Here is a 57,671-nt window from a genome sequence, read left to right as displayed (position 1 = left end):
CCCAGCAGAGCATCGGTTAACGCGTGTAACGCCACGTCGCCATCAGAATGCGCCAGCAATCCTTTTTCATACGGGATGCGCACACCACCAATGATAATTGGGCCAACTCCGCCAAAAGCGTGTACGTCGAAACCGTGTCCAATTCGCATTATGCCTTCTCCTGATATACACAACATCCTCCAGGCAACCTGAAGAATGATGTATCTAGATAGTTCGGGTCAGATAAAATTCCGCCAGCGCCAGGTCTTCCGGGCGGGTGACTTTAATGTTGTCAGCGCGTCCTTCGACCAGCAGCGGATGAAAACCGCAATATTCCAGCGCCGAGGCTTCGTCCGTAATGGTTGCGCCTTCGTTTAGCGCACGGGTCAGACAGTCATGCAACAGCTCGCGAGGGAAAAACTGCGGCGTCAACGCATGCCATAAATCGGTGCGATCGACCGTATGGGCGATGTCTGTTCGGCCCGGCTCCGCGCGTTTCATCGTGTCGCGCACCGGCGCAGCAAGGATCCCGCCGATGCGGCTGGTTTCACTTATTGCCAGCAAACGAGATAAATCTTCCTGATGCAGACACGGACGCGCGGCATCATGCACCAGAACCCAACTGGCCTCACCTGCGGCTTGCAAACCAGCAAGGACAGAATCGGCACGCTCGTTGCCACCATCCACCACGGTAATTTGCGGGTGCGCTGCGAGTGGAAGTTGGGCAAAGCGACTGTCGCCTGGGCTAATAGCGATGACGACTCGCGTCACCCGGGGATGAGCCAGCAGCGCATCAACCGAGTGTTCGAGAATGGTTTTATTGCCAATAGAGAGGTACTGCTTAGGACACTCTGTTTGCATTCGGCGGCCAAACCCGGCAGCCGGCACCACGGCGCAAACGTCCATTAAAGTGGCTGCCATGTTAAATCCCTGGACGGTTTATCGATTGTTTTGCCCTGCAGTCTGAGCGCGTTTAGACGCGTCAGGCACCAGACGATAAAAGGTTTCGCCTGGCTTAGTCATACTGAGTTCGTTACGCGCGCGCTCTTCGATAGCCTCTTGCCCGCCATTGAGATCGTCAATTTCGGCAAAAAGCTGATCGTTACGCGCTTTCAGTTTCGCGTTTGTAGCTTGCTGCGCCGCAACATCATCGTTGACGCGACTATAGTCATGTATGCCGTTCTTACCGAACCACAGCGAATACTGTAGCCAGACTAATAAAGCCAGCAACAGCAACGTAAGTTTACCCATCCTGCCCCCTGAAAAACGGCATCAACATCCCATAAACTCCGCTGACAACTTTACATCAACGGACGGGAATGCCGCGACAACGCGGGCAAATGTACCACATTTGCCCGTTGTTACGTATACCCCATGTAAGGAGAACATAATCTCATTGTTGGTTACGGTTTGAATTATGGCCAGACAGTGAACAACAGCGGAGATCGCGTGAAAGGACGTATGCCTAACCCAGTAGCCACAGGAACAGTGCGCCAAACATTGCGCCAACCACCAGCAGGGTACAGGCAATACTCAGCAGCAATCTCCCCTTCAATAGCGAATGCAGGGCAATACCCGCGACAATCGCCACGGGCAACAACGCAAGGAAAAAGGGCCAGGTATAGAGGAAGAAAAACAGTGTGTTAGGGCCATACATCAGACACGGGAATCCCAGCGCCAGCAACCACGCGACAAAACCGACCACGGCTCCTGGGAGTGACCAGGTAGTTTCGTCGTCGGCGGCGAAGGTATCTGACTCTGTAATAGTAATGTTATGGCTGTTACGCATATCTAATCCTGTGACCGTGACTGACCGGGCGTGCAAGCTCGGGTGTCTCAGGATCTGATAATATCTTCCTGCCTCAGCAGGTCTAATAATTGAGGAACCAAATTTGTTACCAATTGTTCACCATCAAGATGAATCTCTGGCGATTCAGGCGCTTCGTAAACCGAGTCAATTCCGGTGAAATTGCGCAACTCTCCCGCACGCGCTTTTTTATACAGCCCTTTTGGATCGCGAGCTTCGCACGTTGCTAATGGCGTATCGACAAAAACCTCAATAAAACGCCCTTCACCCACGCGCTCGCGAACCATTTTTCGCTCGGCGCGATGTGGAGAGATAAACGCAGTCAACACCACCAGGCCGGCGTCTACCATTAGGTTAGCCACTTCACCAACCCGACGAATATTCTCCTTACGATCGGCATCGCTAAACCCAAGATCGCTGCACAGACCGTGACGCACGTTATCGCCATCCAGCAGATAGGTGCTCACCCCTAGCTTATGCAGCGCCTCTTCCAGCGCCCCTGCTACCGTGGATTTACCGGAACCTGACAGCCCGGTAAACCACAGCACAACACCACGATGACCGTGGCGTTGTTCCCGCTGTTGCGGTGTAACAGGATGGGCATGCCAGACGACGTTTTCGTCATGCAGCGCCATTATTTTCCTCCCAGCAGATCGCGCGCACCCCAGTGTGGGAAGTGGCGACGCACCAGTGCATTAAGCTCCAGCTCAAACGCGCTGAACTGAGAAGCTGTGGCAAGCTCCTGGACGATTGGCTCACGCACCAGTCCCGCGCCAACGGTAACGTTAGTCAGGCGGTCAATGATAATCAGCCCGCCCGTAACCGGATTCTGCTGATAGGTATCCAGCACCAGCGGCTCATCAAAAGTCAGATTAACCAGACCGATGCCGTTCAGCGGCAGCGCTTCAACGTCACGTTGGGTCAGGTTGTTTATATCGACCTGATACTGCACGCTATCAACGCGTGCGCGGGTCTTCTTGCCTGCGACTTTTATGTCGTAGCTCTGCCCGGGCGACAACGGTTGTTCCGCCATCCACACCACATCAACTGCAGCGCTTTGTACTGTCGGCAGCGTTTCACCGGCATCAAGCAGCAGGTCGCCCCGGCTGATATCGATCTCATCTTTCAGCACCAGGGTGATCGCTTCACCCGCATGCGCTTCCTGTAAATCGCCATCAAAGGTTACGATCCGCGCCACGCTCGACTCCACGCCGGACGGCAACACTTTGACGCGCTGTCCAACCTTCACGCTACCGGAGGCCAGCGTTCCGGCATAACCACGGAAATCCAGATTCGGTCGGTTCACATACTGCACCGGGAAGCGCATCGGCTGAGTATCAACAATGCGCTGGATCTCAACGGTTTCCAGCACTTCCAGCAGCGTCGGACCGCTGTACCACGGCATACTGGCGCTTTGCGAAGCCACGTTATCGCCTTCCAGCGCAGAGAGCGGCACAAACCGGATATCCAGGTTGCCCGGCAGTTGTTCAGCAAAAGTAAGATAGTCTTCGCGAATGCGGTTAAATGTCTCTTCGCTAAAGTCCACCAGATCCATTTTGTTGATCGCCACCACCAGGTGTTTGATCCCAAGCAGCGTGGAGATAAAGCTATGACGACGAGTCTGATCCAGCACGCCTTTACGCGCATCGATCAATAGGATCGCCAGGTCGCAGGTCGACGCACCGGTCGCCATGTTACGGGTGTACTGCTCATGCCCGGGAGTGTCCGCAATAATAAATTTACGCTTCTCGGTAGAGAAATAACGATACGCCACGTCGATGGTGATACCTTGCTCACGCTCGGCCTGCAAGCCGTCAACCAATAACGCCAGATCAAGCTTTTCGCCCTGAGTGCCGTGACGTTTACTGTCATTGTGCAGCGATGAAAGCTGGTCTTCATAAATCTGACGCGTGTCGTGCAGCAGGCGGCCAATCAGGGTACTTTTCCCATCATCCACGCTACCGCAGGTTAAAAAGCGCAGCAGACTTTTGTGTTGCTGGGCAACCATCCAGGCTTCAACGCCGCCTTCATTAGCAATTTGTTGTGCAAGTGTCGTATTCATGGCGGCTCCTTAGAAATACCCCTGACGTTTCTTCAGCTCCATGGAGCCCGCCTGGTCGCGGTCAATCACGCGGCCCTGACGTTCACTGGTGGTTGAAACCAGCATCTCTTCGATGATTTCCGGCAGCGTCTGCGCATTCGACTCCACCGCGCCTGTCAGCGGCCAGCAACCGAGCGTACGGAAACGCACCATGCGTTTTTTAATCACTTCACCGGGTTGCAGATCGATTCTGTCGTCATCAATCATCATCAGCATGCCGTCGCGTTCCAGCACCGGACGCTCCGCCGCCAGATACAGCGGCACGATATCGATATTTTCCAGCCAGATGTACTGCCAGATATCCTGTTCAGTCCAGTTAGAGAGCGGGAAGACGCGAATACTTTCGCCTTTGTTAATCTGCCCGTTGTAGTTGTGCCACAGCTCCGGGCGCTGATTTTTAGGATCCCAGCGATGAAAACGATCGCGGAAAGAGTAAATACGCTCTTTGGCACGCGATTTCTCTTCGTCACGACGAGCACCGCCAAACGCGGCATCGAAACCGTATTTATTCAGTGCCTGCTTCAGCCCTTCAGTTTTCATAATGTCGGTATGCTTGGCGCTACCGTGGACAAACGGGTTGATACCCATCGCCACCCCTTCCGGGTTTTTATGCACCAGCAGTTCGCAGCCGTAGGCTTTCGCCGTGCGGTCACGAAACTCGTACATTTCGCTGAATTTCCAGCCGGTATCAACGTGCAGCAATGGGAACGGCAGCGTGCCCGGATAAAACGCTTTACGCGCCAGATGCAGCATTACGCTGGAATCTTTGCCGATGGAATACATCATCACCGGATTAGAAAACTCGGCGGCCACCTCACGAATGATATGGATGCTTTCCGCTTCCAGTTGCCGCAGGTGGGTAAGTCGTTTTTGATCCATAACCGTTCCTATGTAATGCCGTTATTTTGCTAACGATGCTCAGATAACCTGACTATAGGGAGGGCAAGAGGGCGAATGAAATTACGAATTGGAATGAGTAGTTCCTCAAAGGAATAACGATCCGGAAAAGCAAATATCAAAAAGTGCTTAAGCTACCGGAATTCGGGCATTTAGGAGCAAATGAAATTGTTTTACCTCGATCACGGTTTCATACTAGCGGCTGAAAATTTCTGCTTGGTATTTAAGGACTCATCATGTTTCTCGCATTGCGCCACCTTCTTGCAGCCATGGCGCTCGGCGCGTGCTTCATCCTTCCCGCACAGGCAACATCTTCGAAGCCCGGAGATATCGCAAATACCCAGGCTCGATATATCGCAACGTTTTTCCCAGGCCGCGTGACGGGATCTCCGGCAGAAATGTTGTCTGCTGATTATATACGTCAACAATTTCAGCAGATGGGTTATAGCAGCGATATTCGGACGTTTAATAGCCGTTATGTTTATACCGCCAAAGATAACCGTAAAAACTGGCATAACGTAACGGGAAGCACCGTTATTGCTGCACATGAAGGCAAAGCGCCGCAGCAGATTATTATTATGGCGCACCTCGACACCTACGCCGCACAAAGCGACGCCGACTCCGATGCCAATCTGGGTGGATTAACCCTGCAAGGTATCGATGACAACGCCGCAGGTGTTGGCGTAATGCTGGAACTGGCGGAAAAACTCAAAAACGTGCCGACGCAGTACGGTATTCGATTTATCGCCACCAGCGGCGAGGAAGAAGGCAAACTGGGCGCGGAGAACATCCTGAAGCGAATGAGCGCCGCCGAGAAGAAAAACACGCTGCTGGTTATCAACCTCGATAACCTGATCGTCGGCGATAAGCTCTATTTCAATAGCGGTAAGAAAACCCCGGAAGCGGTGCGAAAACTGACGCGCGACCGGGCACTGGCTATCGCGCACAGCCGCAGTATCGTTGCCAGCACCAATCCAGGTCTGAACAAAGACTATCCGAAAGGCACTGGATGTTGTAACGATGCAGAGGTCTTCGACAACGCGGGGATTGCCGTTCTTTCAGTTGAAGCGACCAACTGGAACCTGGGCAAGAAAGATGGCTATCAACAGCGCGCCAAAAGCGCCTCATTCCCGGCAGGCAACAGCTGGCACGATGTGCGACTGGATAACCAGCAGCACATTGATAAAGCGTTACCAGGCCGGATAGAGCACCGTAGCCGCGACGTGGTACGCATTATGCTGCCACTGGTAAAAGAACTGGCAAAAGCGGGTAAATCCTGAAGAAGTGGTCCGGTAGGATGTAAATCTTACCGGACCATTTTCCTGTTACCCTTCGTGCAGTCCGCACTCACGCTTCAATCCGAAGAAGCGCGTCTCTTCTTCCGCCATACCCGGCTCCCATTTGCGGGTGGTGTGGGTATCGCCTACCGACAGATAGCCCTGATCCCACAACGGATGGTATTTCAAACCGTGTTTTTGCAGATACTGGTAAACCGTACGGTTATCCCAGTCGATGATTGGGAGAACTTTAAACACGCCGCGCTGGATAGCCAGCACCGGCAAATGCGCACGACTGCCCGATTGCTCTCGACGCAGACCGGCAAACCAGGTTTGCGCGTTCAGCTCCTGCAGCGCCCGGTTCATCGGCTCGACCTTGTTGATGTCATTGTATTTTTCAATGCCTTCAACGCCCTGCTCCCACAGTTTGCCGTAGCGTGCTTCCTGCCAGGCCGCACTTTCCTTTGCCCGGTAGACTTGCAGATTAAGCTTAAGCTTGTCCGTTAACTCATCAATAAACTGATAGGTTTCCGGGAACAGGTAGCCAGTATCGGTGAGGATCACCGGGATATCCGGGCGAATCTGATTTACCAGATGCAGGCTCACTGCCGCCTGGATACCAAAACTTGATGACAGTACATATTCACCAGGCAGGTTTTCCAGCGCCCACGCTACGCGATCCTCGGCGCTCAGTTTTTCCAGCTGGGCGTTGGTTTCGGCCAGCGCTAATACGCGATCCACTTTTGGCAGTTCGTTCAACGCGTTGAGATCGAGTTTGGACATAAGTTCCTCACTGTTTGCCTTGCCTGATGGCGCTGCGCTTATCAGGCCTACCGATTCAGCAGACCCGATAAGTCAATTTCACATTATTCCCAGAAATCCCGGGCGGGATCGAGCACCGGGCGAATAATGCCCGCACGCACCGTAAAGTCACCGAAGCCTTCACCCGCTTCGCGCTCTTTCGCCCAGCGCCCAATCAGTTCATCCAGCGATGCCAGAATTTCCGGCTCGGTGATGTTCTCTTTAAACATCCGGGGAATACGGGTTCCGATACGGTTGCCCCCTAAATGGAGGTTGTAACGCCCAGGAGCTTTACCCACCAGACCAACTTCCGCCAGCATCGCACGACCACAACCGTTCGGGCAGCCGGTCACACGCATGACAATGTTTTCATCACTCAGGCTGTGCTTCGCCATCAGCGTGTCGATGTTGTCGATAAACGTTGGCAGGAAGCGCTCAGCTTCCGCCATCGCCAGCGGACAGGTCGGGAACGACACGCAGGCCATCGAGTTTTCACGCTGCGGAGTGACCGCGTTCATTAAGCCACTCTTCTGCGCAATCTTCTCTATCTTCGCCTTTTCACTCTCAGGAACACCGGCAATGATCAGATTCTGGTTCGCGGTAATGCGGAACTCACCTTTGTGGATCTTCGCGATCTCAAGCAGACCGGTTTTCAGCGGTCGGCCCAGATAATCGAGGATTCGTCCGTTTTCAATAAACAACGTCAGATGCCATTTATTGTCGATCCCTTTCACCCAGCCGATACGATCGCCGCGACCGGTGAACTCGTACGGACGGATCGGCTCAAATTTGATCCCCGCCCGGCGCTCAACTTCAGCTTTAAAGGTCTCAACGCCTACGCGTTCCAGCGTGTATTTGGTTTTCGCGTTTTTACGATCGGTACGGTTACCCCAGTCACGCTGCGTGGTCACCACAGCCTCCGCCACGGCCAGCGTATGCTCAAGCGGCAGATAACCAAACTCGCTTGCCGTACGGGCATAGGTTTTCTTGTTGCCGTGCTCAATCGATAAACCACCGCCCACCAGCAGGTTAAAGCCCACCAGCTTGCCGTTTTCCGCAATCGCCACGAAGTTCATGTCGTTGGCGTGCAGATCGATGTCATTCTGCGGTGGGATCACGACCGTGGTTTTAAACTTACGCGGCAGATAGGTTTGACCGAGGATCGGCTCTTCGTCGGTGGTCGCGACTTTTTCCTGATCGAGCCAGATCTCTGCATAGGCGCGGGTGCGCGGCAACAGGTGCTCAGAAATTTTCTTCGCCCATTCATAGGCTTCGGCATGCAGCTCAGATTCATACGGATTCGAGGTGCACAGCACGTTACGGTTCATGTCGTTGGCGGTCGCCAGAGCGTCAAGCCCGACTGAATGCAGCATCTGGTGTACCGGCTTAACATTCTTCTTCAGAATGCCGTGAAACTGGAAGGTCTGACGGTTGGTCAGACGAATGCTGCCGTATATGGTGTTGTCATGGGCGAACTTGTCGATCGCCTGCCACTGTTTGGTGGTGATCACCCCACCCGGCAGACGACAGCGCAGCAGCATCGCGTGACGTGGCTCCAGCTTTTGCTCGGCACGTTCGGCGCGGATATCGCGGTCGTCCTGCTGGTACATACCGTGAAAACGGATCAGCAGGAAGTTGTCGCCTTTAAACCCGCCGGTCAGGCCGTCGTTTAAATCTTCGGCAATGGTACCGCGCAGATAGTTGCTTTCCAGCTTCATACGCTCAGCGTCGGACAGTTTGCCTTCGACCACCAATGGTCCTGGATGTTTTTCGCTCATTAGTAGACATCTCGCTGATAACGGCGCTCAATGCGCAGCTCACTTAAAAATTCATCCGCCGCTTCGATATCCATACCACCGAATTCGGCAATCACTTCCAACAACGCCCGCTCAACGTCTTTCGCCATGCGATTGGCGTCGCCGCAGACATAAATGTGCGCACCGTCGTTAATCCAGCGCCACAGTTCCGCGCCCTGTTGGCGCAGTTTATCTTGTACGTAGACTTTTTCTTTTTGATCGCGGGACCAGGCGAGATCGATACGGCTCAGTACGCCCTCTTTGACGTAACGCTGCCATTCCACCTGATACAGGAAATCTTCGGTAAAGTGTGGGTTACCAAAAAACAGCCAGTTTTTGCCTTCGGCTCCGTCAGCCGCACGTTGCTGCATGAATGCACGGAACGGCGCAATCCCCGTACCCGGTCCAATCATAATTACCGGCGTTTGCGGATTCGCCGGCAGACGGAAGTTGTCGTTGTGTTCAATGAACACGCGAACTTCACCTTCTTCTTCCACGCGGTCGGCGAGGAAACTGGAAGCACCACCAGCACGGGCGCGACCTTCTATCTCATAACGCACCACGCCCACGGTGACGTGCACTTCGCTTTCCACTTCCGCCTGGGAAGAAGCAATGGAGTACAAACGCGGCGTCAGCGGACGCAGCAGTTCAACTAACGCCTGAGCATCCAGTTGTGCCGGAGAGAAGCGCACCATATCGACGATGGGCGTGGTTGCGGCGTAATGCTGCAACTGTGCTTTGTCACCGACTAACGGCAGCAAAGTTTCGCTGCGGGTTAAGGTGGCATAGTTCTCTACGATATTGCCGGTGTTAACCGTCAGCTCGAAATGCCACTGCAACGCTTCAGCGAGCGACAGGGTTTTGCCTTCAACCGTGACCGGCTCATCACCTTTCAGCCACAGCAGTTCAACCAGTTCTTTAACCAGAGCCGGGTCATTCTGATACCAGACGCCCAGCGCATCGCCCGGCTGATAACGCAGGCCAGAATCGCCTAAATCAATTTCAATATGGCGCACGTCTTTTTCAGAGTCGCGGCCGGTAATTTTCTGATTCACCGCAAGCGACGCCGTCAGCGGCGCTTCTTTGGTGTATGGGCTGGTGTGTACTTCATTTACTGCACCGCTCGCGGCAACTTGCACAGACGGTGCCGCAGGCGCACGCGCTTTCAGGACATCAACCAGACGAGCACGCCACTGCGTGGCGGCGGCCTGGTATTCGACGTCGGCATCTACACGATCGAGCAGACGTTCACCGCCCAGCTCAGCCAGTTTCGCATCGAAGTCTTTTCCTGCCTGGCAGAAAAACTCATAAGAGGTATCGCCAAGACCAAATACGGCAAAAGCGGTGTTATCAAGCTTCGGCGCTTTTTTCGATAACAGGAATTTATGCAACGCCACGGCTTCTTCCGCCGGTTCACCTTCCCCTTGCGTCGACGCCACCACGATCAGCAGTTTTTCATTGGCGATTTGTTTGAATTTATAGTCGCCAGCGTTGATGAGAGTGACGTTGAGCTTCGCGGCGATCAGATCATCGCGCAGGGCTTCCGCCACACGACGCGCATTACCAGTTTGCGAGGCGGAGATAAGCGTAATGCCAGGCATTTCAGCGACAGGCGCAGTCGCCACCACATTGCTGCCAGGCTGCTGATTCAGCACGCCCCAAAAATAGCCAGAAACCCACGCAAGCTGTGCGGGAGTGAAATCGGTCGTGGCCGCCTGAAGGCGTGCCAGTTGCTCCGGGTTTAGCGGTAGCAAAGCGGAAGGTGGGGCCTGTGTCGTCATGCGTTGTCATGTTCCAGTAAGCAAAGCGGATTTCAGCAATAAAACCCAAACTGAAGATAAGGTTAACGGCGGGGATAGTAACAATTAAAGAAGGGATGGAAATAACAAATAACCAAATGGACTAACCTGTTTTAGTTATAGTTATTAACAGCAAAACAGATTACATAAACATTTGATATATAAATAGTTATTGAACATTATCTTTATGAATGGATTGTTCTGATACTCTGCGCCCTTTTAACTAATGATAAAATTTGCTCTTTACGGTACCCTACCGCGGTTTTTCGCATTCTTGAGAGTAAAAAATGTCCACCACCTTGTTTAAAGATTTCACCTTCGAAGCCGCTCACCACCTGCCGCATGTACCGGAAGGGCATAAGTGTGGCCGTCTGCATGGTCACTCATTTATGGTGCGTCTTGAAATTACCGGTGAAGTCGATCCGCATACCGGTTGGATCATGGATTTTGCTGAGTTAAAAGCCGCGTTTAAGCCGACTTACGACAGACTCGATCACTACTATTTGAACGATATTCCTGGCTTAGAAAATCCAACCAGCGAAGTGCTGGCCAAATGGATTTGGGATCAGGTTAAACCTGTGGTCCCTCTGCTGAGTGCTGTAATGGTGAAAGAAACCTGCACAGCGGGCTGCGTTTATCGCGGCGAGTGATTTTAGGCTTGCCGGATGGCAACGCATCTTCTCCGGCCTGCATTGAGCAATAAACTATGGCCGGGTAAGCGAAACGCCCCCGGCAAAGTTATCAGGCAATATTCAGATACTTATGGGTCTGCATCGACAGACGCCAGTTACGCGCAATACAGGTATCAATGCACAAACGCGTCGCATCTTCTTTCTGGCTGATTGGCTGTAAGGCGATGATTCGCGGTTTGTCGTCACTTAACGTCGCCAGCAGTTCATCCAGTGCTTCAATATCGCGGACACGGCCAACCGGATGCTTGATTTCATTCGCGCGCTCCAGCGCCTGTGACAGCACATCATAGCCACCGCGCATATTCACCTTCGGCGATACGGTCACCCAGGTATTCGGCGTACAGCGTACTTCGTGCGTGCCGCTGGTCTCAATCTGGCAGCTAAAACCGTTCTTTTCCAGCAGGTCAGTCAGCGGCATCAGGTCATGAATGCAGGGCTCACCACCGGTGATCACCACGTGACGGGCGGTATAGCCCTGACGCGAAATGACCGCCAGCAGATCTTCGCTGCTCGCAGCACCCCATTTATCGCTTTCTTTGGTCTTGGCCAGGATGCTGTACAGGGAGACTTCCCGATCCTCAAGCTTATCCCAGGTGTGTTTGGTATCGCACCAGGCACAGCCAACCGGGCATCCCTGTAAACGAATAAAAATGGCGGGGACGCCGGTAAAGTAACCCTCACCTTGCAGGGTCTGGAACATCTCGTTAATCGGGTACTGCATAGCGCTCTCAATATGGGGATAAACGATAATTATCGCAGATCCCCGCCAAAGTATCATGCCCCATCGATGCTTTACGAGGCGATCGCTGCGACAAAGCGTGCCGTTATCTGCTGCGGACGGGTGATAGCCCCACCAACCACCACGGTATGGGCGCCTAATGCCAGGCATCGTGCAGCACGTTCCGGAGTATCGACGTTTCCTTCTGCCACAACCGGTACGCTAACTGCAGCCAACACATCACGTAAAAAACCGCAGTCGTTTTCCGCCAGCACATGCCCGGCAGTGTCAGCGGTATAACCGTAGAGCGTAGTGCCCACACAGTCAAAACCCAGGCGCTCAGCGGTCACCGCTTCGTCTACGGTGGCAATATCCGCCATCAGCAGTACGGACGGATAGCGAGCGCGGATCTGCGTGACCAGTTCTTCCAGCGTTTGCCCACCGGGGCGCGGGCGCGCTGTCGCATCCAGAGCAATAATTTCCGGCTCAACGGTCATCAGTTCATCGACTTCCTGTAAAGTGGCCGTGATAAACACATCGCTACCCGGATAATCACGCTTGATAATCCCAATCACCGGCAGGGAGACGCTCTCTTTGATCGCGCGAATGTCCACCACGCTGTTTGCACGAATACCTACCGCACCGCCCTGCGCTGCCGCCAGCGCCATACGTGACATAATAAACGGGCTGTGCAGGGGCTCATTTTCCAGCGCCTGACAGGAAACAATTAATTTACCTTTCAGGGAATCCAGTACAGTTTTCATTACGATAAGATCTCTTCGACTTCGTTTTTAATGATGGTGACATGCGGACCATAAATCACCTGAACACCGTTACCGCGAATAATTACGCCACGGGCTCCGGTCGCTTTCAGCGCCGCTTCATCGACCTTGCTGCTCTCTTTCACCGTCACGCGCAGGCGTGTGGCACAACAATCCACCTCTTCCAGATTCTCTTTGCCTCCCAGCCCGGCGATCACTGCCGCTGCTCGCTCACTTTGCGGCAGGCCGGATTCAGTCGGCGCTGCGTTTTCACGACCTGGTGTCAACCAGTTAAAGCGGTTAATCAAATAGCGGAAGGTGAAGTAGTAAAGGAAGAACCACGGGATCCCCACCATGGGGACGTACATCCAGTTGGTTTTAGCTTCCCCCTGTAGCACGCCGAAAAGGAGGAAATCGATAAGCCCACCCGAAAAGGTTTGCCCGATGGTGATATGTAAAATATGCGCCATCATAAACGCCAGCCCATCGAAGAAGGCGTGAATGACGTATAACACGGGTGCGACAAACAGGAAGGAGAACTCGATAGGCTCAGTGATGCCTGTCAGGAAAGAGGTCAGGGCCGCTGACAACAGCAGACCAGCGACAAGTTTTCTGTTCTCAGGCTTGGCGGTGTGGTACATCGCCAGACATGCGCCAAGCAGGCCAAACATCATGGTGATGAAGCGCCCGGACATAAAGCGCGAGGTGCCCGCATAGAACTGCTGCGTATTCGGATCGGCAAGTTGCGCGAAGAAAATACGCTGCGTACCTTCAACTAACTGGCCGTTGACGATTTCACTACCGCCAAGCGCTGTCGTCCAGAACGGCAAATAAAAGATATGGTGTAAACCCAGTGGGCCAAGCATACGCAGGATGAAGCCGTACAACAGCGTCCCCAGATAGCCTGTCGCATCCACCAGACCACCCAGTCCAAAAATGAGTTTCTGGAAATGCGGCCAAACCACCGTCATGACGGCACCCACGACAATCGCGGCAAGGGAGCTAATAATCGGTACAAAGCGCGAACCGCTGAAGAAACCAAGGAACTGAGGTAATGAGACTTTATTGAAACGGCTATGCAGCGCGCAGGTGACAAGCCCAATCACCACCCCACCGAACACACCCGTTTCCAGTGTCTGAATACCCAGCGTCATCCCCTGGCCTACGGCACCGGGATTCTCGTGTGCCAGCGTTCCGTTGAGCGTCAATAAAGCGTTGATGGTGGCGTTCATCACCAGAAATGCCAGCAATGCCGCAAGCCCGGCGGTGCCTTTATCCGTTTTCGCCAGTCCCACTGCGACACCTACCGCAAAGAGCACCGACAGGTTGGCAAACACAATAGAACCTGCGCTGGTCATGATCGTGAAGATTGCCTGTAACCAGTCAACGTCCAAAAACGGATAAGCAGTCAATGTGTTTGGATTCGACAGCGCGCCGCCAATCCCTAACAACAGCCCCGCAGCGGGCAGTACCGCAATCGGCAGCATGAACGATTTGCCGAACCGCTGTGCCTTTTCGAACCATGCGCCCGATGAAGCGCCGCTAAACATTTGCATCATTTTTTCATCTCCCCGATTAATGATGAAAATTTTTACCATATTTAATATATAAAATGAAAATTATCATCAAAATCCAGGAAGCCGATCATACTTTTTTAAAATGACTGGCATCTCTCCCCTGCTTTCCGCCACACTATCAACAGATAAACGCATTAAGGATTTTGCATGTCAGAAAATGAAAACCTGCTGCTGAGATTGCGCCAGGGCGTTGACGGATATAGCCGAACACAGCAGAAGCTGGGAGAGTTTGTGCTCAGCGATCCGGCAAAAGTTGTCTACCTGACGATTACCGAACTGGCGCGTGAAAGCGACACCAGCGAGGCGAGCGTCACACGTCTGTGCCGCGCACTTGGGTGTAAGGGTTATAACGAATTCAAAATGGCGCTGGCACTCGATCTCCAGCAAGGACAGCCGGTAGAGCACAGCGGGGATGAAATTGACAATGTGGTCAATGAATCCGTACAAGCACTGCAGGACACAGCAAAATTACTCGACAGGACATTACTGGAATCCGCCGCTTTGGCACTGCATCAGGCCCAGTCGGTACAGATTTATGGCGTAGCGGCCAGCGCTATTCTGGGTGAGTATTTACATTACAAACTCCTGCGCCTCGGCAAACCTGCACAATTGTTCAGTGACATGCATCGTGCTGCTATGAACGCTACAACGCTAAGCAAAGATACGCTGGTAGTGGCGATATCCAGTTCGGGATCCACGCGCGATCTGCTGCATGTCGTAAAGCTGGCGCGTAAGCAAGGCGTACGCGTACTGGCGCTGAGTAATACACCACGCAGTCCGCTGGCTTCGCTGAGTGATATTCAACTGGTCGCAGCCAAACCAGAAGGTCCGTTGAGCGCCGGCGCGCTAAACGCCAAGGTGGGTGTCATGCTGTTAGTGGAACTGCTCACCACGTCGCTGATTGGACTGGATGAAAAGTACAGCGATGTGAGCCAGCAAACCGCCAGCGCAACCCTTCCTCTACTGCTTTAAGAGCATAAAAAAAACCCGCCGCAGCGGGTTTTTACGTTAAGAGTTAAAGAACAGGATTACGCCTGACCTTTGATCTCTTTACGACCGTTGTACGGTGCTTGTTCACCCAGAGCTTCTTCGATACGAATCAGCTGGTTGTACTTAGCAACGCGGTCAGAACGGCTCATAGAACCAGTTTTGATCTGGCCTGCAGCGGTACCAACAGCCAGGTCAGCGATGGTAGCGTCTTCAGTTTCGCCAGAACGGTGAGAGATGACAGCGGTGTAGCCAGCGTCTTTCGCCATTTTGATCGCAGCCAGAGTTTCGGTCAGAGAACCGATCTGGTTGAATTTGATCAGGATGGAGTTAACGATGCCTTTTTCGATGCCTTCTTTCAGGATCTTGGTGTTAGTTACGAACAGATCGTCACCAACCAGCTGGATTTTGTCGCCCAGTACTTTAGTCTGGTATGCGAAACCGTCCCAGTCAGACTCGTCCAGACCATCTTCGATGGATACGATCGGGTACTGTTTGGTCAGTTCTTCCAGGAAGTGAGTGAATTCTTCGGAGGTGAATGCTTTGTTGCCTTCGCCAGCCAGAACGTATTTACCGTCTTTGTAGAATTCAGAAGCTGCACAGTCCATTGCCAGGGTGATGTCTTTGCCCAGCTCGTAGCCAGCTGCTTTAACCGCTTCAGCGATTACAGCCAGAGCTTCAGCGTTGGAACCCAGGTTCGGCGCGTAGCCACCTTCGTCACCAACTGCAGTGTTCATACCTTTAGCTTTCAGAACTTTAGCCAGGTTGTGGAACACTTCAGAACCCATACGAACGGCTTCTTTCAGAGTCTTAGCGCCAACCGGCTGAATCATGAATTCCTGGATGTCGACGTTGTTGTCAGCGTGCTCACCACCGTTGATGATGTTCATCATCGGAACCGGCATGGAGTATTTACCCGGAGTACCGTTCAGTTCAGCGATGTGTGCATACAGCGGCAGGCCTTTTGCAGCTGCTGCTGCTTTGGCGTTCGCCAGGGACACAGCCAGGATGGCGTTTGCACCGAAGTTGGATTTGTTTTCAGTACCGTCCAGATCGATCATGATCTTGTCGATGCCAGCCTGATCTTTAGCATCTTTACCCAGCAGAGCCTGAGCAATTGGGCCGTTCACAGCTGCAACAGCTTTCAGTACGCCTTTACCCATGAAACGGGATTTGTCGCCATCGCGCAGTTCCAGTGCTTCGCGGGAACCAGTAGAAGCACCTGACGGAGCTGCTGCCATACCAACGAAACCACCTTCCAGGTGTACTTCGGCTTCAACAGTCGGGTTACCACGGGAGTCGATGATTTCACGACCGATGATTTTAACGATTTTGGACATTAGATTTTCCTCAGTACAAGTTAAACTAAAACTCCAGACAAACAATGCACCCTAATGGGTGCATTGCCGTTCTAACTTATTTACTTCTTACTTCGCCTGACGCTTCTGATGTTCACTGGCGGCTTTCACAAAGCCGGCAAACAGCGGGTGCCCATCACGTGGCGTGGAAGTAAATTCCGGGTGGAACTGACAGGCCACGAACCACGGATGATTCGGTACCTCAATGATCTCGACCAACTGATCATCACCGGAACGGCCTGCAATACGCAGACCCGCAGCTTCAATCTGTTTCAACAGCATATTGTTGACTTCGTAACGGTGGCGATGGCGTTCAACAATTGTCGGCGCGCCGTACAGCTGACGAACCAGGCTATCGTCGCTCAACTGACACTGCTGCGCGCCAAGGCGCATTGTGCCGCCCAGATCGCTCTTCTCGGTACGGACTTCGACGTTGCCGTCTTCATCGCGCCATTCGGTAATCAGGGCCACCACCGGGTACTTACAGTCTGGCACAAATTCCGTGGAGTTGGCGTTGTCCATACCCACTACGTTACGTGCAAACTCAATCAACGCAACCTGCATACCCAGGCAAATGCCCAGATAAGGAATATTGTTCTCACGCGCAAAGCGCGCCGTCGCGATTTTACCTTCAACACCGCGGTAGCCGAAGCCGCCCGGGATCAGGATTGCATCAAGACCTTTCAGGATCTCAACGCCACGCGTTTCGACATCTTGCGAATCGATCAGCTTGATGTTGACGGTGACACGATTCTTCAGACCACCGTGCTTCAGCGCTTCGATAACTGACTTATAGGCATCCGGCAGTTCAATGTACTTGCCGACCATACCGATAGTCACTTCGCCTGCCGGATTCGCTTCTTCGTAGATAACCTGTTCCCATTCTGACAGATTAGCTTCCGGACAGTTCAAGCTGAATCGTTTACAAATATAATCGTCAAGGCCCTGAGATTTCAACAGGCCCGGGATTTTATAGATGGAATCGACATCTTTCAGAGAAATCACCGCTTTTTCCGGAACGTTACAGAACAATGCAATTTTTGCACGTTCATTAGCCGGAACTGCGCGATCGGAGCGGCAAATCAGGATATCTGGCTGAATACCGATAGAAAGCAGCTCTTTTACAGAGTGCTGAGTCGGTTTAGTTTTGACTTCACCTGCCGCCGCCATGTACGGAACCAGCGTCAGATGCATAAACAGCGTGTGCTCACGGCCAATTTCTACGGCCATCTGGCGAATCGCTTCAAGGAACGGCAGAGATTCGATATCCCCAACGGTTCCGCCGATTTCGACCAGAACAACATCATGACCTTCACCGCCTTCCAGAACGCGCTCTTTAATGGCATTCGTGATGTGCGGGATAACCTGAACTGTTGCGCCCAGGTAGTCGCCACGGCGCTCTTTACGCAGAACGTCGGAGTAGATACGACCCGTAGTGAAGTTGTTGCGGCGGCTCATTTTGGTACGAATGAAACGCTCATAGTGACCCAGGTCCAGGTCGGTTTCAGCGCCGTCTTCGGTAACGAACACTTCCCCGTGTTGGATTGGGCTCATAGTACCTGGATCGACGTTGATGTACGGATCCAGTTTCATCATGGTTACATTGAGGCCACGGGCTTCAAGAATGGCTGCCAGGGAGGCTGCGGCAATGCCTTTTCCCAGAGAGGATACGACCCCGCCGGTCACAAAAATATAGTTCGTTGTCATGCTGGACCTGAGAAGTTAGGGTGAAACGATGGAATTACCAAGACGGGAAAGTAGTATACCCGAACATGACGAGCGCCACAAACTTTCATTATCCCCTCTCCTTCGTTCTTCAAGCCGCACCGGTGTTGGCTTCCTTCACTCACCCCAGTCACATAGCATTTCTATGTTCCTGGGGATTCTTTCAGTCGCCGCCTTGTTGCGACTCGAATAACTCGAAGAGGCAGTATACAAGGTGTTTCATCAACATAACGGGAAGAGAAAATAGCCTCTTTTGGGTAAATGTTTTTGACGTAAATCAAGCGCTTGTTATTTAAAAAATCACACAAATCGCCCTTGACCGACGAAATCCCTTAGAGATCAATTTCCTGCCGTTTTACCTGTTGCCAGACTTCTTCCATAGTTTCCAGATCAACACCAGTCATTTCCAGACCGCGCGAAGCCACAATTCGCTCAACTTCACGAAAACGCCGCTCAAACTTCTCGTTCGCTTTCTGCAATGCGGTCTCTGCTTTAGTGCCTAAATGCCGGGCCATATTAACCGTAGCAAACAGCAGATCGCCCATTTCCTCCTCCAGTTTAGCCTGGTCGACAACAGCCTGCTTAGCCTCAAACATGACTTCGTCGATCTCTTCGTAAACCTTGTCGACAACCGGTCCTAACGTTTTCCAGTCGAAGCCAACATTTGAGCAGCGTTTCTGGATTTTTTGGGCGCGCATTAATGCCGGTAAACTACGTGGAATATCGTCGAGTGCGGAATGCTGTGCCTTCTGGGCGCGTTCTTCACTTTTGATTTTTTCCCAACGGGTCAAAACCTCAGTACTGTTACTGGCAGAAACATCAGCAAAAACATGTGGATGACGGCGTTCGAGTTTATCGCTTATCGCAGCACAAATATCATCAAAGTTGAAGCGTCCTTCTTCCTGCGCCATCTGGGCGTAAAACACCACCTGGAACAGCAGGTCGCCCAACTCTCCGCGCAGGTCGTCAAAGTCTTCACGTGCAATCGCGTCCAGCACTTCATAGGTTTCTTCGAGGGTGTAAGGGGCAATAGTGGAGAATGTCTGCTCTTTGTCCCACGGACAGCCGTTTTCCGGGTCGCGCAGGCGCTGCATAATACCGAGCAGTCGGTCGATTTGATTCATTGGAATGTCCTGAAATTTCAATACAGTAGACCGAATAAGGCGACAACCGACATCCGGCAACATAGCAATGCCTGATGGCAACGCTAACGCGTCTTATCAGGCCTACAAGGTTATCCGGCCTACAAAATAATTAATTACCGTGCAAGCGACGTGCGTCGATCACATCCGGTACCTGGTTCAGCTTGCCGAGCACGCGCCCGAGCACCTGCAGGTTATAAATTTCGATGGTCATATCGATGGTGGCCAGCTGTTGTTTGGTATCACTTCGGCTGGCAACGCCCAGCACGTTCACCTTCTCGTTGGCGAGAATCGTAGTGATATCACGTAACAAGCCGCTGCGATCGTTGGCCTGGACGCGAACCACCAGCGAATACCCTGCCGAGTAGCTTTCGCCCCAGACTGCATCAACAATACGTTCCGGCGCATGGGAGCGCAGCTCAGCCAGCTGTTCACAATCCGCCCGGTGCACGGAAATACCGCGTCCCTGGGTAATAAACCCGACAATCTCATCGCCAGGAATAGGCTGGCAGCAGCGGGCGATGTGGTGCATCAGGTTACCTACCCCTTCCACCACCACACGACCGTCGTCTTTACGACGGCTCTGCGGTGCCTGCGTTTTCTGCTGAAGCTGTTTCAGCGCGGCGGCATCCTGTTCGGCAGCGCTTGGCTTATTAAACTGCGCCTGCAGGAAGTTCACCATTTGGTTGAGGCGGATGTCTCCTCCGCCAATCGCCGCCAGCAACTCGTCCAGCTCATTGAAGCTGTAGCGCGGTAGCAGGTGTTTTTCCGCCTCTTTCAGGCTGATACCTAAATGCGCCAGCTCATCGTCGAGGATCTGGCGACCAGCAAGGATGTTTTTGTCGCGGTCCTGTTTACGGAACCAGGCGTGGATCTTCGAACGCCCACGACTGGTGGTTACGTAGCCAAGGTTAGGATTCAGCCAGTCGCGGCTTGGGTTTGGTTGTTTCTGGGTGATAATTTCAATTTGATCGCCCATCTGCAGCTGGTAGGTAAACGGTACGATGCGCCCACCAATTTTCGCGCCAATGCATCGATGCCCCACATCGCTATGAATATGGTAAGCAAAATCGAGCGGCGTGGAGCCCGCAGGTAAGTCTACAACGTCCCCTTTTGGCGTAAAGACGTACACGCGGTCATCAAAGACCTGGCTACGGACTTCATCCAGCATTTCACCGGAATCCGCCATCTCTTCCTGCCAGGCAATCAGCTTACGCAGCCACGCAATGCGATCTTCATGACCAGAACGCGCCGCGCCTGAAGCGGTGCCCTCCTTGTACTTCCAGTGCGCCGCGACGCCCAGTTCGGCATCTTCGTGCATCTGTTTGGTACGGATCTGAATTTCGATGGTTTTCCCGCCCGGCCCCTGTACAACCGTATGGATTGACTGGTAGCCATTGGGTTTCGGATTAGCAACGTAATCATCGAACTCATCCGGCAGATGGCGATAGTGAGTATGTACTATCCCGAGTGCGGCATAGCAGTCCTGTAAACGCTCTGCCACGATACGCACTGCGCGTACATCGAACAGTTCATCGAAGGCCAACTGCTTTTTCTGCATTTTGCGCCAGATGCTGTAGATATGCTTCGGACGTCCATACACTTCGGCTTTGACGCCTTCCGTTTTCATCTCTGAGCGCAAATGACCGACGAACTCATCAATGTAATGTTCCCTGTCGATACGACGTTCATGCAGCAGCTTGGCTATGCGTTTGTATTCAGCCGGGTGCAGATAACGGAAGCAATAATCTTCCAGCTCCCATTTTAATTGCCCGATTCCCAAACGGTTGGCCAGCGGTGCATAGATATTGGTGCACTCTTTTGCCGCCAGAACGCGTTCATCTTCCGGCGCGTCTTTCACTTCACGCAGATGGGCAATCCGCTCTGCCAGCTTGATGACCACACAGCGGAAGTCATCTACCATTGCCAGCAGCATACGGCGGACGTTATCGACCTGCTCGGAAGAAACTGAATCGGTATGCGTGGCTTTAAGCTGGCGTATTGCCGCCATATCACGCACACCGTGGATAAGATGAACAATGGATTTGCCCACGCTCTCGCGCAGGATGTCTTCACTGACCACGTTGGCATCAGCCAGAGGGAACAGCATTGCTGCACGCAGCGTGTCGATATCCATGCTCAACATGGAGAGAATTTCTACCATCTCCACGCCACGCCACAGCAGCAGATCCGCATCCGGATGCCCCTGTGTCTGCTGGAGGCAGTACGCCCAGGTTTCGGCTAAGCGTTCACACGACTGCTGGCTGGAGATCCCCAGACTCGCGATCCATTTCTTTGGATCAAACTCACCAGCTTTATTTATATGTGCACTTCTTACCGCAACCATTGTCCTCTCCTTAAGGGGCCAGGCCTGTCGAAGTCGACAAGCCCTACCCATTGTCTTTCATGCTGCATTACAACCCGAAATCCAATGGGTACAAAATTCATTACAAACGCTCAAACAGGACCATTGATTCCAGGTGTCCAGTGTGCGGAAACATATCGAGCATCGCCAGTCGCCGTATGGCGTATCCAGCGTTGAGCAAAGCATCGCTGTCACGAGCCAGCGTTGCTGGGTTACAGGATACATAAACAACGCGTATAGGTTCTAATTTTATAATATGTTGCATCACACCTGCAGCCCCCGCACGCGCAGGATCGAGCAATACTTTGTCAAATCCGTTTTTCGCCCACGGCTGTCGGGTAACATCTTCCTCAAGGTTTTCATGAAAGAATGTCACATTGTGTAATCCGTTATTCAGCGCGTTTTCTCGGCCTTTTTCCACCAACGCCGGAACACCTTCCACGCCAACCACGCTTGCTGCCCGAGTTGCCAGCGGTAGGGTAAAATTTCCCATTCCACAGAACAGATCGAGTACACGATCTTCAGGTTGCACATCCAGCCATTCCAGCGCACGGGCGACCATTTGTTGGTTTACCCCTTCATTGACCTGAATAAAATCGCGCGGGCTGAAGGTTAACCGTAGTCCATTTGAATCATACCAGGGCGATTCTTCTGATATTGATTCCAGTATCTCGCTTTGCGGGGCCAGAAACAAAGACAGCCCCTGAGAATGCGAAAAGCATTCCAGTTTTTCTTTATCCGCAGCACTCAATGGCGCCGTGTGGCGCAAAATCATCAGGGTTCCGCTTCCCGCCTGTACCAGCTCAACATGGCCTAGATGGCGTAACCCTTGCAGACTTTCCAGACACGCTCTGAGATGGGGCAATAACGCCTCAAGCTGGGGCACCAAAATAGGGCATTGTTTGACATCGATAATGTCGCTGGAACCGGATTTGCGAAACCCCATCTGCAATTTTTGTTCTTTTGGCCGATAGTTCAGACTCAAACGTGCGCGACGACGATAGCCCCACGGGGCATCAGCTATAACATCCGACACCTCACATTTCATTAAACGCGACAACGCCGCGCTTTTGCTACGCTGCTGCAATGAGATGCTGGCATGCTGCTGCTGGCAACCGCCGCACACGCCAAAATGCGGGCAACGTGGCGCTTCACGCTGTGGGCTGTCGTTTAAACGTCGTTTTACTTGCGCGCGGGCAAACTGTTTTTTATCTTCGGTAATCACCACCTCGGCGCTTTCCTGGGGTAGCAATTCCGGTATAAACAACGCCTTTCCGTTATGGCGAGCGACGCCCTGACCGAAAGGATCAAGGTCATTGACGGTAACGGTTATGATCTGACGCGTCGTCACGCGTCGTTTTGCAGAGTAGAATTGCGCCATCGACGAGATATTTCTCTATTTAACAGTGTGACCCTAATTGTCCCATAACGGAACTCCATGACCAACTACAGCCTGCGCGCACGCATGATGATTCTGATCCTGGCCCCGACCGTCCTGATAGGTTTGTTGCTCAGTATCTTTTTTGTTGTGCATCGCTATAACGACTTGCAGCGTCAACTGGAAGATGCTGGTGCCAGCATCATTGAACCACTCGCGGTCTCCAGCGAATATGGCATGAACCTGCAAAACAGGGAATCCATCGGCCAGCTTATCAGCGTGCTGCATCGTCGCCATTCCGATATCGTGCGGGCAATTTCTGTTTATGACGAAAATAACCGACTGTTCGTCACCTCTAATTTTCATCTCGATCCGTCTGAAATGCAGTTGGCGACAGGTTCACCGTTTCCCCGGAAGCTGAGCGTCACCCGGCACGGGGATATCATGATCCTGCGAACCCCTATTATATCGGAAAGCTATTCACCGGATGAATCCGCCGTAAGCGACGCCAAAAACACCAAAAATATGCTGGGGTATGTGGCGCTTGAGCTGGACCTTAAGTCCGTACGATTGCAGCAGTACAAAGAGATCTTTATCTCCAGCGTAATGATGCTGTTTTGTATTGGTATTGCGTTAATTTTCGGCTGGCGTCTGATGCGCGACGTGACCGGCCCGATTCGCAATATGGTAAATACCGTTGACCGAATACGTAGAGGACAGCTCGACAGCCGCGTGGAAGGTTTCATGCTGGGCGAGCTGGATATGCTCAAAAATGGTATCAACTCGATGGCGATGTCTCTCGCGGCCTACCATGAAGAGATGCAGCACAACATCGATCAGGCCACCTCTGACCTGCGCGAAACGCTGGAGCAGATGGAAATCCAGAACGTCGAGCTGGATCTGGCGAAAAAACGCGCCCAGGAAGCGGCACGTATTAAGTCTGAGTTTCTGGCAAACATGTCCCACGAGCTGCGAACACCGCTGAATGGCGTGATTGGCTTCACCCGTCTGACGCTAAAAACCGAGCTCAACACCACACAGCGCGATCACCTGAATACCATTGAACGCTCGGCTAACAATCTACTGGCCATCATCAATGATGTACTCGACTTCTCCAAACTTGAGGCGGGCAAGCTGATTCTGGAAAGCATTCCGTTCCCGCTGCGCAGCACGCTGGATGACGTCGTTACGCTGTTAGCGCATTCATCCCATGATAAAGGGCTTGAGCTGACGCTGAATATTAAGAATGACGTACCGGACAACGTCATCGGTGACCCGTTGCGTTTACAGCAGGTGATCACCAATCTGGTCGGCAATGCCATCAAATTTACCGAGGGCGGTAATATCGATATTCTGGTCGAGAAACGCGCCCTCAGTAACACGAAAGTGCAAATTGAAGTACAAATCCGCGATACCGGGATCGGTATTCCTGAGCGCGATCAATCCCGTCTGTTCCAGGCTTTCCGTCAGGCGGATGCCAGTATTTCCCGGCGTCATGGCGGAACCGGGCTAGGTCTGGTCATTACGCAAAAACTGGTCAACGAAATGGGTGGAGATATCTCCTTCCACAGCCAACCTAATCGGGGTTCCACGTTCTGGTTCCATATCAGCCTCGATCTCAACCCTAACGTGCTTATTGATCGTTCGACAACCCGATGCCTTGCCGGTAAACGACTGGCCTACGTCGAACCTAACGCCACCGCCGCGCAATGCACGTTAGATATCTTGAGTGAAACACCGCTGGAGGTGATTTACAGCCCTTCGTTCTCCGGGTTGCCAGCGGAGCACTACGACATTCTGTTGCTGGGCATTCCGGTCACTTTGCGCGAACCACTCACCATGCAGCATGAGCGGCTGGCAAGCGCAGCAGCGATGTCCGACTTCCTGTTGCTAGCCTTGCCTTGTCATGCACAAATTAACGCTGAGAAATTGAAACAGGGCGGTGCGGCGGCGTGTCTGTTGAAACCTCTCACCTCAACCCGCTTACTGCCCGCGCTGACAGAGTATTGTCAGCTGAACCACAGCGCGGATCCGCTGCTGATAGATGAAAGCAAAATTGCGATGACTGTTATGGCGGTAGACGACAACCCGGCGAACCTCAAGCTGATTGGCGCATTGCTGGAAGATAAGGTCCAGCACGTCGTGCTTTGCGACAGCGGGCATCAGGCGGTGGATCGCGCCAGACAAATGCCGTTTGACCTGATCCTGATGGATATTCAGATGCCAGACATGGACGGTATTCGTGCCTGCGAACTAATCCACCAGCTTCCTCATCAACAGCAGACACCGGTCATTGCGGTCACCGCACACGCCATGGCCGGGCAGAAAGAGAAGCTGCTCAGCGCCGGGATGAACGATTACCTGGCGAAGCCTATCGAGGAAGATAAGCTGCATAATCTGCTGTTACGTTACAAACCGGGCGCAAGCACATCACTGCGGGCACTCACCGCAGAACCTCTTGAGCCGGTCGTCAATCCGAACACGACGCTCGACTGGCAACTGGCATTAAGGCAAGCCGCGGGTAAGAACGATTTGGCGCGGGATATGCTGCAAATGCTGATCGATTTTCTGCCTGAGGTGCGTAACAAAATCGAAGAGCAACTGGTCGGAGAGAACCCCGAAGGGCTGGTGGATATGATTCACAAGCTGCACGGCAGTTGCGGTTATAGTGGTGTCCCCCGCATGAAAAACCTGTGTCAGCTCATTGAACAACAGCTACGCAGTGGAACCAAAGAAGAAGAGCTGGAGCCTGAGTTTTTAGAGCTTCTGGATGAAATGGACAACGTTGCACGCGAAGCGAAACGGATATTGGGGTGATATTCGCCGGATGCGGCGTAAACGCCTTATCCGGCCTACAGGTTTCACTGTTTACCGTAGAGCCGATAAGCGTCGTGCATCGGGCAGTAAACGCCTTATCCGGTCTACAGGTTTCGCTGTTTACCGTAGGCCCGATAAGCGTCGCGCATCGGGCAGTAAACGCCTTATCCAGCCTACAGGCTTCGCTGTTTGCCGTAGGCCCGATAAGCGTCGCGCATCGGGCAGTAAACGCCTTATCCGGCCTACAGGTTTCGCTGTTTGCCTTAGGCCCGATAAGCGTCGCGCATCGGGCACATCGACGAATGCGGCTAACAATTCAGCGTAATTGCTGCCCTGCTTTAAGCGTTGCGGCTACGTTTCGCGCCGTCATTCGTACGTTGTCGCTCGCGTTCTTTAGCGCCTCATCCAGGGTACAGATGGTATAGATGACGCTGAAAACCGCATCCAGCCCATGCTCGTGTACGACCCCCACATCGGCCGTCAGGCTACCTGCGATACCGATAACCGGCTTGTTGTAACGCTTTGCGACCTTCGCCACGCCAACCGGAACCTTACCGTGAATGGTCTGACTATCCATGCGCCCTTCACCTGTGACCACTAAATCCGCATCCGCAACGCAGGCATCAAGGTGTAACGCATCGGTCACTATCTCAATACCGCAGCGTAACTGTGCGCCGCAAAACGCATACAGCGCCGCCCCCATACCACCAGCCGCACCACCACCGGCCAGATCCAGCACGTTGACGTCCAGATCGCGGGCAATAAGTCGCGCATAGTGCGTGAGCGCCCGATCCAGGCGGGTAATCATCTCCGGCGTAGCCCCTTTTTGCGGACCAAAAACCGCAGATGCGCCCTCTTTTCCAGTCAACGGGTTGGTCACATCGCAAGCCACTTCAATACGGCACCCGGCAAGACGGCTGTCTAACTGAGAAATATCAATCCGGGACAGAGATTCCAGACCGATTCCGCCTTGCGCAATTTCGTTATTTTGCGCATCCAGCAATTTTGCTCCCAGCGCTTGCACCATCCCGGAACCGCCATCATTGGTGGCGCTACCGCCAATCCCAATGATGATATGCTCAACGCCAGCGTCCAGCGCATGACGGATTAACTCCCCGGTTCCCCAGGAGGTGGTTTTCAGCGGATCGCGTAGCCTCGCAGGAACTTGTTCCAGTCCGCTGGCGGCCGCCATTTCGATAAACGCCGAGCGCTCATCACCAGATAAACCATAAAATGCCTGAATTGTGTTGCCCAAAGGGCCGGTAACATCAACATGCACAAGGTGACCTTGCGTTGCGGCAACCATCGCTTCTACCGTTCCTTCACCGCCATCTGCAACCGGGATCTTCATGTAATCCGCATCGGGCCAGATCTCACGAAACCCCTGCTCTATAGCCGTTGCCACCTCAAGCGCACTCAAACTTTCCTTATAGGAATCGGGTGCGATTACTATTTTCATAAAGCATCCTTACGCATGTTGATTATGTTAAGCATACACCAGGAGCAAAACCGCTCACTCTATAGGAGCGGTCCTGGATCACTTAGCGAACCATGCACGGACGCTTATTATCAAACGTCCAGTTCGGGATAAGATACTGCATACCCATCGCATCATCACGCGCACCCAGTCCATGTTGCTGGTACAGCTCATGCGCTTTCATGACCTGATCCATATCCAGCTCCACGCCCAGACCCGGTTTTGCCGGAACCTGCACCATGCCGCCTTTGATTTCAAACGGCTCTTTGGTCAAGCGCTGGTTGCCTTCCTGCCAGATCCAGTGGGTGTCGATAGCGGTTATTTTACCCGGAGCCGCCGCCGCGACATGCGTAAACATCGCCAGCGAAATATCAAAGTGATTGTTAGAGTGCGATCCCCAGGTCAGCCCGAACTCATGGCACATCTGCGCCACACGGACAGAACCCTGCATGGTCCAGAAGTGCGGGTCCGCCAGTGGGATATCCACAGACTGCAACGACAGCGTATGCCCCATCTGACGCCAGTCGGTGGCGATCATGTTGGTGGCGGTCGGCAGACCGGTGGCGCGGCGGAACTCCGCCATCACTTCACGACCAGAGAAGCCCTGCTCGGCACCGCACGGATCTTCCGCATAGGCCAGAGAACCCTTCAGATATTTGCCGATCTTAATCGCTTCATTTAGCGACCACGCGCCGTTCGGATCCAGCGTGACGCGGGCCTGCGGAAAGCGTTTCGCTAGCGCGACAATAGATTCCGCTTCTTCTTCCCCGGCCAGTACGCCGCCTTTCAGTTTAAAGTCGTTGAAACCATACTTCTCATACGCGGCTTCCGCCAGGCGCACTACCGCATCCGGGGTCATCGCTTCTTCATGACGCAGACGATACCAGTCGCATTTCTCATCCGGCTGACTCTGGTACGGCAGCGGCGTTGCCTTACGGTTACCCACGAAGAACAGGTAACCCAACATTTCAACTTCACTACGCTGCTGGCCATCCCCCAGCAAAGAGGCGACGTTTACGCCCAAATGCTGACCTAACAGATCCAACATGGCCGCTTCGATCCCAGTAACCACATGAATAGTGGTACGTAAATCGAAGGTCTGCAAACCGCGACCGCCCGCATCACGATCGGCAAAAGTATTGCGTACTGCATTCAGCACATTTTTATATTCGCCTAACGTTTTGCCTACCACCAACGGGATCGCATCTTCCAGCGTTTTGCGGATTTTTTCGCCGCCGGGAATTTCACCCACGCCGGTATGACCGGAGTTATCTTTAATAATCACAATATTGCGCGTGAAGAACGGAGCATGTGCGCCGCTCAGGTTCATCAACATGCTGTCATGACCCGCAACCGGAATAACCTGCATAGAGGTAACCAATGGGGTAGAAAATTGTGCGCTCATAATTAAGTCCTTATTCAAAATTAGTGGCGGCCGAAAACGGGACGTTTACGGTCAAAAGTCCATCCGGGGATCAGATACTGCATTGGGCCTGCGTCATTACGCGCGCCGCCGGGCAGCGCCTTATAGGCTTCATGCGCTTTCTGTACCTGATCCCAGTCCAGTTCCACGCCCAGACCGGGCGCATCGGGTACCGCAATTTTTCCGTTTTTAATCTCCAGCGGATTTTTGGTCAGACGGCAATCGCCCTCCTGCCAGATCCAGTGGGTATCAATAGCCGTTGGATTACCCGGTGCAGCCGCACCAACGTGGGTGAACATCGCCAGGGAAATATCAAAATGATTGTTAGAATGGCAGCCCCAGGTCAGGCCCCAGTCATCGCATAACTGTGCCACGCGTACCGCGCCAGAAAGGGTCCAGAAGTGCGGATCGGCCAGCGGAATATCTACTGAATTCAGCATCACCGCATGGCCCATTTCACGCCAGTTGGTAGCTATCATGTTCGTTGCTACCGGCAGACCGGTTGCACGGCGGAACTCGGCCATCACTTCACGGCCAGAAAAACCCTGTTCAGCGCCGCATGGATCTTCGGCGTAGGTCAGAACATCGTTCAGCCCTTTACACAGGGAGATGGCTTCATCCAGCAGCCAGGCACCGTTGGGATCAACCGTAATACGCGCATCCGGGAAGCATTTTTTCAGCGCACGAGCGGTGTCGATTTCCTGCTCGCCAGGCAGTACACCGCCCTTGAGTTTGAAATCTTTAAAGCCGTAGCGATCCTGCGAAGCCTGAGCCAGACGTACCACAGCCTCACTGTTCATCGCTTGCTGATGACGCAGGTGATACCACTCATGGTTTCCCGGCGTGCTTTCCAGATACGGTAAATCGGTCTTTGTGCGATCGCCCACGTAGAACAGATAGCCGAGTACGGTGACCGTATCGCGCTGCTTGCCCGGCCCTAACAGTTCACAAACCGGCACGTTCAGCGCCTTACCCAGCAGGTCGAGCAATGCGGCTTCCAGCGCCGCTACCGCATTGACCCGCAGTTCAAAGGTCCAGGCGCCTTTGCCAAAGGTGTCAAAATCAGCGGCCTGGTTGCCTTTATGCACCTGCTGCACCACCTTATTCAGGCGCGCCACTTCCTGGCCCAGCACCTGCGGAATCGCATCCACCAGCGTCTGATAAATCACTTCACCACCAGGCGCTTCACCGACACCGGTGTTTCCGGCATTATCGGTGAGCACCACGATATTACGAGTAAAGTATGCGTTATGCGCGCCGCCAATATTGAGCAGCATGCTGTCATGACCGGCCACCGGGATGACCTTCATATCGGTAATAACGGGACTCGATTGTGTTGTCATCATCATTGTCCTGCGACAGGTTTCAGTTCGATACGTTTAATATCGCCCACCAGCACCAGATAGCTCACCACCGCAATCAGCGCATGTACCCCGACGTAAATCAACGCGCCGTTAAACGAGCCGGTAGTCCCGACGATGTAGCCGATAGCAATTGGCGTGACGATGCCGGAGATGTTGCCAAACATATTGAACAAACCGCCGCTCAGACCGCTGATCTCTTTAGGTGCGGTATCAGCCATCACTGCCCATCCCAGCGCACCGATACCTTTGCCGAAGAAGGCCAGCGCCATAAAGCCGATGATCATCCACTCCACATTGACGTAGTTACAGAACACCATCACCATCGACAGCAGCATACCGAGTACGATTGGCGTTTTACGGGCGATATTCAGCGAACCGGTACGGCGCATCAACCAGTCGGAAATAATGCCGCCGAGCACGCCGCCGGCGAATCCGCAAATGGCCGGAACCGAAGCAACAAAGCCAGCTTTCAAAATCGACATACCGCGAGCCTGCACCAGATAAACCGGGAACCAGGTGATAAAGAAGTAGGTCAGCGCGTTAATGCAGTATTGGCCGATGTAAATCCCGATCATCATCCGTGAACCCAGCAGCTGTTTGATTTGCCCCCACTTCACGCTAAACGGCACTTTTGTTTTGGCTGCCGCCTGATCCATGTTGATCAGCGCCCCACCTTCGGCAATGTACTCCAGCTCTTTTTGGTTTACGCCCGGGTGCTGGTTCGGTTCATGAATCACCTTCAGCCAGACGAAGCTGATAACAATCCCAAGACCGCCCATAAAGAAGAACACGTGCGACCAACCCACTTCGTGGGTCAGCCAACCCATGATTGGCGCGAAGATAACGGTGGCAAAGTATTGCGCAGAGTTAAAGATAGCGACCGCTGTGCCCCTTTCCTGTGCCGGGAACCACGCCGCCACAATACGACTGTTGCCGGGGAAGGAGGGCGCTTCAGCTAAACCGACGAGGAAACGCAGAGTAAACAGCGCAACGATAATGCCGAAACCACTGAAGATATCGACAAAACCCTGCAACAGGGTAAACATGGACCAAATAAAGATGGACCAGAAATAAACGCGTTTTGAACCAAAGCGGTCGAGCAACCAGCCGCCGGGGATCTGGCCGATAACATAGGCCCATGAGAAAGCGGAGAATACATACCCCATCCCTACCGCATCCAGACCAATGTCTTTGGCCATCTCCGAACCGGCAATGGATAAGGTGGCGCGATCGCCGTAGTTGAAGGATGTGACGATAAACAGCATCACCACTATCCAGTAGCGAGCGTTAGTGCGTTTTTCCGCGCTGCTCGCCGCCTGACTTAATGAACTCATTGTTGCACTCCTGAATCCTGGCTTTCGCCAGTTCATTCTGTACAGCACCTGTAGGGTGATCAGAATGAGAGGTTAGTGTGTGGCAGTGTTGGTACAGCTCAGGGCCGTTTTATTCTGACTCGCTGCCATTCCGGGAACTGACGGGAAAAGTATATGAAGGAGTGCCACTTGCCCTCACCGTGCATGAACACAACATTAGGGAGACAGTGAGAAGTTGTTTGGGGCATAAGCCCAAAGTAGTGGAAGTTAGTTCACGTAATTGGGGTTTTATTGCCGGGTGGCGGCTTCGCCTGGCCCGGCTTGCGGTTCAAATGGGGGTTGCATGCCCGTACGGGCGAGGGAGTTATTTAAGCAAGGTTCCCCAGTTTTCTACCCAGGGATTGGATTCGCTTTCCGGTTCAGGATGCTCGCTGGCATCAATCAGCAGCATTTCTCCTACACGGTGGGCGCTTTGTTCCTGCAACAGCGCATCGAACTGCTTGCCGCCATTGCAGAAATTAACGTAGCTACTGTCGCCCAGCCCAATTACCCCGTAATGCAGATTTGGCTGGAAACCGAGATTATCTTTGATCCCCTGAAACAGCGGCACGATGCTATCCGGCAGATCGCCCTGCCCGGTCGTGGAAGTCACTACCAGCACATATTTATCCTGATATGCCTGCCAGTCGCTAAGCTCCGGATCTTCGAACACCGTAGCTTTATGACCCTGCGCCGTCAAAATAGCTTCGGCCTCTTCGGCAACCAGCAGCGCGTTTCCGTACATCGTGCCGACAAAAATTCCAATTTCCGCCATAACCGTAATCTCCTGGGACTTAAGAATCTATCTGCTCATCCTGACCTGACAGCTCGCTGAACTCAACCCTTTCATTCTCAGGGAGAAGTCCACGCCAGCCAAACTGTGATAACGCCTGCATCCAGACGTCATCCAGTCCGGCGCGAATAACCAGCGGTTCGCCGGTGAAAGGATGGGTCAGCGCAAGCTGGCTGGCATGCAGCATCAATCTCTGGCAACCGAAATGCTCTGCGGCGCTGCGGTTTTGCCGCAAATCACCGTGCTTGCTGTCGCCGATAATCGGATGGCGCAAGTGCGCCAGATGGCGTCTGAGCTGGTGTTTGCGACCGGTTTTAGGGTCCAGCTCCACCAGCCCGTAACGGGTAGTCGGATAACGCCCGGTCGCTACCGGCATTTCTACCGTTGCCAGGCCACGGTAATGGGTGACAGCAAGCTGCGGGCCTTTATCATCGCGGGCAAACTTATCGGCAATCTTATCCAGCTCTTCGACCAGCGGGTAATCCAGCACGGCATCATCCATCAGCCAGCCACGCACAATCGCATGATAGCGTTTCTGTATTTGATGATGTTCAAACTGCTGGGACAGCAAACGCCCGGCTTCGCTGGACAGTCCCATCAGCAGCACGCCGGAGGTTGGTCTGTCGAGTCGATGGGCGGTAAATACGTGCTGACCAATTTGGTCGCGCACCGTTTGCATCACCACCACTTTCTCATCCCGGTCGAGCCAACTGCGGTGAACCAACCAGCCCGAAGGTTTATTGACGGCGACCAGCCATTCGTCCTGATAAAGAATTTCCAGCATCAGGCGTTATCACTTGTAAACAGCGCATCCAGCTCCTGCAATGCCGCCAGAAGAATGTCGCGTTGCGGGTGATCGGCTGCCAGCGCCATTTCGTAATACGGTGCGACGGCAAAAGCCTGCGGAAGCGGCTGCGCGTTATCAATCAACGTATGCATGCGGGGAATCAACACCCACTGCAGCCACTCGACCGGTTCCATGGTATCCATACAAAAAGGCTGCGTACTGGTAAACAGATGCTCTGCTGGCTCATCCATCCGCCAGTGATGATGTTCACGCAGTAGCGCTTCAAGTGCGTGTAACTGCTGGCGCACACGGTCATGAGTCGTCATGAAATTAACCTCAATGATGAAAAAATCTGGCGCGAAGAATAGCACTAGTGAAGGGAAATAAAAAAAGGGAGCACTGTAAAAACAGTGCTCCCGGTTCGTTTCGCAGCATTCCAGCTACTTTTAGTGCTCCCTGCTCATCCTTGACAACTTTTCCTGTGGTCTTGCGACCGTGTTCATCCTGAACTTTTGCATCCTGCTCACATCACCCCGATGTGAAAACTTCATCCTGAAGTATCCTGGCCATCCAGACCCGCCGAACATCCTGACCGGCTCTCATTCTCCATCCTGGAGGTGTCCTTTAACGCATCCAGCGTCTTCCTCTTTGCTTCGTCCTGAAGCCTGTCCTTGCAACACCGTCCTGGTGTGTCCTGGCGAAGAGCCATCATCCTGATGTTCTCTTCGTTGTGCGACTCCTTGTCGACAGATATAGAATCGCCTGTTTCGCTTTGTCTTACAAGATGCTTACAGGCTTACCCTTACGATTATTTTCGTATGAAAGTTGACAATAAAACACTAACCAATTGAATAATAATAAATTATTATTTTATCAACTCATTAAGTCTTTACTTATCACCTGGCAATGTCCTACAGGGTTTGTAAGAGATCTCTCACAAGGTTCAGGGCAAACTGGATTACAGAACTGGCTTAAGTTGAGTGAGGAATTCCGCAAGTGAGGCCGCCAGCACCGTTCGTTTACGGGTTCCCAGCGTTTCTTTGCACACTTCACCGGACAGATTGCACACCGAAATGACGTCAAGCTCATTATCTTGTGTGGCAATAAAAAGCGTAGGTGATAGCTTGAGGCGCTTTTGCGTAACCAGATGACCAATCAGGTTTTCCTGAACGCGCCTGAAGTCATCTTCACTCCAGGTTTGCAGCAGCGTGAGCTTTTCATCCGCAAACTGCGCGTGCATATCACCAGCAAACTGGGTGGTGTAAAAAGCGTGAACGGCAGGTTGTACCACAATATCAAAGGCCCGTTCAACCGCATTGAGGTTATTTTCGCCGACAAAAGGTTGAGGCTGCCAAAATACCGCATCGTCTGTGGAAGAAATGATGCACGGAGAAGGTACGCCATACAGCTCTTCGCTGAGCGGCCAACTGTGTTTTTTTTCATGCCATGCGTCGCAATAACGCGTCGTAAAGGCTATCAACGCCTGCGCTGTCAATTCGTCCACTGATTTCTCTCTTCACAAAAGCCAGGATACACTTGTCGCATAGTGTATCTGGTTTATGACGGTGAAACATGTCCTCTTATGAAAATCATCAGGCGCTTAACGGCCTGACACTCGGTAAATCAACGGATTACCGAGACAATTACGATGCAAGTCTGTTGCAGGGCGTTCCGCGCAGCCTGAATCGCGACCCGCTGGATTTAAAGGCCGATAACTTGCCTTTTCACGGTGCGGATATCTGGACGCTGTATGAACTGTCGTGGCTGAATGCCAACGGCTTACCGCAAGTCGCGGTCGGTCACGTGGAACTGGATTACACCAGCGTAAATCTGATTGAGTCGAAAAGCTTTAAGCTTTACCTGAACAGTTTTAACCAGATGCGTTTTGATTCCTGGGACGCGGTACGCCAGACGCTGGAAAACGATCTGCGCGCCTGCGCTCAGGGCGATGTCAGCGTGGCGCTGTACCGCCTTGACGAACTGGAAGGGCAGCCGATAGCCCACTTTAATGGGACCTGTATCGACAATCTGGATATCGTCATCGACAACTATCAGTTCAGCACTGCGTATCTGGAAAATGCCGTGAGCAGTGAAAAGGCAGTCGAAGAGACGCTGGTCAGCCACCTGCTGAAATCCAACTGTCTGATCACCCACCAGCCCGACTGGGGCTCCATACAAATTCAGTATCGTGGACGGAAAATCGACAGAGAGATGCTGCTGCGTTATCTGGTCTCCTTCCGCCACCATAATGAATTTCATGAGCAGTGCGTGGAACGTATTTTCAATGACATTCTGCGCTTCTGCCAGCCAGAGAAACTGAGCGTCTACGCACGCTACACGCGACGTGGTGGTCTGGACATTAACCCATGGCGCACCAACACCGATTTCACTCCGGCAACCGGTCGTCTGGTACGTCAGTAATCTTTTTTCTCAATTTTGCGTGCCGGATTCCGCGCGCAAGGTTGTGAAAGGTCATAAGCCAGGGCTATTGTAATCAATAGGGAATGACGTGTTGCGTCCCATAAGGAGTTTACTTGATTACACATATTAGCCCGCTTGGCTCAATGGACATGTTGTCGCAGCTGGAAGTCGATATGCTTAAACGCACGGCCAGCAGCGACCTGTATCAACTGTTTCGTAACTGTTCGCTTGCCGTTCTGAACTCCGGCAGTTTGACTGACAACAGTAAAGAACTGCTGTCCCGCTTTGAAAGTTTCGATATTAACGTACTGCGCCGCGAACGGGGCGTGAAGCTGGAACTGATCAACCCACCTGAAGATGCGTTTGTTGATGGACGCATTATTCGTGCGCTACAGGCTAACCTGTTTGCCGTACTGCGCGACATTCTGTTCGTAAATGGACAGATCCATAACGCCGGTCGTTTTCAGCATCTGGATCTCGAAAGCTCGGTGCATATTACCAACCTCGTATTCTCGATCCTGCGTAATGCCCGGGCGCTGCACGTCGGTGAAGCGCCGAACATGGTCGTCTGCTGGGGCGGTCACTCAATCAACGAAAATGAGTACCTGTATGCCCGTCGCGTCGGCACCCAACTGGGCCTGCGCGAACTGAACATCTGTACCGGCTGCGGCCCGGGGGCGATGGAAGCGCCAATGAAAGGCGCTGCGGTCGGCCACGCCCAGCAGCGATACAAAGACAGCCGCTTTATTGGCATGACCGAACCGTCAATCATCGCCGCTGAACCGCCTAACCCGCTGGTAAACGAACTGATCATCATGCCGGACATTGAAAAACGTCTGGAAGCGTTCGTGCGTATCGCCCACGGTATTATCATCTTCCCGGGTGGCGTAGGGACAGCAGAAGAGCTGCTGTATCTGCTGGGGATCCTGATGAATCCGGCCAACAAAGATCAAGTGCTGCCGCTGATCCTGACCGGACCAAAAGAGAGTGCGGATTACTTCCGCGTGTTGGACGAATTTATCGTGCACACGCTGGGGGAAGATGCGCGTCGCCACTATCGCATTATCATTGACGATGCGGCAGAAGTGGCACGTCTGATGAAAAAAGCGATGCCGCTGGTGAAAGAAAACCGTCGCGACACAGGAGATGCTTACAGCTTTAACTGGTCGATTCGTATCGCGCCCGATCTGCAGATGCCGTTCGAGCCGTCCCATGAAAACATGGCCAACCTGAAGCTGTACCCGGATCAACCCGTTGAAGTATTGGCCGCCGACCTGCGTCGTGCATTCTCGGGTATTGTGGCCGGTAACGTGAAGGAGGTCGGCATTCGCGCCATCGAAGAGTTTGGCCCGTACAAAATCCACGGTGACCGCGAAATGATGCGCCGCATGGACGATCTCCTGCAGGGCTTTGTTGCACAACATCGCATGAAGTTGCCAGGCTCCGCGTACATCCCTTGCTACGAGATCTGCGCCTGACCTTCAACACCCGCTAGCAGCGCTATAGCGGTGACAGTTTTGTCCATATCAAAGCCGGGTTTGGCGCATGCGCCTCCCGGCTTTTTTTAGTGATACCAGTCACATAGCTCAGACGATTATATAAATACCAATGATATGTCGTTAAATATAACGCGATACGCAAACGATTACCTTGAAAAACCAACCGTGATTTATCTTATAAAATTATTATTAGTCGCCGAAATCATCTAAAAACAACAGTTTTTACAGCGCAACGCTCGTATCTTCGCGCCTTCGCTTTCATGAGATATGTCGTTAATGTTAGCCTTCGCGCCCGTAAATTCGCTTTGACTATTTTTTAACAGATTAATGGCCCAAATTTATCCACATAAAAGGTGGATTATTGCATTTGGGATCCCGATCACTGATACATTCATTACTAAAATGTATCTTTCCGCCCGCAAATTATTACGGCGAAAAATTATATAAAAAATCGCTCAACGAATTTCGATTTACAGTCGGGTGCTTTCTCATTGGATTGAACCCAAACCCGACTTTTTAAGCTTCCTCCAGGAGAAATAGATGGAAAACACTCAAACCAGCACTATCGTTACGGGCCAGACCCGCAGCGCATGGCGCAAGACAGATACCATGTGGATGCTGGGCCTTTACGGCACGGCGATTGGCGCGGGTGTATTGTTCCTGCCGATTAACGCAGGCGTAGGCGGTATGATCCCGCTGATCATCATGGCGATCCTTGCCTTCCCAATGACTTTCTTTGCACACCGCGGCCTGACTCGCTTTGTGCTGTCCGGTAAAAATCCGGGTGAAGACATCACCGAAGTTGTAGAAGAACACTTTGGTGTTGGTGCAGGTAAACTGATTACCCTGCTCTACTTCTTCGCTATCTACCCGATTCTGTTGGTTTACAGCGTAGCAATCACCAACACGGTTGAAAGCTTCCTGACCCACCAGCTGGCGATTACGCCGCCGCCGCGCGCAATCCTGTCACTGATCCTGATTGTCGGCATGATGACCATCGTGCGCTTCGGTGAGCAGATGATCGTTAAGGCGATGAGCATCCTGGTATTCCCGTTCGTTGCGGCTCTGATGCTGCTGGCGCTGTACCTGATCCCTCAGTGGAGCGGTGCGATTCTGGAAACCATGTCATTTGACTCTGCGGCAACCACCGGCAACGGCCTGCTGTTGACCCTGTGGCTGGCAATTCCGGTAATGGTTTTCTCCTTCAACCACTCTCCGATCATCTCCTCCTTCGCCGTGGCGAAGCGTGAAGAGTACGGTGATGAAGCAGAGAAAAAATGCTCCAAGATTCTGGCATTCGCTCACATCATGATGGTACTGACCGTTATGTTCTTCGTCTTCAGCTGCGTGTTCAGCCTGACTCCGGCAGACCTGGCAGCAGCGAAAGAGCAGAACATCTCGATTCTGTCTTACCTGGCGAACCACTTTAACGCGCCGATTATTGCCTGGATGGCACCGATCATCGCGATTATCGCTATCACCAAATCCTTCCTGGGCCACTACCTGGGCGCACGTGAAGGCTTCAATGGTATGGTGATTAAGTCTCTGCGTGGCAAAGGCAAATCCATCGAAATCAACAAACTGAACAAAATCACTGCTCTGTTCATGCTGGTAACCACCTGGATTGTGGCGACGCTGAACCCAAGCATCCTCGGCATGATTGAGACCCTGGGTGGCCCAATCATCGCGATGATTCTGTTCCTGATGCCGATGTATGCCATTCAGAAAGTACCGGCAATGCGTAAGTACAGCGGCCATATCAGCAACGTCTTCGTTGTGATTATGGGCCTGATCGCTATCTCCGCTATTTTCTACTCTCTGTTCAGTTAATTCCCCTGCGCCGCTCCTCGGGGCGGCGCACCTCGATACACAATGGACGCCTCATGATTAGCGTATTCGATATTTTCAAAATCGGCATTGGCCCTTCCAGCTCCCACACTGTTGGCCCGATGAAAGCAGGCAAACAATTCACGGATGACCTGATTGCACGCGGAATTCTCACTGACGTAACCCGCGTAGTGGTTGATGTCTATGGCTCTTTATCTCTGACGGGGAAAGGTCACCATACCGACATCGCGATTATTATGGGCCTGGCGGGTAATCTGCCGGATACCGTAGACATTGATGCCATTCCGTCCTTTATCCAGGATGTGAATACTCATGGGCGTTTGCTGCTGGCAGACGGTCAACATGAGGTCGAGTTCCCGGTCGACAAGTGCATGAATTTCCATGCGGACAATCTGTCCCTGCACGAAAACGGGATGCGCATTACCGCACTGGCGGGCGAAAAGGCCATTTACAGCCAGACTTACTATTCCATTGGCGGTGGGTTCATCGTTGATGAAGAACATTTTGGTTTACCGAACAACTCTCCGGTAAACGTGCCATATCCGTATAAATCCGCAGCTGATTTGCAACGTCATTGCCAGGAAACCGGCCTGTCGCTTTCCGGTCTGATGATGCAAAATGAACTGGCGCTGCACAGCAAAGAAGAGCTGGAACAGCATTTTGCTAACGTCTGGGAAGTGATGCGTAGCGGGATTGAACGCGGCATCACCACCGAAGGTGTATTGCCGGGCAAACTGCGCGTTCCGCGTCGTGCTGCTGCGCTGCGTCGCATGTTGGTCAGCAGTGACAAAACCACCACTGACCCGATGGCGGTTGTTGACTGGATCAACATGTTCGCGCTGGCCGTGAACGAAGAAAACGCAGCCGGTGGACGCGTGGTGACTGCACCAACCAACGGTGCATGCGGGATTGTTCCTGCCGTACTGGCGTATTACGACAAGTTTATCCGTGAAGTGAACGCTAACTCGCTGGCACGCTACATGCTGGTCGCGAGCGCCATTGGTTCACTGTACAAGATGAACGCCTCTATCTCTGGTGCCGAAGTCGGCTGTCAGGGTGAAGTTGGCGTCGCCTGCTCCATGGCAGCGGCTGGTCTGGCTGAACTGCTGGGTGGTAGCCCAATGCAGGTGTGCATCGCGGCAGAAATCGGTATGGAACACAACCTGGGTCTGACCTGCGACCCGGTTGCTGGCCAGGTTCAGGTACCGTGCATTGAGCGTAATGCCATTGCTTCGGTTAAAGCGGTGAACGCTGCACGTATGGCGCTGCGCCGTACCAGTGAACCACGCGTGTGCCTCGATAAAGTTATCGAGACCATGTACGAAACCGGTAAAGACATGAACGCCAAATACCGCGAAACCTCTCGTGGTGGTCTGGCGATGAAGATTGTCACCTGCGATTAATTCTCAGCACATTTTCGTATCTGTAGGCCGGATAAGGCGCTCGCCGCATCCGGCTTTTATTGCCTGATGGCGCTTCGCTTATCAGGCTTACGGATAGCGCTCTTTCGCAATGCTCGTCTCCACTCGTCGTGAATGTTACCCTACAGACTAATTTGTTAGGGAGAACACCGTGGCCGTCCACCTACTCATTGTTGATGCACTGAATCTCATCCGCCGTATTCACGCCGTACAGGGCTCCCCCTGCGTGGAGGCATGCCAGCACGCGCTCGATCAGCTGATTATGCACAGTCAGCCCACGCACGCCGTGGCGGTATTTGATGATGAAGCGCGTAACTGCGGCTGGCGTCACCAACGGTTACCTGACTACAAAGCCGGTCGCCCGCCGATGCCTGACGATTTACACCAGGAAATGCCCGCCTTACGCGCCGCTTTTGAACAGCGCGGCGTCTGCTGCTGGGTATCCAGCGGGAATGAAGCCGATGATTTAGCCGCCACTCTGGCGGTAAAAGTTAGCCAGGCGGGACACCAGGCGACTATCGTCTCAACCGATAAAGGCTACTGTCAGCTACTCTCCCCGACGCTGCGTATTCGTGATTATTTCCAGAAACGCTGGCTGGATGCGCCGTTTATCGAGAAAGAGTTTGGCGTACTGCCGCAACAGCTGCCAGATTACTGGGGACTGGCCGGGATCAGCAGTTCTAAAATACCGGGGGTTGCCGGTATTGGTCCTAAAAGTGCCACACAACTGCTGGCACAGTTTCCAACGCTGGAAGCGCTGTATGAACATCTGGATGACGTACCGGAGAAATGGCGTAAGAAACTCGAAGAACATCGGGAGATGGCGTTTTTGTGCCGCGATATCGCGCGGCTGCAAACAGACTTACATATCGACGGAAACCTACAACAGCTACGGCTGGCGCGGTAGCCTTATTTCCTGATGGCGCTGCGCTTATCCGGCCTACTTATTGTACAACCCTGTAGGCCAGATAAACGCCAGGTGATTACCAGGCGGAATGGTACAGCTCAACGATATCCCCAAGGCTCGCTTCACGCGGGTTTCCCCCGGTACAAACATCGTCAAATGCGGCTTGCGCCAGCGCAGGAATATCCTCTTTACGGACGCCAACATCGCGTAGATGCAGTGGGATACCTACATCGCGATTAAGGGCGAAGACGGCATCCACCGCCGCTTTGCGTGCCTCTGCCAGCGTCAGTCCTTCAACCTTAACCCCCATTACCCGGGCGATATCGCGGAATTTTTCCCCGGTGAATTCGGCGTTATAGTGCATCACGTGCGGCAGCAAAATGGCATTCGCGACGCCGTGCGGCGTGTTGTAGAACGCGCCTAACGGGTGTGCCATGCCATGCACTAATCCCAGACCTACGTTGGAGAAACCCATCCCGGCAACGTACTGGCCCAGAGCCATCGCTTCCCCCGCCTGGCTGTCGCCCGCAACGGAACCGCGTAATGACCCGGCAATAATTTCGATGGCTTTAATGTGCAGCGCATCGGTAAGCGCCCACGCAGCCCGCGTGATGTAGCCTTCAATGGCATGAGTCAGTGCATCTACGCCAGTAGCCGCTTTTAATGCAGCAGGCATGCCGTCCATCATGTCAGCATCAATGAACGCCACCTGCGGGATGTCATGTGGATCGACACAAACAAACTTACGCCGATTCTCTTCGTCAGTGATCACGTAGTTAATGGTCACTTCCGCCGCCGTTCCCGCAGTGGTTGGGATAGCCATAACTGGTACGCTCGGGAAGCGTGTCGGCGATAACCCTTCAAGGCTGCGTACATCCGCAAACTCCGGGTTATTGTTAATAATGCCAATCGCTTTACAGGTATCCTGCGGGGAGCCTCCACCAATGGCGACCAGATAGTCTGCGCCGCTTTGCTGAAAGACACTCAATCCTTCCTGCACTACCGCAATGGTTGGATTAGGAATAACGCCTGAATAGATTTCCCATGCCAGACCTGCAGCATCCATTCGGGAAGTCACCTTCTCAACAACGCCGCACTGCACCAGATTTTTATCAGTCACAATCAACGCTTTGCGATAACCACGACGAATAACTTCATCGGTTAATGCGCCAACAGCTCCCCGGCCAAACCATGCCGTTTCGTTCAGAATCATTCTGTTCGCCATCGTTTTATCTCCTATTCTTCAATACGCAATCCATATGTTTTGAATTTTTCCAGCACAATAGCGATAGCCTCATCGTCCAGTACCGGAACCGGATCGGTAATCGCCAGCGTGCTGAGATAAAGCTGCGCCAGCACTTCCACTTCATGCGCTAACCACAGGGCTTTTTCCAGATTTTCCTCGCAGGCGATCAGCCCATGATGCTGCAACAGCGTTGCTTTTCGGTTTTTCAGCGCTACCGCAACGTGCTCGGAAAGCTCACGCGTGCCAAATGTCGCATATGGCGCACAGGGAATTGAGTTACCGCCAGCCGCCGCAATCATGTAATGGATTGCCGGGATTGGCCGGTTGAGAATAGAAACAGCAGTACAATGCACGGCATGATTATGGACCACCGCCTGAGCATCGGGACGCGTCTGATAAGCGGCCATATGGAACCGCCACTCGCTGGAAGGTAATTTCCCTTCTTCGTGCTGCCCCTCAGCATTGATGTACACAATGTGGGATTCGGTGAGTTTGTCATAGGGAATACCCGTCGGGGTAATTAACATCCCGTCCTGGTAACGCACACTTACATTACCCGCAGTCCCCTGATTCAACCCCAGACGGGTCATTTCCAGGCAGGTATTGATAATCTGCCGTGCCAGCGTATTTCGTTCCATTACTTACCTCTCTCAGTGAGTCAAAATGCGACAACAGAACATTGCTAATACCTCGACGCTCTGTTGATTTAAGCGGGTATTTGCTAACTATCATCATGCTGAATAAAGAGAAGGGAATTTTTAGCACTGGATTTTGTGATGTTCATCAACTAATAACGCTGAATAAAAACATGCAGGCATAATATTACAATTGCAAAATGTCCGTTCTTAATAAAACCATTGTAAAACGGTCATTTGCGAATAAATTGTTACCATTGCCCGTTTTCCACTTAACTAATTAATTCGGGCATTATCCCTGTGGCTTTTTAATTTATTTTTCTCAAACGGTCATTGTTTTAAAGAAATTAAAGTGATGATAATCACATAAACCCACCCCCTGAGCATAAATGTGACCACCATCATATTAATGGCCGGTTTTTATTTGAAAATGAATTCATGAGTTCATTCATGAAGGCCAATTTTATCTGGCAGGTTACCGGAACTCACCTGGATTAGCAGGTTGGTAAAAATCACCAATCGTACTCTTAAGCTGTTGAACATGCTTATGAACTGATGAGGATGCTATGGGAAACACATCAATACAAACACAAAGTTTTCATGCGGTAGAGCGGGGGCAGACAAAAAATTATGTCATTCCCTTCGCGTTACTCTGTTCACTGTTTTTTCTTTGGGCGGTTGCCAATAATCTTAATGACATTTTATTACCACAATTTCAGCAAGCTTTTACATTAACAAACTTTCAGGCTGGTCTGATTCAATCTGCTTTTTATTTTGGTTATTTCGTCATTCCAATCCCAGCCGGGATCTTGATGAAAAAACTAAGTTATAAAGCAGGCATTATTACCGGATTATTTTTATATGCCATCGGTGCAGCATTATTCTGGCCAGCGGCAGAGGTAATGAATTACACCTTATTCCTGATTGGCCTATTTATTATTGCGGCGGGCTTAGGTTGTCTGGAAACGGCTGCCAACCCCTTTGTAACCGTACTGGGCCCGGAAAGCGGCGGTCATTTCCGATTAAATCTCGCGCAAACTTTTAACTCATTTGGTGCCATTATTGCGGTTGTTTTTGGGCAAAGTCTTATTTTGTCTAATGTGCCACATCAATCTCAAGACGTACTCGATAAGATGGCGCCAGAACAGCTAAGCGCCTACAAGCACAGCCTGGTGTTATCGGTTCAAACCCCTTATATGATCATCGTCGCGGTCGTTTTGCTGGTCGCCCTGCTGATCATGTTTACCAGGTTTCCGACCCTGCAAAGTGACGATCACAGTGACAACGCTCAGAGTTCATTCTCCGCGTCTCTTTCCCGCCTGGTGCGCATTCGTCACTGGCGTTGGGCGGTACTGGCGCAGTTCTGCTACGTCGGTGCACAAACTGCCTGCTGGAGCTACCTGATTCGCTACGCAATCGAAGAGATCCCAGGCATGACGCCAGGTTTCGCCGCCAACTACCTGACCGGCACCATGGTGTGCTTCTTTATCGGTCGTTTCTCCGGCACCTGGCTTATCAGTCGCTTTGCGCCGCATAAAGTGCTGGCCGCATATGCCCTGCTTGCCATGATTCTGTGCCTGATTTCCGCTTTCACCGGTGGCCAGATCGGCCTGCTGGCCCTGACGTTGTGCAGCGCATTTATGTCGATTCAGTACCCAACCATTTTTTCTCTGGGGATCAAAAATCTGGGACAAGACACCAAATACGGCTCGTCTTTTATCGTCATGACCATCATTGGCGGCGGCATTGTGACCCCGGTGATGGGCTTTGTCAGCGATGCCGCTGGCAATATCCCGACCGCTGAACTGGTCCCGGCGCTTTGCTTCGCCATCATCTTTATTTTTGCCCGCTTCCGTTCACAAACGGCAGCCAACTGAATATTTATCCGAATAACGTGAGGAATCTGTGATGAAAAAAATCAGCTTACCAAAAATTGGTATTCGCCCGGTTATTGACGGACGTCGTATGGGTGTACGTGAGTCGCTCGAAGAGCAAACCATGAATATGGCTAAAGCTACCGCAGCGCTTATCACTGAAAAACTTCGTCATGCCTGCGGCGCACAAATTGAATGTGTGATTGCCGATACCTGTATCGCCGGCATGGCGGAATCCGCAGCCTGTGAAGAAAAATTCAGCAGCCAGAATGTTGGCGTGACGATTACCGTTACCCCATGTTGGTGCTACGGCAGTGAAACCATCGACATGGATCCGATGCGCCCGAAAGCGATCTGGGGCTTCAACGGCACGGAACGTCCGGGGGCGGTTTACCTGGCCGCCGCACTGGCAGCTCACAGCCAAAAAGGCCTTCCTGCCTTCTCCATCTATGGTCATGACGTACAGGATGCAGACGACACATCTATCCCTGCCGATGTTGAAGAAAAACTGCTGCGTTTTGCCCGTGCCGGCTTAGCGGTCGCCAGTATGAAAGGGAAAAGCTACCTGTCTGTCGGTGGTGTATCAATGGGCATCGCCGGTTCTATCGTCGACCATAACTTCTTTGAATCCTGGCTGGGTATGAAGGTGCAGGCGGTTGATATGACCGAGCTGCGTCGTCGCATTGACCAGAAAATCTATGATGAAACCGAGCTGGAAATGGCGCTGGCGTGGGCGGACAAAAACTTCCGCTACGGCGAAGATCAGAACGCGCAGCAATATAAGCGTAACGCTGAACAAAGCCGCGCAGTGCTGAAAGAAAGCCTGCTGATGGCTATGTGCATTCGCGACATGATGCAGGGTAACAAAAAACTGGCAGACAAAGGTCTGGTCGAAGAATCCCTGGGCTATAACGCGATCGCCGCGGGCTTCCAGGGGCAACGTCACTGGACCGATCAATACCCAAATGGCGATACCGCCGAAGCGTTGCTCAACAGTTCCTTTGACTGGAATGGCGTTCGTGAACCGTTCGTTGTCGCAACCGAAAACGACAGCCTGAACGGCGTAGCGATGCTGTTCGGCCATCAACTCACCGGCACGGCCCAGGTCTTTGCCGATGTGCGCACCTACTGGTCGCCAGAGGCGGTTGAACGCGTGACGGGTAAACCGCTGACCGGCCTTGCTGAGCACGGCATCATTCACTTGATTAACTCCGGTTCTGCGGCACTGGACGGTTCCTGCAAACAGCGCGACAGCGAAGGTAAACCGACCATGAAACCACACTGGGAAATCTCGCAGAAAGAGGCGGATGAATGCCTGGCGGCAACCGAATGGTGCCCGGCTATTCACGAATACTTCCGCGGGGGCGGTTACTCATCTCGCTTCCTGACTGAAGGCGGTGTGCCGTTCACCATGAGCCGTATCAACATCATCAAAGGGTTGGGACCGGTGCTGCAAATCGCGGAAGGCTGGAGCGTGGAATTGCCGAAAGATATGCACGACCAGCTTGATGCGCGTACCAACTCCACATGGCCAACCACCTGGTTTGCTCCGCGCTTAACCGGCAAGGGCCCGTTCAGCGATGTCTATTCCGTCATGGCTAACTGGGGCGCTAACCACGGGGTGCTGACGATTGGTCACGTAGGTGCGGACTTTATCACTCTGGCTGCCATGCTGCGTATCCCGGTGTGCATGCACAACGTGGAAGACGAGAAAATTTACCGTCCTTCCTCCTGGGCCGCCCACGGTATGGATACGGAAGGTCAGGATTACCGCGCTTGTCAGAACTACGGTCCGCTGTATAAGCGTTAAAAATCGAGCGATTGCCTGATGGCGGCGCGGCCTACGAAGCACACGGTTTTGTAGGCCGGATAAGGCGAAGCCGCCATCAGGTAATAGGTAATCTCCCAGGAGCAATTATGAAACAAGAGGTTATTCTGGTTCTCGACTGTGGCGCGACCAACGTACGGGCCATTGCCGTTGACCGACAGGGGAAGATTGTCGCCCGCGCAGCGACCCCGAACGCCAGTGACATCGCCGCAGAAAACAGTGCCTGGCACCAATGGTCGCTGGAGGCCATTCTGCAACGCTTTGCCGACTGCTGTCAGCGGCTTTCCTCACAATTGGCCGCCTGCCAAATTCGCGGGATCGCCGTCACCACCTTCGGCGTGGACGGCGCGCTGGTGGATAAGAACGGCAAACAACTGTACCCGGTGATCAGCTGGAAATGCCCACGTACCGCAGCGGTAATGGAGAATATCCATCGCTACATGTCACCGCAGCAGCTGCAGGAAATCTCCGGCGTTGGGGCGTTTAGCTTCAATACGCTGTACAAACTGGTGTGGCTGAAAGAGAACCACCCGCAATTACTGGAACAGGCGCACGCCTGGCTGTTTATCTCGTCGCTTATCAACCAACGTTTAACCGGCGAGTTCACAACTGACATCACCATGGCGGGAACCAGCCAGATGCTGGATATCCAGCAACGTGATTTCAGCCAGGACATTTTGCAGGCAACAGGCATACCGCGTCGCCTGTTTCCGCGTCTGGTTGAAGCAGGCGAACAAATTGGGGTACTGCAACGCGAGGCCGCCAGCCAGCTCGGACTTCCAGAGGGTATTCCAGTCATCTCTGCCGGACACGACACACAGTTTGCGCTATTTGGCGCAGGAGCCCAACAGGATGAACCGGTACTCTCTTCCGGCACATGGGAAATTCTGATGGTGCGCAGTGCGCAGGTAAATACCTCCCTGCTCAGCCATTATGCGGGCTCCACCTGTGAGCTGGATAGTCAGGCTGGGCTTAACAATCCCGGAATGCAGTGGCTGGCCTCCGGCGTGCTTGAATGGGTTCGAAAGCTGTTATGGACCGCGGACACGCCCTGGCAAACGTTGATTGATGAAGCTCGGGATATTCCCGCTGGTGCCGAAGGGGTGAAGATGCACTGCGACCTGCTGGCCTGTCAGAATGCAGGCTGGCAAGGGGTTACCCTCAATACTACCCGTGGACACTTTTATCGCGCCGCGCTGGAAGGACTGACAGAACAGCTGCAGCGGAATCTGCAAACGCTGGAAAAAATCGGCCATTTCCAGGCCACTGAACTGCTATTAGTTGGCGGGGGCAGCCGCAACATCTTGTGGAACCAAATCAAAGCGAACGTTCTCGGGATCCCTGTCAAAGTGCTGGATGATGCCGAAACCACCGTGGCAGGCGCCGCAATGTTTGCATGGTCAGGCATCGGGGAATTTACCTCCCCGGAGCAGGCGCGCGAACAGGTGCGCTATCAGTACCGTTACTTCTATCCGCAAACCGAATCCGAACTCACAGGAGTCGAGTAACATGCTTAAAACGATATCTCCCTTAATTTCCCCCGACTTACTGAAAGTGCTGGCCGAAATGGGACACGGCGATGAGATTATCTTTTCCGATGCCCACTTCCCGGCCAACAGCATGGGGCCACAGGTCATCCGCGCTGACGGTCTGCTGGTCAGCGATCTGCTGCGGGCGCTTATTCCGCTATTTGAACTGGACAGCTACGCCCCACCGCTGGTGATGATGGCTGCGGTTGAAGGCGACACTCTCGATCCTGACGTTGAGACTCGCTATCGTCAGGCGCTTTCATTACAGACCCCCTGCCCGGACATCACGCGTATTGACCGCTATGCCTTTTACGAACGAGCACAAAAGGCGTTTGCGATCGTTATCACAGGAGAGCGGGCAAAGTACGGGAATATTCTTTTAAAAAAAGGGGTAACGCCGTAATCTCTGGTCAGAATGCCCGTCAGGTACGGGCATTCATCATAAGATGAGGATCAGAACATGAAAGCGGCGCGCCAGCAGGCAATCGTAGATCTGCTTACTAACCACAAAAGCCTGACAACCGAAGCCCTGGCTTTGCAGCTTAACGTCAGCAAAGAGACCATCCGCCGCGATCTCAGCGAGTTACAGACCCAGGGAAAAGTGTTACGCAACCACGGTCGGGCCAAAGTTATTCACCGGGAAAATCAGGACAGCGGTGACCCATTTCATATTCGACTCAAAAGCCACTATGCGCACAAAGCGGATATCGCCCGTGAAGCGTTGGCATGGATCGAAGAAGGTATGGTGATTGCCTTAGACGCCAGCTCTACCTGCTGGTATCTGGCGCGACAGTTACCGGACATCAACATTCACGTTTTTACCAACAGCCAGCCCATCTGCCAGGAATTGGCTAAACGTGAACACATTCAGCTTATCAGCTCCGGCGGTCGCCTTGAGCGCAAATACGGTTGCTACGTTAATCCCTCGCTTATCTCGCAGCTAAAACCACTCGAGATTGACCTGTTTATTTTTTCCTGCGAAGGGATCGACAGCGACGGTGCGCTCTGGGACTCAAATGCAACCAACGCAGACTTCAAATCCATTCTGCTTAAGCGTGCATCGCAATCTTTATTACTGATCGATAAAAGTAAATTTAATCGTTCGGGAGAGGCCAGAATTGGACATCTGGATGATGTGACGCATATTGTTTCAGATACACAGCTGATTGAAGCAATCCAGGCCGAATAGGGCGATTACGCCGCCATCCGGCCTGGTTGTAGCCTTATCGCTCGTCGCGACGACCGCCGACGGCAGCCCACAGACGACGTACGTGAACGGTTACTTCTTCACGGTCATGATACAGCTGACGCGCCTGAATCTGGGCATTTACGCCGTGTTCATCAAGCTGGGCCTGAATGTAAGCCAGGTTCTGTGATACCTCTTCGTAGCGTTTTTTCATCGGCAGCTTGAGGTTGAAGATCGTCTCACGACACCAGCCGTTGACCAGCCATTGTGCCATCAGCGCGGCAACCTTCGCCGGCTTCTCCACCATGTCACAGACCATCCACGAAATGTTATTACGATTCGGACGGTACTTAAATCCGTCTTCACGTAGCCAGGTGACCTGCCCGGTATCCATCAGGCTTTGCGCCATCGGGCCGTTATCCACGGAATAAACCCACATGTTGCGTTTAACCAGCTGATAGGTCCATCCGCCCGGGCAGGCGCCTAAATCCACCGCATACATTCCGTTCGCCAGACGCTCATCCCATTCATCGGCAGGGATAAACACGTGCAGCGCTTCTTCCAGCTTGAGCGTTGAACGGCTCGGCGCATCGGCTGGAAACTTCAGACGCGGAATCCCCATGTAAAACGGTGAGTTATTGTCAGGCCAGGAATAGCCGGTATAACAACAACCAGGGGCGATAAAGAAGACGTGAACCACCGGACGTTTTGGCGTTTCATACTTTGCCAGTACGCCTGCTTCGCGCAGCGCTGCACGCAACGGTACGGTAAATTTACGGCAAAATTTAACCAGCTCTTTGCTTTCATTGGTGTCGGCAACTTCTACTCGCAGATCGCCACCCTTTTCCACCACACCCTGCAACATGCCAACGATCGGTGTAATACGATCTTCCGGCGGTAAGTATTGCAGCAGCTCGCCCACCACAAACATTTGACGAGCAAAAATCAGCGAACTAAACGGCAGCTCTTTCACTAACTTTTCAGCATCGTCCTGCTGATAGCATTCGAAGATGACGTAACCCGCATTGTCTTTCACGCGGGCAAAACCGAAGATTTCCCGGCGTCCTGCTTTATCCGTAATTTCTGCGGCGCACTCTTTTTCAAAACCTGGGCGACACAACAATACAACCTTATTCATGGCTAACGCCCTTACGTTTCAATCGAATAGCGCCCACTAACATCAGCGCCCAGCCTACGAGGAAGCTGAAGCCGCCGACAGGGGTAACAAACGCCCACAGGCGTAAATGAGAGAGCGCGAGACAATACAGGCTGCCGCTAAACAGCACTGTACCTAATGCCAGAAACACGCTACTCCAGTAAAACCAAATGCTAATGCGTCGTTGCATGGCGACGGCCAGGCCAAAGATAGCCAGCGTATGAAACGCCTGATATTCAAGGCCGGTCTGAATCCACCCCATTTCAACAACACCGAGGGTTTTGCTCAGAACATGTGCCCCAAAGGCGCCCAACGCCACAAAGATAAAGCCACTTACGGCGGCAAAAATCAGCATAAAACGGCTGGTCATTTGAATACCCTACGTAAATTATTGTTCATAACGAAAGCGGAATTTTTCTTGTTCCGTGGCCGCTTTCGCCAGAATCCACTGACGGAAGGCGGCTATTTTACCCAGTTCTGCCTGACTGTCATGACAAACCAGATAAAATGCGTTTTTGCTGACCAGAACATCGTTAAACGGACAGACCAGACGTCCGGCTTCAATTTCGGACTGCGCCATGACGTTGTTAGCCAGCGCGATCCCCTGTCCATGGATTGCAGCCTGTAGCACCATGGCGCTATGGCTGAAGATAGGTCCCTGCTGTACGTTGATATGATTCAGGCCAAGCTGGCGCGTATAGGCTTGCCAGTCTCGTCGCGACGCATCATGCAATAACGTGTGTTTTGCCAGGTCGTCCGGTGTCTTTAGCGGTTTATCACCGGTAAGCAACAGCGGAGAGCAGACCGGCAATAAATATTCTGCGTACAATTTTTCAACGCGCAGACCCGGCCAGTTGCCGCGTCCGTAGAAAATCGCCACATCAACATCATCAGCCAGTTTGTCTTCCTGACGGTCCACCGCCTGGATCCTGACATCGATTCCCGGATAAGCTGAGTTAAAGCTAGAGAGTCTGGGCACCAGCCATTGGATCGCAAAACTGGGCAATAAACTAACGGTAAGCGCACCTTTTGCACTGCGTGCCTGAAGTTTACGCGTCGCGTCGGTTAATTGCGAAAAAATCTCTTTAATGTCGAGAAAGTAGCTTTGACCTTCTTCCGTTAACAGCAAAGATCGATTGCGTCGACGAAACAGTTTTAGCCCCAAAAAATCCTCAAGTGACTTGATTTGGTGACTTACTGCGGCCTGCGTCACAAAAAGCTCTTCTGCTGCGCGAGTAAAGCTTAAATGACGCGCTGCAGCATCAAAAACACGTAACGCATTTAAGGGTGGTAATCGTTTTGACATGACTTTTAGGCTTTGATGTTAAATGAATTTAACAATTAGCTAACAGGCTGTAACCTATTAGTTTTTTTTATCTGAGCCATTATAAATTGTCCGTTGAGGTTCTACCAGCAAATACCTATAGTGGCGGCACTTCCTGAAGCCGGAACGAAAAGTTTTATCGGAATGCGTGTTCTGGTGGGCTTTTGGCTTACGGTTGTGATGTTGTGTTGTTGTGTTTGCAATTGGTCTGCGATTCAGACCATGGTAGCAAAGCTACCCTTTTTCACTTCCTGTACATTTACCCTGTCTGTCCATAGTGATTAATGTAGCACCGCCAAATTGCGGTGCTTTTTTTTGTCCACATTTCGTCGATGGCCGACCGGCTGTTATTGCTCCAGTTCTACCATCTCTTTCACGTCAGTGCGGTTAATCTGCTGTTTGTTGCCGTTAGCGTCTTTATACGAAATCATCCCCGTCTCATTATCGGTCTGTGGTTTACCATCAGCTACGATTGAGCGGCCATCATTGGTGTGCATCACGTAATTCGAACCAGAACAGGCGCTCAGGGCAAAAGTCAGCATACAGGCAGAAATAATGGCGGCAGTCTTTTTCATCTTCTTCTCCTTAAAGCGATTTATGCTATTAAAAACATACTCCGTAACAGGCAAAATTGTTCGCCTAACGCTATTTAGCATAAGACACTGAACGGGCTTTGCCAGGATATCCAGAGTATTCCGATGGTTAGCACAACCCTTGTATCAATGCCCTTTTTGCGCCACGATCGGTTTACTGAACTGAGGAATACCATGAACGCTTTTAACCCCGCGCACTTTCGCGCACAATTTCCCGCACTCAACGATGCTGGCGTTTATCTCGACAGCGCTGCTACGGCGCTGAAGCCGCAGGCGGTCATTGAGGCTACCCATCAGTTTTATAGCCTGAGTGCCGGGAACGTCCATCGCAGCCAGTTTGCTGAAGCCCAGCGCCTGACCGCACGCTATGAAGCCGCGCGGGAAAAAGTCGCACACCTGATTAATGCGTCGGATGACAAAACCATCGTCTGGACCCGCGGCACAACGGAAGCGATCAACATGGTTGCCCAAAGCTATGCGCGTCCACGCCTTCAACCGGGTGATGAGATTATCGTTAGCGCAGCGGAACATCACGCCAACCTCGTTCCCTGGCTGATGGTCGCGGAGCAAACGGGGGCTAAGGTCGTCAAACTCCCACTCACCCCCCATTTATTGCCAGACGTTGAGCGCCTCACGCAGCTCATTACCCCGCGCAGCCGCATTCTGGCGCTCGGGCAAATGTCGAACGTCACCGGTGGCTGCCCGGATCTGGCCCGCGCCATTACGCTCGCCCATGCGGCTGGCATGGTGGTGATGGTTGATGGTGCCCAGGGGATTGTGCATTACCCTGCCGATGTACAGCAGTTGGATATTGATTTCTATGCGTTTTCAGGCCACAAGCTATATGGCCCCACCGGTATTGGCGTGCTGTACGGTAAGCCGGAACTGTTGGAAGCCATGTCTCCCTGGCTTGGGGGCGGTAAGATGATTAGCGAAGTCAGTTTTGACGGTTTCACCACTCAGCCCGCACCATGGAAGCTGGAAGCCGGTACGCCTAACGTTGCAGGCGTTATCGGGCTAAGCGCGGCGCTCGAATGGCTGGCGGACGTCGACGTTGCGCAGGCCGAAAACTGGAGCCGGGGTCTGGCGACGCTGGCAGAAGATGCCCTTGCGAAACGCCCTGGCTTTCGTTCCTTCCGCTGCCAGGACTCCAGTCTGTTAGCCTTTGATTTCGCGGGTGTTCATCACAGCGATATGGTCACTCTGCTGGCCGAATATGGCATTGCGCTGCGCGCGGGGCAACACTGCGCACAGCCGCTGCTGGCGGAACTGGGCGTATCCGGAACACTACGCGCCTCATTTGCCCCTTATAATACCCAAAGCGATGTGGAAGCGTTGGTCGCAGCCGTCGACCGCGCGCTGGAAATATTGGTGGATTAATGACAAGCCCTCTGTTCGCCGGACACCCGTTTGGCACAACCGTAACCGAAGAGACGTTACGCAATACCTTTATCCCGCTTACTCAGTGGGAAGATAAATATCGCCAGCTGATTCTGCTGGGTAAGCAGTTGCCGGCGCTCCCGGATGCGCTAAAGGCGCAGGCCAAAGAAATTGCGGGCTGCGAAAACCGCGTCTGGCTGGGGCATACTCTTCATGAGAATGGCACTCTGCATTTCTTCGGCGACAGCGAAGGTCGAATAGTACGTGGGCTGTTGGCGGTATTACTCACCGCGGTCGAAGGTAAAACGGCAGCCGAGTTACTGGCGCGTGCGCCGATGGCGTTATTTGACGAACTGGGTTTACGCGCGCAGCTCAGCGCCTCGCGTAGCCAGGGACTACATGCTCTGAACGAGGCGATTCTCGAGGCGGCCCAGAAAGCCGGATGACGACGCAGATACGTATTATCCGGCCTACAACACTGCACGAACCGTAGGTCGGATAAGCGTAGCGACATCCGACACAATCAGGCCTGACGCGCGGCCTTCGCCATCATCTTCTTCAGCGCATGGGAGACAGCAACAAAGCCAAAGGTGGCTGTCACCATGGTGGCCGCGCCAAACCCGGACGCGCAATCCATACGCTTCGGCCCTTCCGCCGTCGCTTTCATCGCACATACCGAGCCATCCGCCTGCGGGTAAACCAGCGCTTCGGTCGAGAACACACAGTCCACGCCCAGCTTGCCTTTGCTGTTTTTCACCACGCCAAAATCGCTTTTCAGCCGCTCACGTAGCTTGGCCGCCAGCGGATCCTGGATGGTTTTTGCCAAATCAACGACCTGAATCTGGGTAGGATCGATCTGTCCGCCCGCACCACCGGTGGTCACCAGCGGAATTTTATTACGTCGACAGTACGCGATCAGTGCCGCTTTTGGGCGCACGCTATCAATCGCATCGATGACGTACGAAAATCCCGCATTCATATATTCAGCAACGTTATCTGGCGTAACAAAATCATCGACCACGTTCACCCGGCAATCCGGGTTAATCTGTCGGATACGCTCCGCCATCACTTCAGCTTTTGCCAGACCGACGTTATCACGCAGCGCATGGATCTGGCGGTTTGTATTGGTGACGCACACATCATCCATATCAATGAGTGTGATAGCGCCAATACCGGTTCGCGCCAGCGCTTCCGCCGCCCATGACCCTACTCCGCCAATCCCAACCACGCAAACGTGCGATTGGGCAAACAGCTGCAACGCATTTTCGCCATACAGACGTGCCGTACCGCCAAAACGTTGGCGCCAGGCATCGCTAATAACCACAGACATAGAACCTCAAATTCATTAATACCGAGCAGTCTGACTGCCTGATGTCGGCTACGCCTTATCAGGCCTACTCAATAATGTAGGCTTGATAAGCGAAGCGCCATCCGGCAATTAACCGCTGAACACGTTACCCGCACCCGGCGCTGTTTTTAGTACCCATACGCGACCGTAGTGATTATACCACCCGGCACGGTGTCCGGCGTCAGCGCCAATACCCTGATAGATATCGAAGTGTTGCCCTTTAATAGCCCCACCCACATCTAACGCCACCATCAGGCGCAGTTCGTACTGGCCAGTAAACTTGCCGTTATTGTCCAGTAACGGGACTTCCGCCAGTAACGTTGTGCCCGCAGGAATGATACTACGGTCAGAAGCTACGGACGCGCGGCCAATCAGCGGCACCGCGCTGGCCCCTTTCACCGGAGCAAAAGATTGCGGTTTAAAGAAGACAAACGATGGGTTCTGCTCCAGCAGCTCACGCACTTCGGCTTCGCTGTGCGTTTCACCCCAGTGGCGAATAGCCTGCATCGACATATCTTCTTTTTTCACTTCGCCACGATCGATAAGCACTTTACCGATACTGCGATAGGCGTGGCCGTTTTTCCCGGCATAGCTAAAGAAGTTGAGCGGGCTGCCATCGCCAAAATCGATGTAACCACTGCCCTGAACATCCATAATGAAGTTATCCATCAGGGAGTTGCTGTATGCCAGAATATAATTGTCGCTTAGCGCGCCCGCGTAGATCTCGGCACGAGAGGGTAAGCGCCCACGTTTTGGCGGCATGCGATAGATAGGATACTGAAACTCGCCCTGGCGCGTATGGCGCGCCTGGATAACCGGTGTGTAGTAACCGGTAAACTGGACGTTACCGTAGTTGTCCGCCCCTTCCATTTGCCAGGCATCAATACCAAACTGGCGCATACTGCGCGTATCACCGCCCGCACGTAACCATTGCTGGATAGCGTTGTAGACGTCGCTCTGGTTGCCGTACAAACGTGGCGAAGCGCTGCGAATTTGATTAACCTGCTCGGCGAAATCACCGGCATTGATTGGCGCGCCAACCGCATCAGGCTGGTTCACCAGTGAGAAAGGCTGGGTAAATTTCCCGTCTTTATACTGCTGCCCACGATCGGTGGGTTTTGAGGAACACGCGGCGAGCATCGCGACTACAGCTCCCGCCAGAAGATATTTTGCCCAACGTCCTTTCATTGTTCTCGTCTTATGTTGCCTGAATGCGAGACGAAGATAACAAACCCCCGAACCTAATGAAATGCGTATACATACCCGAACGCAAATTTTGAGCAAAAAACAATCCAGAATGCGTTGTTTTTGTTCATTTTCACCCTAAAAACGTGATCAAGGTGAAAAAAGGGTTGCATGAAAATGCGAGCAGAGTATAGTGCGCATCCACGGACGCGGGGTGGAGCAGCCTGGTAGCTCGTCGGGCTCATAACCCGAAGGTCGTCAGTTCAAATCTGGCCCCCGCAACCAATTAAAATTTGATGTAAGATTTTTGCAAAGTAGTTCGAATCACAGCAAGGCGGCGACGCAGTGAATCCTTAGGAGCTTACTCCAGTAAGTGACTGAGGTGAACGAGGAAAGCCAACGCTGATGTAGTTTGAAATACGAAGCAAAAAGACGGACGCGGGGTGGAGCAGCCTGGTAGCTCGTCGGGCTCATAACCCGAAGGTCGTCGGTTCAAATCCGGCCCCCGCAACCAATCAAATTTGATAAAATATAAGCAGTACGGTGACGCGGGGTGGAGCAGCCTGGTAGCTCGTCGGGCTCATAACCCGAAGGTCGTCGGTTCAAATCCGGCCCCCGCAACCAACACATTAAACACCTTAACGGGTGTTTTTTTGTTTCTGCCGCTCATAAAAAAAGCGCTTTTCAGCGCTTTTTTGTTATCCCCTTCTCGCCAGCGTCGCCCCATCGGCGAAGTAGGCTTTAATCCCTGCCAGAATAGACTCTGCAACTTCCTGCTGGAAGGTCGCCGTTTTGAGTTTGCGCTCTTCCTCAACGTTACTGATAAATGCCGTTTCGACCAGAATAGACGGGATATCCGGCGCTTTTAGTACCGCAAACCCGGCCTGTTCAACCTGGTTCTTGTGCAGATTGTTGATTTTGCCAAGCTTACTCAATACCGCTTTACCAAACTTCAGGCTGTCGGCGATGGTCAGCGACTGCACCATGTCGAACATGGTGTGGTCGACGTAGCGGTCACCGCTCTTACTGACACCACCAATGAGATCCGAGGCGTTCTGGGTCTGCGCCAGATATTTCGCGGCGGTACTGGTCGCACCTTTGGTCGAGAGCGCAAACAC

Annotated in this window: 51 protein-coding genes and 3 tRNA genes (2 of these 54 running past the window's edge); 19 read left to right on the top strand and 35 right to left on the bottom strand. The window is 52.7% G+C overall.

Annotated features, from left to right (window positions below; all coding sequences use genetic code 11):
* From ispF to cysD, 7 genes are all read right to left on the bottom strand, one after another.
* On the bottom strand, window positions 1–149 hold the beginning of the coding sequence (gene ispF, locus OGY33_RS06060; protein WP_003034167.1) for a 2-C-methyl-D-erythritol 2,4-cyclodiphosphate synthase. It extends 331 nt beyond the left edge of the window; 149 of the gene's 480 nt are visible here — the first part of the coding sequence; it begins with the start codon at window positions 147–149; its stop codon lies beyond the left edge, outside the window.
* Between the two features lie 55 nt (window positions 150–204).
* Window positions 205–900, bottom strand: a complete 696-nt coding sequence (ispD, locus tag OGY33_RS06055) for a 2-C-methyl-D-erythritol 4-phosphate cytidylyltransferase (protein ID WP_003825722.1) — start codon at window positions 898–900, stop codon at window positions 205–207.
* A gap of 18 nt (window positions 901–918) precedes the next feature.
* A complete protein-coding gene (ftsB, locus tag OGY33_RS06050; RefSeq protein WP_003034163.1) occupies window positions 919–1,230 on the bottom strand; it encodes a cell division protein FtsB in 312 nt (103 codons plus the stop codon).
* 214 nt (window positions 1,231–1,444) lie between these two features.
* Window positions 1,445–1,768: a DUF3561 family protein gene (locus tag OGY33_RS06045; protein ID WP_020996298.1), complete on the bottom strand. Its 324-nt coding sequence runs from the start codon at window positions 1,766–1,768 to the stop codon at window positions 1,445–1,447.
* Window positions 1,769–1,815: 47 nt separating this feature from the next.
* Window positions 1,816–2,421 carry an adenylyl-sulfate kinase gene (gene cysC / locus OGY33_RS06040; RefSeq protein WP_003034157.1) on the bottom strand — a complete coding sequence of 202 codons (606 nt, stop codon included), beginning with the start codon at window positions 2,419–2,421 and terminating at the stop codon, window positions 1,816–1,818.
* Complete coding sequence (gene cysN / locus OGY33_RS06035) at window positions 2,421–3,848, bottom strand: sulfate adenylyltransferase subunit CysN (protein WP_008785677.1); 1,428 nt, start codon at window positions 3,846–3,848, stop codon at window positions 2,421–2,423. Before cysN ends, cysC begins: the two co-directional genes overlap by 1 nt.
* Before the next feature lie 9 nt (window positions 3,849–3,857).
* A complete protein-coding gene (cysD, locus tag OGY33_RS06030; RefSeq protein WP_003034152.1) occupies window positions 3,858–4,766 on the bottom strand; it encodes a sulfate adenylyltransferase subunit CysD in 909 nt (302 codons plus the stop codon).
* Between the two features lie 254 nt (window positions 4,767–5,020).
* On the opposite strand from cysD, the gene OGY33_RS06025 reads away from it, so the two are divergent.
* The gene (locus OGY33_RS06025; RefSeq protein ID WP_191238171.1) at window positions 5,021–6,064 is read left to right on the top strand and encodes an aminopeptidase; all 1,044 of its coding nucleotides are present in this window, start codon (window positions 5,021–5,023) and stop codon (window positions 6,062–6,064) included.
* A 45-nt stretch (window positions 6,065–6,109) separates the two neighbouring features.
* Here OGY33_RS06025 and cysH read toward each other — a convergent pair whose 3' ends face one another.
* The 3 genes from cysH to cysJ form a co-directional block, all read right to left on the bottom strand.
* Window positions 6,110–6,844 (bottom strand): phosphoadenosine phosphosulfate reductase, encoded by a 735-nt coding sequence (gene cysH / locus OGY33_RS06020; protein ID WP_191238170.1) that lies wholly within the window; start codon window positions 6,842–6,844, stop codon window positions 6,110–6,112.
* A gap of 83 nt (window positions 6,845–6,927) precedes the next feature.
* Window positions 6,928–8,640: an assimilatory sulfite reductase (NADPH) hemoprotein subunit gene (gene cysI, locus OGY33_RS06015; protein WP_191238169.1), complete on the bottom strand. Its 1,713-nt coding sequence runs from the start codon at window positions 8,638–8,640 to the stop codon at window positions 6,928–6,930.
* Window positions 8,640–10,439, bottom strand: coding sequence for an NADPH-dependent assimilatory sulfite reductase flavoprotein subunit (gene cysJ / locus OGY33_RS06010; RefSeq protein WP_191238168.1), 1,800 nt, complete (start codon window positions 10,437–10,439; stop codon window positions 8,640–8,642). Before cysJ ends, cysI begins: the two co-directional genes overlap by 1 nt.
* Before the next feature lie 305 nt (window positions 10,440–10,744).
* On the opposite strand from cysJ, the gene queD reads away from it, so the two are divergent.
* Window positions 10,745–11,107: a 6-carboxytetrahydropterin synthase QueD gene (queD, locus tag OGY33_RS06005; protein WP_003825707.1), complete on the top strand. Its 363-nt coding sequence runs from the start codon at window positions 10,745–10,747 to the stop codon at window positions 11,105–11,107.
* A 91-nt stretch (window positions 11,108–11,198) separates the two neighbouring features.
* On the opposite strand, the gene queE is transcribed toward queD, so the two are convergent.
* The 3 genes from queE to OGY33_RS05990 form a co-directional block, all read right to left on the bottom strand.
* Window positions 11,199–11,870 carry a 7-carboxy-7-deazaguanine synthase QueE gene (queE, locus tag OGY33_RS06000; RefSeq protein ID WP_003034139.1) on the bottom strand — a complete coding sequence of 224 codons (672 nt, stop codon included), beginning with the start codon at window positions 11,868–11,870 and terminating at the stop codon, window positions 11,199–11,201.
* Window positions 11,871–11,941: 71 nt separating this feature from the next.
* A complete protein-coding gene (locus tag OGY33_RS05995; RefSeq protein ID WP_032944829.1) occupies window positions 11,942–12,631 on the bottom strand; it encodes an N-acetylmannosamine-6-phosphate 2-epimerase in 690 nt (229 codons plus the stop codon).
* Complete coding sequence (locus OGY33_RS05990) at window positions 12,631–14,187, bottom strand: maltose/glucose-specific PTS transporter subunit IIC (protein ID WP_003034134.1); 1,557 nt, start codon at window positions 14,185–14,187, stop codon at window positions 12,631–12,633. Before OGY33_RS05990 ends, OGY33_RS05995 begins: the two co-directional genes overlap by 1 nt.
* 165 nt (window positions 14,188–14,352) lie before the next feature.
* Here OGY33_RS05990 and OGY33_RS05985 point away from each other — a divergent pair, with 165 nt between their 5' ends.
* The gene (locus tag OGY33_RS05985; protein ID WP_048215652.1) at window positions 14,353–15,177 is read left to right on the top strand and encodes a MurR/RpiR family transcriptional regulator; all 825 of its coding nucleotides are present in this window, start codon (window positions 14,353–14,355) and stop codon (window positions 15,175–15,177) included.
* A 56-nt stretch (window positions 15,178–15,233) separates the two neighbouring features.
* Here the strand turns inward: OGY33_RS05985 and eno are convergent, their stop codons facing one another.
* From eno to rlmD, 5 genes are all read right to left on the bottom strand, one after another.
* Window positions 15,234–16,532 carry a phosphopyruvate hydratase gene (gene eno / locus OGY33_RS05980; protein WP_003034129.1) on the bottom strand — a complete coding sequence of 433 codons (1,299 nt, stop codon included), beginning with the start codon at window positions 16,530–16,532 and terminating at the stop codon, window positions 15,234–15,236.
* An 87-nt stretch (window positions 16,533–16,619) separates the two neighbouring features.
* Complete coding sequence (gene pyrG, locus OGY33_RS05975) at window positions 16,620–18,257, bottom strand: glutamine hydrolyzing CTP synthase (protein WP_003034127.1); 1,638 nt, start codon at window positions 18,255–18,257, stop codon at window positions 16,620–16,622.
* Window positions 18,258–18,607: 350 nt separating this feature from the next.
* A complete protein-coding gene (gene mazG / locus OGY33_RS05970) occupies window positions 18,608–19,399 on the bottom strand; it encodes a nucleoside triphosphate pyrophosphohydrolase (RefSeq protein ID WP_003825693.1) in 792 nt (263 codons plus the stop codon).
* Window positions 19,400–19,529: 130 nt separating this feature from the next.
* On the bottom strand, window positions 19,530–21,764 hold the full coding sequence (gene relA, locus OGY33_RS05965) for a GTP diphosphokinase (RefSeq protein ID WP_286571270.1): 2,235 nt from the start codon (window positions 21,762–21,764) through the stop codon (window positions 19,530–19,532).
* Window positions 21,765–21,864: 100 nt separating this feature from the next.
* Window positions 21,865–23,163: a 23S rRNA (uracil(1939)-C(5))-methyltransferase RlmD gene (rlmD, locus tag OGY33_RS05960; RefSeq protein WP_191238167.1), complete on the bottom strand. Its 1,299-nt coding sequence runs from the start codon at window positions 23,161–23,163 to the stop codon at window positions 21,865–21,867.
* Window positions 23,164–23,220: 57 nt separating this feature from the next.
* On the opposite strand from rlmD, the gene barA reads away from it, so the two are divergent.
* Window positions 23,221–25,977 carry a two-component sensor histidine kinase BarA gene (gene barA, locus OGY33_RS05955; protein WP_153686788.1) on the top strand — a complete coding sequence of 919 codons (2,757 nt, stop codon included), beginning with the start codon at window positions 23,221–23,223 and terminating at the stop codon, window positions 25,975–25,977.
* A gap of 316 nt (window positions 25,978–26,293) precedes the next feature.
* On the opposite strand, the gene OGY33_RS05950 is transcribed toward barA, so the two are convergent.
* The 8 genes from OGY33_RS05950 to syd form a co-directional block, all read right to left on the bottom strand.
* Window positions 26,294–27,436, bottom strand: a complete 1,143-nt coding sequence (locus OGY33_RS05950) for a glycerate kinase (protein ID WP_071445294.1) — start codon at window positions 27,434–27,436, stop codon at window positions 26,294–26,296.
* An 82-nt stretch (window positions 27,437–27,518) separates the two neighbouring features.
* Entirely contained in the window at window positions 27,519–28,859 is a 1,341-nt protein-coding gene (gudD, locus tag OGY33_RS05945) for a glucarate dehydratase (protein WP_003034111.1), read from the bottom strand.
* Between the two features lie 20 nt (window positions 28,860–28,879).
* A complete protein-coding gene (locus tag OGY33_RS05940; protein ID WP_191238166.1) occupies window positions 28,880–30,220 on the bottom strand; it encodes an enolase C-terminal domain-like protein in 1,341 nt (446 codons plus the stop codon).
* Window positions 30,221–30,222: 2 nt separating this feature from the next.
* The gene (gudP, locus tag OGY33_RS05935) at window positions 30,223–31,575 is read right to left on the bottom strand and encodes a galactarate/glucarate/glycerate transporter GudP (RefSeq protein WP_048215647.1); all 1,353 of its coding nucleotides are present in this window, start codon (window positions 31,573–31,575) and stop codon (window positions 30,223–30,225) included.
* A gap of 343 nt (window positions 31,576–31,918) precedes the next feature.
* Window positions 31,919–32,368: a flavodoxin gene (locus tag OGY33_RS05930; RefSeq protein ID WP_003825676.1), complete on the bottom strand. Its 450-nt coding sequence runs from the start codon at window positions 32,366–32,368 to the stop codon at window positions 31,919–31,921.
* 19 nt (window positions 32,369–32,387) lie between these two features.
* Entirely contained in the window at window positions 32,388–33,170 is a 783-nt protein-coding gene (truC, locus tag OGY33_RS05925) for a tRNA pseudouridine(65) synthase TruC (RefSeq protein ID WP_191238165.1), read from the bottom strand.
* The gene (locus OGY33_RS05920; RefSeq protein WP_003825670.1) at window positions 33,170–33,499 is read right to left on the bottom strand and encodes a YqcC family protein; all 330 of its coding nucleotides are present in this window, start codon (window positions 33,497–33,499) and stop codon (window positions 33,170–33,172) included. Before OGY33_RS05920 ends, truC begins: the two co-directional genes overlap by 1 nt.
* A 632-nt stretch (window positions 33,500–34,131) precedes the next feature.
* On the bottom strand, window positions 34,132–34,677 hold the full coding sequence (gene syd / locus OGY33_RS05915; protein ID WP_191238164.1) for a SecY-interacting protein: 546 nt from the start codon (window positions 34,675–34,677) through the stop codon (window positions 34,132–34,134).
* 68 nt (window positions 34,678–34,745) lie between these two features.
* Between syd and queF the strand changes: the two genes are divergently transcribed.
* The 5 genes from queF to xni all read left to right on the top strand — a co-directional run bounded on the left by queF (window position 34,746) and on the right by xni (window position 41,269).
* On the top strand, window positions 34,746–35,594 hold the full coding sequence (gene queF, locus OGY33_RS05910) for an NADPH-dependent 7-cyano-7-deazaguanine reductase QueF (protein ID WP_191238163.1): 849 nt from the start codon (window positions 34,746–34,748) through the stop codon (window positions 35,592–35,594).
* 113 nt (window positions 35,595–35,707) lie between these two features.
* Window positions 35,708–37,072: a nucleotide 5'-monophosphate nucleosidase PpnN gene (gene ppnN / locus OGY33_RS05905; RefSeq protein WP_003840366.1), complete on the top strand. Its 1,365-nt coding sequence runs from the start codon at window positions 35,708–35,710 to the stop codon at window positions 37,070–37,072.
* Window positions 37,073–37,633: 561 nt separating this feature from the next.
* The gene (locus tag OGY33_RS05900; protein WP_003034073.1) at window positions 37,634–38,923 is read left to right on the top strand and encodes an HAAAP family serine/threonine permease; all 1,290 of its coding nucleotides are present in this window, start codon (window positions 37,634–37,636) and stop codon (window positions 38,921–38,923) included.
* A 53-nt stretch (window positions 38,924–38,976) separates the two neighbouring features.
* Window positions 38,977–40,344 carry an L-serine ammonia-lyase gene (locus tag OGY33_RS05895; RefSeq protein ID WP_003034070.1) on the top strand — a complete coding sequence of 456 codons (1,368 nt, stop codon included), beginning with the start codon at window positions 38,977–38,979 and terminating at the stop codon, window positions 40,342–40,344.
* A gap of 169 nt (window positions 40,345–40,513) precedes the next feature.
* A complete protein-coding gene (gene xni, locus OGY33_RS05890; RefSeq protein ID WP_191238162.1) occupies window positions 40,514–41,269 on the top strand; it encodes a flap endonuclease Xni in 756 nt (251 codons plus the stop codon).
* Between the two features lie 76 nt (window positions 41,270–41,345).
* Here the strand turns inward: xni and fucO are convergent, their stop codons facing one another.
* Together fucO and fucA are read right to left on the bottom strand one after the other, a co-directional pair.
* Window positions 41,346–42,494 (bottom strand): lactaldehyde reductase, encoded by a 1,149-nt coding sequence (fucO, locus tag OGY33_RS05885; RefSeq protein ID WP_191238161.1) that lies wholly within the window; start codon window positions 42,492–42,494, stop codon window positions 41,346–41,348.
* A gap of 11 nt (window positions 42,495–42,505) precedes the next feature.
* Complete coding sequence (fucA, locus tag OGY33_RS05880; RefSeq protein WP_003825656.1) at window positions 42,506–43,153, bottom strand: L-fuculose-phosphate aldolase; 648 nt, start codon at window positions 43,151–43,153, stop codon at window positions 42,506–42,508.
* 563 nt (window positions 43,154–43,716) lie between these two features.
* Here fucA and fucP point away from each other — a divergent pair.
* The 5 genes from fucP to fucR all read left to right on the top strand — a co-directional run bounded on the left by fucP (window position 43,717) and on the right by fucR (window position 49,570).
* Window positions 43,717–45,027, top strand: coding sequence for an L-fucose:H+ symporter permease (gene fucP / locus OGY33_RS05875; protein WP_191238160.1), 1,311 nt, complete (start codon window positions 43,717–43,719; stop codon window positions 45,025–45,027).
* A 31-nt stretch (window positions 45,028–45,058) separates the two neighbouring features.
* Window positions 45,059–46,834 (top strand): L-fucose isomerase, encoded by a 1,776-nt coding sequence (gene fucI, locus OGY33_RS05870; RefSeq protein ID WP_003825648.1) that lies wholly within the window; start codon window positions 45,059–45,061, stop codon window positions 46,832–46,834.
* A gap of 107 nt (window positions 46,835–46,941) precedes the next feature.
* Window positions 46,942–48,360, top strand: coding sequence for an L-fuculokinase (gene fucK / locus OGY33_RS05865; RefSeq protein ID WP_008785697.1), 1,419 nt, complete (start codon window positions 46,942–46,944; stop codon window positions 48,358–48,360).
* A 1-nt stretch (window position 48,361) separates the two neighbouring features.
* Window positions 48,362–48,784 carry an L-fucose mutarotase gene (gene fucU, locus OGY33_RS05860; RefSeq protein ID WP_008785698.1) on the top strand — a complete coding sequence of 141 codons (423 nt, stop codon included), beginning with the start codon at window positions 48,362–48,364 and terminating at the stop codon, window positions 48,782–48,784.
* A 57-nt stretch (window positions 48,785–48,841) separates the two neighbouring features.
* Entirely contained in the window at window positions 48,842–49,570 is a 729-nt protein-coding gene (fucR, locus tag OGY33_RS05855) for an L-fucose operon activator (RefSeq protein WP_003825642.1), read from the top strand.
* Window positions 49,571–49,604: 34 nt separating this feature from the next.
* Here fucR and rlmM read toward each other — a convergent pair whose 3' ends face one another.
* The 4 genes from rlmM to OGY33_RS05835 form a co-directional block, all read right to left on the bottom strand.
* Complete coding sequence (gene rlmM / locus OGY33_RS05850) at window positions 49,605–50,705, bottom strand: 23S rRNA (cytidine(2498)-2'-O)-methyltransferase RlmM (protein ID WP_003034040.1); 1,101 nt, start codon at window positions 50,703–50,705, stop codon at window positions 49,605–49,607.
* Entirely contained in the window at window positions 50,698–51,093 is a 396-nt protein-coding gene (locus OGY33_RS05845; RefSeq protein WP_003034037.1) for a DUF423 domain-containing protein, read from the bottom strand. Before OGY33_RS05845 ends, rlmM begins: the two co-directional genes overlap by 8 nt.
* Before the next feature lie 18 nt (window positions 51,094–51,111).
* Window positions 51,112–52,029, bottom strand: a complete 918-nt coding sequence (gene gcvA / locus OGY33_RS05840) for a glycine cleavage system transcriptional regulator GcvA (RefSeq protein ID WP_003034035.1) — start codon at window positions 52,027–52,029, stop codon at window positions 51,112–51,114.
* A gap of 365 nt (window positions 52,030–52,394) precedes the next feature.
* On the bottom strand, window positions 52,395–52,622 hold the full coding sequence (locus OGY33_RS05835; RefSeq protein WP_003825635.1) for a YgdI/YgdR family lipoprotein: 228 nt from the start codon (window positions 52,620–52,622) through the stop codon (window positions 52,395–52,397).
* Between the two features lie 192 nt (window positions 52,623–52,814).
* Here OGY33_RS05835 and csdA point away from each other — a divergent pair, with 192 nt between their 5' ends.
* Together csdA and csdE are read left to right on the top strand one after the other, a co-directional pair.
* Window positions 52,815–54,020 (top strand): cysteine desulfurase CsdA, encoded by a 1,206-nt coding sequence (csdA, locus tag OGY33_RS05830; protein ID WP_048215638.1) that lies wholly within the window; start codon window positions 52,815–52,817, stop codon window positions 54,018–54,020.
* On the top strand, window positions 54,020–54,466 hold the full coding sequence (gene csdE / locus OGY33_RS05825; protein ID WP_191238159.1) for a cysteine desulfurase sulfur acceptor subunit CsdE: 447 nt from the start codon (window positions 54,020–54,022) through the stop codon (window positions 54,464–54,466). Before csdA ends, csdE begins: the two co-directional genes overlap by 1 nt.
* 77 nt (window positions 54,467–54,543) lie before the next feature.
* Here the strand turns inward: csdE and tcdA are convergent, their stop codons facing one another.
* Together tcdA and mltA are read right to left on the bottom strand one after the other, a co-directional pair.
* On the bottom strand, window positions 54,544–55,350 hold the full coding sequence (gene tcdA / locus OGY33_RS05820) for a tRNA cyclic N6-threonylcarbamoyladenosine(37) synthase TcdA (RefSeq protein WP_057067297.1): 807 nt from the start codon (window positions 55,348–55,350) through the stop codon (window positions 54,544–54,546).
* 108 nt (window positions 55,351–55,458) lie between these two features.
* Window positions 55,459–56,556 (bottom strand): murein transglycosylase A, encoded by a 1,098-nt coding sequence (mltA, locus tag OGY33_RS05815; RefSeq protein WP_008785702.1) that lies wholly within the window; start codon window positions 56,554–56,556, stop codon window positions 55,459–55,461.
* Window positions 56,557–56,761: 205 nt separating this feature from the next.
* Between mltA and OGY33_RS05810 the strand changes: the two genes are divergently transcribed.
* From OGY33_RS05810 to OGY33_RS05800, 3 genes are all read left to right on the top strand, one after another.
* Window positions 56,762–56,838 (top strand) — tRNA-Met (locus OGY33_RS05810).
* A 152-nt stretch (window positions 56,839–56,990) separates the two neighbouring features.
* A tRNA-Met gene (locus OGY33_RS05805) sits at window positions 56,991–57,067 on the top strand.
* A gap of 33 nt (window positions 57,068–57,100) precedes the next feature.
* Window positions 57,101–57,177, top strand: a tRNA-Met gene (locus OGY33_RS05800).
* A gap of 74 nt (window positions 57,178–57,251) precedes the next feature.
* Here OGY33_RS05800 and amiC read toward each other — a convergent pair.
* A protein-coding gene (gene amiC, locus OGY33_RS05795) for an N-acetylmuramoyl-L-alanine amidase AmiC (RefSeq protein ID WP_048215635.1) crosses the window boundary here: on the bottom strand, window positions 57,252–57,671 show its final stretch. The gene runs 834 nt beyond the window's last position; only the last 420 of its 1,254 coding nucleotides appear in the window; the start codon falls outside the window, past its right edge; the stop codon is at window positions 57,252–57,254.

Origin of the sequence: Citrobacter sp. Cpo032, assembly GCF_030332975.1 — a bacterium.
GTDB classification, from domain to species: domain Bacteria; phylum Pseudomonadota; class Gammaproteobacteria; order Enterobacterales; family Enterobacteriaceae; genus Citrobacter; species Citrobacter portucalensis.
This window is presented reverse-complemented; position numbering and strand designations above follow the sequence as displayed.

Coding starts and splice junctions, on each gene's coding strand:
- ispD (WP_003825722.1), bottom strand. CDS start 900: ATGGCAGCCACTTTAATGGACGTTTGCGCCGTGGTGCCGGCTGCCGGG.
- ftsB (WP_003034163.1), bottom strand. CDS start 1,230: ATGGGTAAACTTACGTTGCTGTTGCTGGCTTTATTAGTCTGGCTACAG.
- OGY33_RS06045 (WP_020996298.1), bottom strand. CDS start 1,768: ATGCGTAACAGCCATAACATTACTATTACAGAGTCAGATACCTTCGCC.
- cysC (WP_003034157.1), bottom strand. CDS start 2,421: ATGGCGCTGCATGACGAAAACGTCGTCTGGCATGCCCATCCTGTTACA.
- cysN (WP_008785677.1), bottom strand. CDS start 3,848: ATGAATACGACACTTGCACAACAAATTGCTAATGAAGGCGGCGTTGAA.
- cysD (WP_003034152.1), bottom strand. CDS start 4,766: ATGGATCAAAAACGACTTACCCACCTGCGGCAACTGGAAGCGGAAAGC.
- OGY33_RS06025 (WP_191238171.1), top strand. CDS start 5,021: ATGTTTCTCGCATTGCGCCACCTTCTTGCAGCCATGGCGCTCGGCGCG.
- cysH (WP_191238170.1), bottom strand. CDS start 6,844: ATGTCCAAACTCGATCTCAACGCGTTGAACGAACTGCCAAAAGTGGAT.
- cysI (WP_191238169.1), bottom strand. CDS start 8,640: ATGAGCGAAAAACATCCAGGACCATTGGTGGTCGAAGGCAAACTGTCC.
- cysJ (WP_191238168.1), bottom strand. CDS start 10,439: ATGACGACACAGGCCCCACCTTCCGCTTTGCTACCGCTAAACCCGGAG.
- queD (WP_003825707.1), top strand. CDS start 10,745: ATGTCCACCACCTTGTTTAAAGATTTCACCTTCGAAGCCGCTCACCAC.
- queE (WP_003034139.1), bottom strand. CDS start 11,870: ATGCAGTACCCGATTAACGAGATGTTCCAGACCCTGCAAGGTGAGGGT.
- OGY33_RS05995 (WP_032944829.1), bottom strand. CDS start 12,631: ATGAAAACTGTACTGGATTCCCTGAAAGGTAAATTAATTGTTTCCTGT.
- OGY33_RS05990 (WP_003034134.1), bottom strand. CDS start 14,187: ATGATGCAAATGTTTAGCGGCGCTTCATCGGGCGCATGGTTCGAAAAG.
- OGY33_RS05985 (WP_048215652.1), top strand. CDS start 14,353: ATGTCAGAAAATGAAAACCTGCTGCTGAGATTGCGCCAGGGCGTTGAC.
- eno (WP_003034129.1), bottom strand. CDS start 16,532: ATGTCCAAAATCGTTAAAATCATCGGTCGTGAAATCATCGACTCCCGT.
- pyrG (WP_003034127.1), bottom strand. CDS start 18,257: ATGACAACGAACTATATTTTTGTGACCGGCGGGGTCGTATCCTCTCTG.
- mazG (WP_003825693.1), bottom strand. CDS start 19,399: ATGAATCAAATCGACCGACTGCTCGGTATTATGCAGCGCCTGCGCGAC.
- relA (WP_286571270.1), bottom strand. CDS start 21,764: ATGGTTGCGGTAAGAAGTGCACATATAAATAAAGCTGGTGAGTTTGAT.
- rlmD (WP_191238167.1), bottom strand. CDS start 23,163: ATGGCGCAATTCTACTCTGCAAAACGACGCGTGACGACGCGTCAGATC.
- barA (WP_153686788.1), top strand. CDS start 23,221: ATGACCAACTACAGCCTGCGCGCACGCATGATGATTCTGATCCTGGCC.
- OGY33_RS05950 (WP_071445294.1), bottom strand. CDS start 27,436: ATGAAAATAGTAATCGCACCCGATTCCTATAAGGAAAGTTTGAGTGCG.
- gudD (WP_003034111.1), bottom strand. CDS start 28,859: ATGAGCGCACAATTTTCTACCCCATTGGTTACCTCTATGCAGGTTATT.
- OGY33_RS05940 (WP_191238166.1), bottom strand. CDS start 30,220: ATGACAACACAATCGAGTCCCGTTATTACCGATATGAAGGTCATCCCG.
- gudP (WP_048215647.1), bottom strand. CDS start 31,575: ATGAGTTCATTAAGTCAGGCGGCGAGCAGCGCGGAAAAACGCACTAAC.
- OGY33_RS05930 (WP_003825676.1), bottom strand. CDS start 32,368: ATGGCGGAAATTGGAATTTTTGTCGGCACGATGTACGGAAACGCGCTG.
- truC (WP_191238165.1), bottom strand. CDS start 33,170: ATGCTGGAAATTCTTTATCAGGACGAATGGCTGGTCGCCGTCAATAAA.
- OGY33_RS05920 (WP_003825670.1), bottom strand. CDS start 33,499: ATGACGACTCATGACCGTGTGCGCCAGCAGTTACACGCACTTGAAGCG.
- queF (WP_191238163.1), top strand. CDS start 34,746: ATGTCCTCTTATGAAAATCATCAGGCGCTTAACGGCCTGACACTCGGT.
- OGY33_RS05900 (WP_003034073.1), top strand. CDS start 37,634: ATGGAAAACACTCAAACCAGCACTATCGTTACGGGCCAGACCCGCAGC.
- OGY33_RS05895 (WP_003034070.1), top strand. CDS start 38,977: ATGATTAGCGTATTCGATATTTTCAAAATCGGCATTGGCCCTTCCAGC.
- fucO (WP_191238161.1), bottom strand. CDS start 42,494: ATGGCGAACAGAATGATTCTGAACGAAACGGCATGGTTTGGCCGGGGA.
- fucA (WP_003825656.1), bottom strand. CDS start 43,153: ATGGAACGAAATACGCTGGCACGGCAGATTATCAATACCTGCCTGGAA.
- fucP (WP_191238160.1), top strand. CDS start 43,717: ATGGGAAACACATCAATACAAACACAAAGTTTTCATGCGGTAGAGCGG.
- fucI (WP_003825648.1), top strand. CDS start 45,059: ATGAAAAAAATCAGCTTACCAAAAATTGGTATTCGCCCGGTTATTGAC.
- fucK (WP_008785697.1), top strand. CDS start 46,942: ATGAAACAAGAGGTTATTCTGGTTCTCGACTGTGGCGCGACCAACGTA.
- fucU (WP_008785698.1), top strand. CDS start 48,362: ATGCTTAAAACGATATCTCCCTTAATTTCCCCCGACTTACTGAAAGTG.
- fucR (WP_003825642.1), top strand. CDS start 48,842: ATGAAAGCGGCGCGCCAGCAGGCAATCGTAGATCTGCTTACTAACCAC.
- rlmM (WP_003034040.1), bottom strand. CDS start 50,705: ATGAATAAGGTTGTATTGTTGTGTCGCCCAGGTTTTGAAAAAGAGTGC.
- OGY33_RS05845 (WP_003034037.1), bottom strand. CDS start 51,093: ATGACCAGCCGTTTTATGCTGATTTTTGCCGCCGTAAGTGGCTTTATC.
- gcvA (WP_003034035.1), bottom strand. CDS start 52,029: ATGTCAAAACGATTACCACCCTTAAATGCGTTACGTGTTTTTGATGCT.
- OGY33_RS05835 (WP_003825635.1), bottom strand. CDS start 52,622: ATGAAAAAGACTGCCGCCATTATTTCTGCCTGTATGCTGACTTTTGCC.
- csdA (WP_048215638.1), top strand. CDS start 52,815: ATGAACGCTTTTAACCCCGCGCACTTTCGCGCACAATTTCCCGCACTC.
- csdE (WP_191238159.1), top strand. CDS start 54,020: ATGACAAGCCCTCTGTTCGCCGGACACCCGTTTGGCACAACCGTAACC.
- tcdA (WP_057067297.1), bottom strand. CDS start 55,350: ATGTCTGTGGTTATTAGCGATGCCTGGCGCCAACGTTTTGGCGGTACG.
- mltA (WP_008785702.1), bottom strand. CDS start 56,556: ATGAAAGGACGTTGGGCAAAATATCTTCTGGCGGGAGCTGTAGTCGCG.